General features: G+C 46.0%; 50 protein-coding genes (1 of these 50 running past the window's edge). 43 read left to right on the forward strand and 7 right to left on the reverse strand.

Going from position 1 to position 57671, the window contains the following annotated elements:
- Positions 1-64 precede the first annotated feature (64 nt).
- Entirely contained in the window at positions 65-649 is a 585-nt protein-coding gene (locus RIF36_RS24210) for a YceI family protein (RefSeq protein WP_350119957.1), read from the forward strand.
- A gap of 129 nt (positions 650-778) precedes the next feature.
- A complete protein-coding gene (locus tag RIF36_RS24215; protein ID WP_350072261.1) occupies positions 779-1396 on the forward strand; it encodes a hypothetical protein in 618 nt (205 codons plus the stop codon).
- 55 nt (positions 1397-1451) lie between these two features.
- On the opposite strand, the gene RIF36_RS24220 is transcribed toward RIF36_RS24215, so the two are convergent.
- The 5 genes from RIF36_RS24220 to ade form a co-directional block, all read right to left on the reverse strand.
- Positions 1452-2489, reverse strand: coding sequence for a hypothetical protein (locus RIF36_RS24220; protein ID WP_350097771.1), 1038 nt, complete (start codon positions 2487-2489; stop codon positions 1452-1454).
- A gap of 3 nt (positions 2490-2492) precedes the next feature.
- Entirely contained in the window at positions 2493-4361 is a 1869-nt protein-coding gene (locus tag RIF36_RS24225; protein ID WP_350097773.1) for an ABC-F family ATP-binding cassette domain-containing protein, read from the reverse strand.
- A 96-nt stretch (positions 4362-4457) separates the two neighbouring features.
- Positions 4458-4742, reverse strand: coding sequence for a sll1863 family stress response protein (locus RIF36_RS24230; RefSeq protein ID WP_151998800.1), 285 nt, complete (start codon positions 4740-4742; stop codon positions 4458-4460).
- Positions 4743-4789: 47 nt separating this feature from the next.
- Positions 4790-5665, reverse strand: coding sequence for a diacylglycerol/lipid kinase family protein (locus tag RIF36_RS24235; RefSeq protein WP_350119955.1), 876 nt, complete (start codon positions 5663-5665; stop codon positions 4790-4792).
- Position 5666: 1 nt separating this feature from the next.
- Positions 5667-7283, reverse strand: coding sequence for an adenine deaminase (gene ade / locus RIF36_RS24240; RefSeq protein WP_350119952.1), 1617 nt, complete (start codon positions 7281-7283; stop codon positions 5667-5669).
- A gap of 94 nt (positions 7284-7377) precedes the next feature.
- Here ade and RIF36_RS24245 point away from each other — a divergent pair, with 94 nt between their 5' ends.
- Positions 7378-7770, forward strand: a complete 393-nt coding sequence (locus RIF36_RS24245; protein ID WP_350072266.1) for a GxxExxY protein — start codon at positions 7378-7380, stop codon at positions 7768-7770.
- Positions 7771-7896: 126 nt separating this feature from the next.
- Here the strand turns inward: RIF36_RS24245 and RIF36_RS24250 are convergent, their stop codons facing one another.
- Positions 7897-10635, reverse strand: coding sequence for a glycoside hydrolase family 2 protein (locus RIF36_RS24250; RefSeq protein WP_350149690.1), 2739 nt, complete (start codon positions 10633-10635; stop codon positions 7897-7899).
- Between the two features lie 262 nt (positions 10636-10897).
- On the opposite strand from RIF36_RS24250, the gene RIF36_RS24255 reads away from it, so the two are divergent.
- A complete protein-coding gene (locus RIF36_RS24255; RefSeq protein WP_350072268.1) occupies positions 10898-11344 on the forward strand; it encodes an Lrp/AsnC family transcriptional regulator in 447 nt (148 codons plus the stop codon).
- Positions 11345-11346: 2 nt separating this feature from the next.
- Complete coding sequence (locus RIF36_RS24260) at positions 11347-11793, forward strand: hypothetical protein (protein WP_350119946.1); 447 nt, start codon at positions 11347-11349, stop codon at positions 11791-11793.
- A 102-nt stretch (positions 11794-11895) separates the two neighbouring features.
- Here RIF36_RS24260 and RIF36_RS24265 read toward each other — a convergent pair whose 3' ends face one another.
- Positions 11896-15297 carry a HEAT repeat domain-containing protein gene (locus RIF36_RS24265; protein WP_350119943.1) on the reverse strand — a complete coding sequence of 1134 codons (3402 nt, stop codon included), beginning with the start codon at positions 15295-15297 and terminating at the stop codon, positions 11896-11898.
- A gap of 260 nt (positions 15298-15557) precedes the next feature.
- On the opposite strand from RIF36_RS24265, the gene RIF36_RS24270 reads away from it, so the two are divergent.
- From RIF36_RS24270 to RIF36_RS24455, 38 genes are all read left to right on the forward strand, one after another.
- Positions 15558-17000 carry a GntP family permease gene (locus RIF36_RS24270; protein WP_502880862.1) on the forward strand — a complete coding sequence of 481 codons (1443 nt, stop codon included), beginning with the start codon at positions 15558-15560 and terminating at the stop codon, positions 16998-17000.
- A gap of 26 nt (positions 17001-17026) precedes the next feature.
- Positions 17027-18190 carry a mannonate dehydratase gene (locus tag RIF36_RS24275; protein ID WP_502880861.1) on the forward strand — a complete coding sequence of 388 codons (1164 nt, stop codon included), beginning with the start codon at positions 17027-17029 and terminating at the stop codon, positions 18188-18190.
- A 509-nt stretch (positions 18191-18699) separates the two neighbouring features.
- Positions 18700-19422, forward strand: a complete 723-nt coding sequence (locus RIF36_RS24280) for a polysaccharide biosynthesis/export family protein (RefSeq protein WP_350072272.1) — start codon at positions 18700-18702, stop codon at positions 19420-19422.
- Between the two features lie 6 nt (positions 19423-19428).
- Positions 19429-21786, forward strand: coding sequence for a GumC family protein (locus tag RIF36_RS24285; protein ID WP_350119938.1), 2358 nt, complete (start codon positions 19429-19431; stop codon positions 21784-21786).
- Between the two features lie 474 nt (positions 21787-22260).
- Positions 22261-22767 carry a UpxY family transcription antiterminator gene (locus tag RIF36_RS24290; protein ID WP_350119935.1) on the forward strand — a complete coding sequence of 169 codons (507 nt, stop codon included), beginning with the start codon at positions 22261-22263 and terminating at the stop codon, positions 22765-22767.
- Between the two features lie 283 nt (positions 22768-23050).
- Entirely contained in the window at positions 23051-23590 is a 540-nt protein-coding gene (locus RIF36_RS24295; RefSeq protein ID WP_350072275.1) for an ArsR family transcriptional regulator, read from the forward strand.
- Between the two features lie 245 nt (positions 23591-23835).
- Entirely contained in the window at positions 23836-25131 is a 1296-nt protein-coding gene (locus RIF36_RS24300) for a nucleotide sugar dehydrogenase (RefSeq protein WP_350119932.1), read from the forward strand.
- 65 nt (positions 25132-25196) lie between these two features.
- A complete protein-coding gene (locus RIF36_RS24305; RefSeq protein ID WP_151998784.1) occupies positions 25197-25544 on the forward strand; it encodes a four helix bundle protein in 348 nt (115 codons plus the stop codon).
- 137 nt (positions 25545-25681) lie between these two features.
- Positions 25682-26692 carry an SDR family oxidoreductase gene (locus RIF36_RS24310; RefSeq protein WP_350119929.1) on the forward strand — a complete coding sequence of 337 codons (1011 nt, stop codon included), beginning with the start codon at positions 25682-25684 and terminating at the stop codon, positions 26690-26692.
- A gap of 653 nt (positions 26693-27345) precedes the next feature.
- A complete protein-coding gene (locus RIF36_RS24315) occupies positions 27346-28287 on the forward strand; it encodes an NAD-dependent epimerase/dehydratase family protein (RefSeq protein WP_350125306.1) in 942 nt (313 codons plus the stop codon).
- A gap of 288 nt (positions 28288-28575) precedes the next feature.
- Entirely contained in the window at positions 28576-28992 is a 417-nt protein-coding gene (locus RIF36_RS24320) for a sugar 3,4-ketoisomerase (RefSeq protein WP_350072279.1), read from the forward strand.
- A complete protein-coding gene (locus RIF36_RS24325; protein ID WP_350072280.1) occupies positions 28989-29405 on the forward strand; it encodes a sugar 3,4-ketoisomerase in 417 nt (138 codons plus the stop codon). Before RIF36_RS24320 ends, RIF36_RS24325 begins: the two co-directional genes overlap by 4 nt.
- Before the next feature lie 19 nt (positions 29406-29424).
- Entirely contained in the window at positions 29425-30351 is a 927-nt protein-coding gene (locus tag RIF36_RS24330; protein WP_350125309.1) for a GNAT family N-acetyltransferase, read from the forward strand.
- Between the two features lie 4 nt (positions 30352-30355).
- The gene (locus RIF36_RS24335; protein WP_350125311.1) at positions 30356-31270 is read left to right on the forward strand and encodes a DegT/DnrJ/EryC1/StrS family aminotransferase; all 915 of its coding nucleotides are present in this window, start codon (positions 30356-30358) and stop codon (positions 31268-31270) included.
- On the forward strand, positions 31267-31767 hold the full coding sequence (locus RIF36_RS24340; RefSeq protein ID WP_350125314.1) for an acyltransferase: 501 nt from the start codon (positions 31267-31269) through the stop codon (positions 31765-31767). The genes RIF36_RS24335 and RIF36_RS24340 overlap by 4 nt, the downstream gene beginning before the upstream one ends.
- Positions 31760-32890, forward strand: a complete 1131-nt coding sequence (locus tag RIF36_RS24345) for a DegT/DnrJ/EryC1/StrS family aminotransferase (protein WP_350125317.1) — start codon at positions 31760-31762, stop codon at positions 32888-32890. The genes RIF36_RS24340 and RIF36_RS24345 overlap by 8 nt, the downstream gene beginning before the upstream one ends.
- Positions 32891-32947: 57 nt before the next feature.
- Complete coding sequence (locus tag RIF36_RS24350; RefSeq protein ID WP_350124338.1) at positions 32948-34435, forward strand: O-antigen translocase; 1488 nt, start codon at positions 32948-32950, stop codon at positions 34433-34435.
- Between the two features lie 2 nt (positions 34436-34437).
- Positions 34438-35412, forward strand: a complete 975-nt coding sequence (locus RIF36_RS24355) for a glycosyltransferase (RefSeq protein ID WP_350125320.1) — start codon at positions 34438-34440, stop codon at positions 35410-35412.
- Entirely contained in the window at positions 35409-36407 is a 999-nt protein-coding gene (locus RIF36_RS24360) for a glycosyltransferase family 2 protein (protein ID WP_350125323.1), read from the forward strand. Before RIF36_RS24355 ends, RIF36_RS24360 begins: the two co-directional genes overlap by 4 nt.
- Complete coding sequence (locus RIF36_RS24365; RefSeq protein WP_350125326.1) at positions 36400-37167, forward strand: sulfotransferase family protein; 768 nt, start codon at positions 36400-36402, stop codon at positions 37165-37167. Before RIF36_RS24360 ends, RIF36_RS24365 begins: the two co-directional genes overlap by 8 nt.
- Positions 37139-38077, forward strand: coding sequence for a formyltransferase family protein (locus RIF36_RS24370; RefSeq protein WP_350125329.1), 939 nt, complete (start codon positions 37139-37141; stop codon positions 38075-38077). The genes RIF36_RS24365 and RIF36_RS24370 overlap by 29 nt, the downstream gene beginning before the upstream one ends.
- Positions 38074-39225 (forward strand): dTDP-4-amino-4,6-dideoxygalactose transaminase, encoded by a 1152-nt coding sequence (rffA, locus tag RIF36_RS24375; protein ID WP_350125332.1) that lies wholly within the window; start codon positions 38074-38076, stop codon positions 39223-39225. The genes RIF36_RS24370 and rffA overlap by 4 nt, the downstream gene beginning before the upstream one ends.
- Positions 39215-40423, forward strand: a complete 1209-nt coding sequence (locus tag RIF36_RS24380) for a TDP-N-acetylfucosamine:lipid II N-acetylfucosaminyltransferase family protein (RefSeq protein ID WP_350125335.1) — start codon at positions 39215-39217, stop codon at positions 40421-40423. The genes rffA and RIF36_RS24380 overlap by 11 nt, the downstream gene beginning before the upstream one ends.
- A gap of 9 nt (positions 40424-40432) precedes the next feature.
- On the forward strand, positions 40433-41530 hold the full coding sequence (wecB, locus tag RIF36_RS24385; RefSeq protein ID WP_350125338.1) for a non-hydrolyzing UDP-N-acetylglucosamine 2-epimerase: 1098 nt from the start codon (positions 40433-40435) through the stop codon (positions 41528-41530).
- Positions 41523-42644 (forward strand): glycosyltransferase, encoded by a 1122-nt coding sequence (locus RIF36_RS24390; RefSeq protein WP_350125341.1) that lies wholly within the window; start codon positions 41523-41525, stop codon positions 42642-42644. Before wecB ends, RIF36_RS24390 begins: the two co-directional genes overlap by 8 nt.
- Complete coding sequence (locus RIF36_RS24395) at positions 42625-43848, forward strand: hypothetical protein (RefSeq protein WP_350125344.1); 1224 nt, start codon at positions 42625-42627, stop codon at positions 43846-43848. Before RIF36_RS24390 ends, RIF36_RS24395 begins: the two co-directional genes overlap by 20 nt.
- Before the next feature lies 1 nt (position 43849).
- The gene (locus RIF36_RS24400) at positions 43850-44971 is read left to right on the forward strand and encodes a hypothetical protein (protein ID WP_350125347.1); all 1122 of its coding nucleotides are present in this window, start codon (positions 43850-43852) and stop codon (positions 44969-44971) included.
- Positions 44972-44981: 10 nt separating this feature from the next.
- Complete coding sequence (locus RIF36_RS24405) at positions 44982-46118, forward strand: hypothetical protein (protein WP_350125350.1); 1137 nt, start codon at positions 44982-44984, stop codon at positions 46116-46118.
- Positions 46111-47238 carry a CapA family protein gene (locus RIF36_RS24410; protein WP_350125353.1) on the forward strand — a complete coding sequence of 376 codons (1128 nt, stop codon included), beginning with the start codon at positions 46111-46113 and terminating at the stop codon, positions 47236-47238. The genes RIF36_RS24405 and RIF36_RS24410 overlap by 8 nt, the downstream gene beginning before the upstream one ends.
- Positions 47239-47275: 37 nt before the next feature.
- The gene (gene asnB / locus RIF36_RS24415) at positions 47276-49168 is read left to right on the forward strand and encodes an asparagine synthase (glutamine-hydrolyzing) (protein ID WP_350125356.1); all 1893 of its coding nucleotides are present in this window, start codon (positions 47276-47278) and stop codon (positions 49166-49168) included.
- Entirely contained in the window at positions 49168-50190 is a 1023-nt protein-coding gene (locus tag RIF36_RS24420) for an ATP-grasp domain-containing protein (protein ID WP_350125359.1), read from the forward strand. The genes asnB and RIF36_RS24420 overlap by 1 nt, the downstream gene beginning before the upstream one ends.
- A gap of 20 nt (positions 50191-50210) precedes the next feature.
- A complete protein-coding gene (locus RIF36_RS24425; RefSeq protein WP_350125362.1) occupies positions 50211-51617 on the forward strand; it encodes an MBOAT family O-acyltransferase in 1407 nt (468 codons plus the stop codon).
- A gap of 101 nt (positions 51618-51718) precedes the next feature.
- Positions 51719-52495, forward strand: coding sequence for a hypothetical protein (locus RIF36_RS24430; RefSeq protein WP_350125365.1), 777 nt, complete (start codon positions 51719-51721; stop codon positions 52493-52495).
- 157 nt (positions 52496-52652) lie between these two features.
- Positions 52653-54092: an MBOAT family O-acyltransferase gene (locus RIF36_RS24435; RefSeq protein WP_350124290.1), complete on the forward strand. Its 1440-nt coding sequence runs from the start codon at positions 52653-52655 to the stop codon at positions 54090-54092.
- Positions 54092-54982, forward strand: a complete 891-nt coding sequence (locus RIF36_RS24440; protein ID WP_350125368.1) for a hypothetical protein — start codon at positions 54092-54094, stop codon at positions 54980-54982. The genes RIF36_RS24435 and RIF36_RS24440 overlap by 1 nt, the downstream gene beginning before the upstream one ends.
- A gap of 13 nt (positions 54983-54995) precedes the next feature.
- Positions 54996-56075, forward strand: a complete 1080-nt coding sequence (locus RIF36_RS24445; protein WP_350125371.1) for a glycosyltransferase — start codon at positions 54996-54998, stop codon at positions 56073-56075.
- 23 nt (positions 56076-56098) lie between these two features.
- Positions 56099-56998 carry an NAD-dependent epimerase/dehydratase family protein gene (locus RIF36_RS24450; protein WP_350125374.1) on the forward strand — a complete coding sequence of 300 codons (900 nt, stop codon included), beginning with the start codon at positions 56099-56101 and terminating at the stop codon, positions 56996-56998.
- Positions 56971-57671: the 5' portion of a glycosyltransferase family 4 protein gene (locus tag RIF36_RS24455; RefSeq protein ID WP_350125377.1), read on the forward strand. It continues 442 nt past the right edge of the window; 701 of the gene's 1143 nt are visible here — the first part of the coding sequence; the start codon lies at positions 56971-56973; its stop codon lies off the right edge, out of view. The genes RIF36_RS24450 and RIF36_RS24455 overlap by 28 nt, the downstream gene beginning before the upstream one ends.

Consider the following 57671-nt stretch of genomic DNA (forward strand, 5'->3'; position numbering starts at 1 on the left):
AGGCATCTATTTGTGTATATACATGTATGTACATACATTTGTATTATTAAACATCTAAAAACTTATGTTAAGCGCAATTTTCACATCATTAGTACTTCTTGTCGGCAGCCCTTCGGCTGATGACATAAAAGCTGTTTACAAAGTCAACACAGTAGAAAGCAAGGTAATTTGGACTGGCGAGAAACTAGCCGGAAGTCACACAGGCACAATTAATTTGATTCAGGGTGACCTTCAGTTCGACGGCGATAAATTAGCAGGCGGTTCGTTCACTATCGACATGAACTCAATTGTAGACACAGATCTCGAAGGTGAATACAAAGGCAAATTGGAAGGGCACCTTAAGTCTGACGACTTTTTTGGAGTAGCCACTTACCCCACCGCATCTTTCAAAATTACCAGCGTGAAATCGACAGGTAACAACAAATACGATGTAACCGGCGACATCACTATCAAAGGAACAACTGAGAAAATCACTTTTCCTGCAGAGTTAGCTGTCAATGGAAGCAAAGTAACTGCCACCTCTAAGATTACTGTGGACAGGTCTAAATTTAATGTAAAGTATGGCTCCAAAAGCTTCTTTGCAGAGATAGGAGACAAAGTGATTTACGACGAATTTGTACTTGACGTAACCCTTGTAGCGGCCAAGTAATTTAACCCAGTATTAAAGTGGAAGAGCCGGATCGGGAAACTGACCCGGTTTTTTTGTTTTGGCACGCACTTTGTATTCGGTAGATTACTTTTTAGAAAACGGATTATTTAATCAACAAATAGAATGACCATGAAGAATTTTTTAGTCTCGGCCCTAATCCTGATGTCAGGAGCGGCTAATGCTCAACAGATTGTTACGGATTTCGAATCGCAGAAAAAGAGTATCATCAAAATGGAGTTTTTCTCTCCATTGACAGGCAACACCACCTTTGGATATGAAAGATATATCAAAGACTGGGTGTCATGGGAAGCCAAAGTAGGGATTATCGGCCTAGGCCTGGATCCAAACGAAATTGACCCAAGTGGCGTGCTTTTCAGAGTGGGGCCTAAGTTTAAGCTAAACCCAGATTTTGTAGCTGACGGCATGAAAGGATCGCACTTGCTAAGTGGAAAATACATCAGGCCTGAGGTGGCTATGAGCTTTTTTACACAGGACAATATTGTGTACGACGAATTTACTGGTAATGAGTCGAGGAACAGGGAAGATTATTCTGCTGTGGCTATTCTGCTGAACTACGGCCGTCAGTACGTGCTGGCAGACATTATGAGCCTCGACTACCATGTCGGCCTGGGCTATGGGTTCAACAGCGGAGGCGAGGGAAGATACAGCTACAGTCACGCTGCCGGTGGAAGAGACTTTCCAATTGCGGTGTCAGCAGGATTTACCATTGGACTCCTTTTGAAGTAAGAAACAGGGCCTGGGAATATTGTAGCCGTCTGGTGGGGTCAAACTTACCGGGCGGCTATTTCTTTTTTCTACCGAGGTTCCAGATGGTTTCTGCTTTTTTTCCCAATAGCCAGAAGGCTACAGCCAAAATCATGAAAAATACGGCTTTGTGCAATGTATCCCAGCCGTACTCTACATAGCGTGATAGCAGGTTGACGAGTAAAAAAACTATGCCGAAGTCCCTGCTAAGAAAATCGTCATTCTTTAATCCATAAATGATAGCCCCTACACTAACCGCCGCCATGAGTACTGCCCAACCCCACAACTCCACCTGGCTAACCTGGCTCCAGATATTAAAATCGGTGTGGTTGCCAAAAATGGACAGAAACCAAAGAGAGGTAAATAGCTGAAATAGGCCAAATCCGTACGTGATAGGCTGAAATGGGGATAATTTTGTGCGCCCGATCAGAAAAGAGCCACCTACTATTAGGAAACTGAATACCGTATACCGCAACGGGTAGTTCATGCCCCAGAACAAACCTTCCCAGTTAGTGACGTAACCTGTTTCTGTCCCAAACCACGCACCAAAGGCCACAAGGAAGAAAAGCCAGATGACCTGCGACCAAAGACTGTAGGCCACCACGGCATAGATGGCCGTGAGCAAAAGAATAAGCAGGGAAAAATGCCCGGATCCGGTGTCAAACTGCAAGCCAAGAAAGGTAGCGGAGACAGCAGTACTTATCACGCCCAGAATGAAGAGTGTTTCGTTACTGTAAATCTGATCTGGTTTATTGGTTTTACGTCTGTAGCCAAATGCATACAAACCAAAGGCTAAGGCAGCAAAAAGCAGGCTTTTTACCCAGTGAGGCGCATCTATCAGGTCTTCTATGAATTGGAGAATCCATTCGTCCGCCAGCAAAAGAAAAACACTGACAATGATGGAGCCAATAGCAAACAGGAAGGCGTAGAAGGCCAGTTTTTGCCAGTCGAAGCCAACGGGCTGCACATCGTTTGTGAGCTTGTCCGAAGTTTTATCGTCGATAAGGCCAACGTCTTTCCAATGAGCAATCGCCTTTTTGATTATTTCAGCCTCTTTCTTGCCTGTTTGCAGCATGCATTATGCGTTTAGCTCAGAGAGCTCAAGCCACCGGAGCTCCTTTTCTTCCAGCAAGGTATCAATTTCTTCTATTTTTGACGCCCATTCGGTAAGCTCCTCGTGGGAGCCGTTTCCGCCGTTTAGCTTCAGGATGAACCCTTTTTTCTTCTCTTCTAACTGTTTCAACTCCGCTTCAATACCTTCCAGCTCTCTTTTTTCTTTGTAGGACAGCGCTTTTTTTTCTGTTGGCTTTACTACTTCCTTCGGTTTTTCCTTCGGTGCAGGTTTTTCCAGCTTGGCCGCTTTCTCTGCTTGTTGCTCACGGAAGTCGGTGTAGTTGCCCGGGAAGTCGTGGATGACTCCGCCGCCTTCAAATACAAACAGGTGGTCGGTGGTGCGGTCGAGGAAGTACCGGTCGTGAGACACCACCATCAGGCAGCCAGGAAAGCCTTCCAGAAAGTCTTCCAGTACGTTCAACGTGGTAATGTCGAGATCATTGGTAGGCTCATCTAGGATCAGGAAATTTGGGTTTTTAGCAAGGATCAAAAGCAGTTGCAGTCTTCTCTTTTCACCGCCACTCAGCTTTCCGATTATTTGATATTGCTTTTCAGGCGGGAAAAGAAACCTCGTAAGCAGTTGCGACGCAGTAATGATTGTGCCGTCAGGCCCCGGATGCACCTCAGCAACTTCTTTTACAGCCTCAATTACTTTCTGGCTATCGTCGAACGTAAAATCTTCCTGGGTATAGTACCCAAACATGGTATTGACACCTTTGTCGGTAGTGCCAGTATTTGGCAACTGCTTGCCGGTGAGGATGTTAAGAAAAGTTGTTTTACCAGCACCGTTCTTTCCAACAATACCGATCCTGTCGTTCTTCTTAAAGGTGTAATTGAACTTATTGAGAATTGTGACATCGTCGTAGGCGTGGGATACATCCTTCAGCTCCATGATTTTACCACCCAGTCGGCGGCCTTCCGCATGAAGTTCCACTTTATCTTGTCCAAGTTTTTTCGAGGCTGTTTCTTTGATCCCTTCAAAAGCCTCCACTCTGTACTTCGCTTTGGTTCCCCTGGCTCTGGGCTGTTTTCTGATCCAGTCCAGCTCCTTTTTCATCAGGTTGCGGGCCTTGTCGACAACCGTTGATTCGAGTGCCTGCCGTTCAGCTTTTTTCTCAAGGAAATAGGCGTAGTTGCCCTGGTAGCGGTTCATTTGCCCGCCATCCAGCTCGAATATCAGATTGCAGACATTATCGAGGAAGTACCGGTCGTGAGTGATGAGCAGGAGAGTAGTGTTTTGTGTCGCAAGGTGCTTTTCTAACCATTCCACGGTTGACAGGTCGAGATGGTTGGTAGGTTCGTCGAGCAGCAACACATCAGGTTGCTCGATGAGGATTTTGGCCAGTGCCACCCGCTTTTTTTGCCCGCCCGAGAGAGTGCCCATGAGTATGTCCACATCTAGCAATCCCATTTGCCCGATTACCTGGCGCACAAATGCCTCAAAATCCCAGGCTTGTAGCTCGTCCATTTTTTCAAGTACTCCCTCAGGAAAATCTTTGCCGTGGTGCTCCGCCTGGTACATGGCCTCTTCGTAATCACGAATGGCCCGAATCATTGGGGAGTTGGCTTCGAAGAGGGTATCTAAAATGGATGTTTGCGGATCAAACTCCGGCTGCTGTGGCAGGTAAGAAACCTTGAAGTCTTTCCGGGTGGACACTTTACCGCCGTCTGGCGCTTCCCAGCCGGCAATGGTCTTAAGAAGCGTCGATTTGCCACATCCATTCACCCCGATGATGGCTGCTTTTTCGCCTTGACTAAGGCCAAAGGTTAGGTTGGTAAATAGGGGCTTATCGGTAAAGGATTTAGCTAAATTTTCGACAGAAATAATATTCATTGAGCCTGCAGCAGTTAATTGAAATTTGATTCAGGGTGCAAAAGTACCAGTTGCAAACCACGATTAACTAATAACAGCCAACAAATAACTTTCGTGCTAACTCTTCATTTTCTTAAAAGCAGCTTCCGCAGCGGCTCGCAGTTCACCAATGGCCTTTTCAAGGTGTTCCCTTACTTCGATCCATTTGGGCTCATTTTTAGTTTTGAAAGACTCAAACTCTTCTTCCAGCTTTTCTTTCTGGCCTTTGAGCTCCGCTATTTTCTCTTCTATTTCGTCAGTCAAACCATCCTTTTTCTTTTTGCCTTCAACGATCAACTGGTCAATTTTCTTACCGAGTTCGGAAAGCAGTGATTCTACTTTGCCTTGTTCTTCTTGCGACATATCGAAAGGATTTAGATTTATAGTGGAAGGTAGAAGGATCGGATGATTTATGCAATGACTTTTACCCCTTTGCGCACGACTTTCAGTTTAACCTTGTTTACTTTGGCCCTCGCTTCGCCGTCGATGTGGAGGTAAATGCCTTTTTTCGACTCAATCGTTGCATTCTTCACCGCATACTCTTTTTGAAGCCTCGATTGATGGATCGACTTGCTGAAAAGCTGCCACACAAGAAAAGGCACATCTAACCATTGAAATTTCTTAAGCACCACGATATTCACCTTGCCGTCGTCGAGTTCGGCTTTGGGGGCAATGAAGGCGTTGTTGCCAAACTGCGTGCTGTTAGCAAAGCTTACCATCATGGCTTTCTCTTTGATGGTTTTGCCTTTGAAGGAGATTTTGACCGGGCGGTCTTTTGACTTGCCGAACTCTTGCAGCGTGACTTTTGCGTATGACTTGAGTCCCCTCACTTTCAAATTTTTGAATTTATGAGCGACTTTGGCGTCGAAGCCTATGCCCGCCACGTTAACGAAGCTGTCGTCGTTGATTTTTACGTAGTCGATTGCTCTCACTTTCCCTTTGTTAAGGATTTGGAAAGCACCTTCTATGTTCATCGGGATGTGTAGCGTGCGGGCCAGCCCGTTACCCGAGCCAGAAGGAATCACTCCAAACCACTTTTTACTGTCGAGCACGCCTTTGAAAACCTCATTTACTGTACCGTCGCCGCCTACAGCAATGAAGCCGTCAAACTCATCGAACCTCTTTTGAATTGTTGCGGTGCCATCGCCAGCATGCCGAGTCACATGCATTTCATAGCTGAAGCGATTATGGTCGAGCCACTTCTTAATCAGCGTTTCTTCAAACTTGTGGGTGCGGGTGCCAGCGGTGGGATTGACGATGAAGAGGATTTTCTTTCTCTTGGGCATTTTACTCTTTGAAAAGTGGCACAAAGGTAAACCTTTCGCCATCAAAAAGTCCGTGGTCACTTAACTTTAACATAGGGATAACAAGCAGTGCCATAAAAGATAGGGTCATAAATGGTGCTGAAAGTTTTGATCCCAGCTCTTTGGCCATCAGGTCAATTTCCTGGTACTTTTTACCCACAGTATAGCCGTCTTCCACAGCCATCAATCCGGCAACCGGTAATGGTAACACCTTTTGCTTTCCCTTTCCAATAGCAGCTACTCCGCCTTTGTTTTCAACCAATAGGTTGACTGCTTCGCAAATGGCTTCGTTGGATACGCCGATGGCCAGGATGTTGTGCGAGTCGTGCCCGACGGTGGAAGCAATGGCGCCTTGCTTCAGTCCAAAGTTACGGATGTAGGCGATGGCTGGTGGTTGATCGCTGTAACGGTTGATGACGGCAAATTTCAAGACATCATGTTCGACAGAAGTCTGTGTGTCGGTACCTAGCAGGCTTGAATCAAACCAGCTTTCTTTTGTGATTAACTGGCCGTCGAGGGCATCGATGACTCTTACCTGCGAACCACCTACTTTGAGGTGGAAGTCAGTTGGTTTTTTCGGTTGGCAATTGAATTGATTGATAGGGGTACAAGGTTTGGTGCCGAAAAGGGCCTTTCCATGTTCGGCTACTTTTTGCCCGTCGATCCAGGTTTCCAGGACGCCAAAGCTTTCGATGCTGCCTACCACAATAAAATCGGCCGGATCGCCCTTTTGCAGCAGACCAACATTCAGTCGATAGTGTTTGACGGGGTTGATGCATGCTGCTGCCAGCACATCGAAAAGGTCATGCCCTTTAACTAAGGCCCGCACTACTAGTTGATTGATATGCCCTTCGATGAGGTTGTCAGGGTGTTTGTCGTCGGAGCAAAACATGAGTTGGCTGGCGTGCTCCTTCATCAGCGGAATAAGTGCTTCGAAGTTCTTGGCAGCACTTCCTTCCCTGATAAGGATTTTCATGCCGTGCTTCATTTTGTCAAGTGCCTCATCTAAAGTGAAGCATTCGTGGTCGGTGCTTATACCGGCAGCGACGTAGTTGGCGGCTTGCTCTCCTTTGAGTCCTGGAGCATGGCCGTCTACAGGCTTGCCATGCTTCTGCGCTACTTTGATTTTGTCCATCACCAGTGCATCCCGATGCAGCACCCCCGGCCAGTTCATCATTTCAGCCAGGTATTTGATCTCAGGTTTAGAAAGCAGATAATCAATATCCTCAGCGGTGATGATGGCTCCTGCTGTTTCGAACGGCGTGGCGGGCACACATGACGGTGCTCCGAAGTTGAACTTCAGGGGAACGGTTTTGGCATTTTCAATCATGAACTCAACGCCCGCCACGCCCAGCACATTGCCGATCTCATGTGGATCGGACACCGTGGCAACTGTACCATGCGTAACGGCCAGTTTCGCAAATTCAGACGGCACAAGCATCGAGCTTTCAATGTGCACATGAGCATCTACAAAGCCGGGAAGAATGAACTGGGACGGAGCCTCTTTTAGCTCATCAATATTTTTAATGACGCCAGCTTCTATGGTGAGTCTGCCGGGGTAGATTCTTTTGCTCTCAATGTCGATTATTTGTCCTTCCATTTTTTGTCTCTACTTGGATTTATCGGATTGAAAGATGATAAGATTAGTATTTTAGTTGTCTGAAATTATTTGAATCCAAACTTTATCAGAAGCCATGATTTACGAAGAACTCACACATCGGATAATTGGGTGCGCAATGAAGGTGCATACCTTTCTAGGAAACGGTTTTCAAGAGGTAATATACCAAAGAGCCCTTGCAATCGAAATGGAAAAACAAGGTCTTGGGTATGCAAGAGAGATGGAAATGACCATCTATTATGAAGGAATTGATATTGGGACTCGCAGAGTGGACTTTTTCGTTGAAGATAAGATCATGGTTGAGTTGAAAGCAGTGATCGAATTGAACGATAATCATCTTAACCAATGCAGAAACTACCTGGAAGCTTACAATTTACCTGTTGGTCTCTTAATCAATTTTGGTAGCCGCAGCCTTCAATATAAGAGAGTCTATAATACCAAACACCCAGATGTTAAGGCTAAGAAGTAACTACCGAAGCATTTCCTGACCTTACTCGAAAATCCTAAAATCTTTTCATCCAAGAAATCCTAGTAAAGACAGGAAATGATTAATTAGACCACACATTCAAGTTGTGTTAAGATATTATTTCAGCCCTCAATACTTCAAAACAATTGACGGATCAACGGGCCACCGGCCAAAAGACTTGCCATAAACGGCCAAGCCACCTTCACCCTCAGTCCTTATTTCGACAACAAGTTTGCCGGTAGTAGCAGCGTCCTTCAGCATTCTCTTTGAAACCGGCACCTTGGTCAGGTAACCATAAGAGCCTGCCTCTCTCAGTTTTTTGTCTTGCAGCTGGTGGTGCCAGCTCAAGATTCCTTTGTGGTCGGCCGGGTCATCGTTGAGGGTGGTAGTTTGCACCTTGGTGCCATTTAACCAAATGGAGACGGTAGATGGAAACATCGTCTCGTCGGTCATTGGGTAAGAGTTGGGGTTACTGCTTGGTTCGGCTCTTGCTCCCAGCATGTAGTCCTTATTGGTATCGAATTGCTCCCGGTCTTTGGCAAACAACTCCTTGGCAGAAATTTCTACCAGAAAGTAAGCTTCTTTGGCTTTTGCGGTTTCAGTTCCGCTTAGGTCAAAGGTGTATTCGAAGCTGCCCTTTCCGGCACCATTTACCTTTAACCCATCCAGTACAGTCCATTGTTTTTCGCTCCACTCCGCTTTGGTGAAAGAAGCCGGAGCAACACTGATCACCTCTGTTTTTGCCACCTTGTCGGTTCCGGTTACTTCAAAGGTCGTAAAATTGCGGTGCACCACTTTGCCACTCATGGCTTCCAGTCTCAACTTGAGGATAGACAAGCCAGCTATTGAAGGCATTGTCACTTCTATTGGGGTTGGTGTCGATTGAATATATGGCTCATAGTCTGTCAATTGACTGCCTTGTTTGATGGTTGACGTTTCGCCGAGGTAGTTGGTGTGTGTCAGCTCGTACACTATCTTTAGCTGGCTGCCCATTTCCGCACTGCTCATTGAAGAAAGGTAAAGTGGCACGCTGACTGTTTCTCCGCCCTTTACCGTTTTGCTGATTTCATTGCCAGTAGAAAGGTAAACCAGGGAATGAAAGTCGTTAGTGGTCATTCCTGCAACTATGTCGCCTAGCCCGGTTTTCTTTTCCGTCCTGTCGAAGCGCCAGTAGCCGTTCCACTCGTTGATTACGTCGTGGTGCTCGGTATACAGCCAGCCTGACATAAATGGGTATTTGCGGAAGGTGTTCATCATGCGGTGGTAGTCCCACGTCCAGTCCACGTCGCCGGTGCTGCCATCATAGCCCCACACATTGCCGCACTCCGAATTGATATTGGGTTGATTGCCTTGTTTGAAGCCGTCTTCAAAGTCGTAAGTGCTGCCCGGATAGGTATTTTTCTCCAGGTTGGCCATAAAAGCCTCCCATTCCCAGCCAGGTAAGTAGGCGTGCCATGAGTTGATGTCGGTTTCGGTGTGACCTGCCCCGCAGCAGATGGAGTTGTCTTCTACCAATCGACTTCCATCCAGCGACTTGGTCAGGTAATACATGGAGGCTACCCAATTTTGCGTTCTCGGCAGGTACTTGTTCTCCTTTTTGCCATCGACCTCCACAGCAGTTCTCAGGCCCCATGTTTCGTTGAAAACAATCCATGAAAAAATCGCTGGATGGTTGTAGTCTCTTTTGATCATTTCCCGAAGAGTGAATTCTGCTTCAGCTTGCATTTTCTCTTCTGGTTCTCCCCAGCTATTAGGTAAGTCGGCCATCACAAGCAGGCCTAGCTTATCGGCCCAATACAATTTGCGGGGCACCTCGACTTTGATATGGACACGGATGCCGTTCAGTCCGATGGATTTGCTTCGCTCAATTTCCTCACGCATGAACTGGTCAGAAGGGAAAGTGTAGAAACCATCGGGGTGATAAGATTGATCCAAAGTAAGCTGAACGTAGATTGGGTTGTTGTTCAGAGCAATGTAGGGATAGTCTGTTCCCGGGAGGTTTACGACGGAGATCTTGCGCATGCCAAAGTAGGTGCTGACTTTGTCGTTGCCCAGCGTCGCTTCGGCAGTATAGAGAAAAGGGTCTTCAAGGCTCCAAAGGTGAGCGTTCGGTATATTAATACTGAACCGCACCTTGTTTTTTCCTTTTGTGATAGTCGCTTCCTGTGAGATCGGCGTTGGTGTACCTTTAATTGTGACCGTTACTTTGAGATCCTCCGCTGCTTCCTCTGGCAAATAGGCTGTTACATCAACTTTGTTGTTGTCGATATCGGGGGTGAAATGAACGGCCTCCAGGTAGTTGTTTCCTCTGGCCTCCAGATAAACGGTTTGCCATAGACCTCTGGCATTGCCATAGCCTTGCTTGCCATACAAAGTAAAATCTCTGCGGACGTCATCTACCCGAATGACCAATTTTTGAGTTTGGCCATATTTCACAAATGGAGTAAGATCGAACGAAAATGGAGTATAGCCACCCTGATGACTGCCAAGCTTTTGCCCATCAAGCCAAACAGTGGTCTCCCAGTCGGAGGCACCTATGGTCACGAACGTTTTTTTGCCTTTCCAACTTGGGTCGATGGTGATTTCTCTTTTGTACCAGGCGATGTCCGCTTCGTCTTTTACGCCGGAGAGGGTGGAGCCCCATGGAAACGGAACAAGGATGGTTTTATCAAATGCGGTACTACCCGCACTCCAGTTTGCGTTCAAGCCTTCATTGTTTGCATCAAACTTGAATTCCCATATGCCATTGAGATTTTTCCAATCGGCTCTTTCAAAGTCGGGTCTGGGATGCTCCGGAAGCGGAATCATCTGCGAAAAAGCGAAGAGCGAAAGTAGGGTACCGAGGCAGGTAAGCAATAAGGATTTCATAAACGAGTAGGTAAAAGTGTTGAACCCTAAATCTATGTTTAAAGCGGCCTTTTTACAAATGAAAAGTGGATCGTAGTCTGGAGAATCCAAAGCAATACAATAAGGGTTTCGTACAAAATAAAGTTAGTCTTTTGAGCTAGCACAAGAACTCACAACTAAATATAGTTAAGTACTATTGACTATATTTTTAATAATAGCTGTCATTTGTTACGTAAATACTTATATAGTAAATTGAAAATTAACTTTGTAACGAACAACAGCAATGGACAATACAGATTTTAAGATACTTGACGAGTTGGCCACCAACTCCAGAATATCTGGTGCAGACATTGCCCGGAAGATTCATTTGTCGCTACCGGCGGTGACGGAGCGGCTGCGCAAGCTCGACAAGTCGGGCGTGATCGAGCAGTATACCGTAAGGTTCAATAGGGAGATGTTGGGGCTTAAACTGCTTGCTTTTGTGCAGGTTTGGCTGGAACATGCAGGAGCCTCAAAAGCGAAGGAATACCTAATAAGCTTGCCACAGGTGTTGGAATGCCATCACATCGCAGGCGATTATGATTTACTGCTCAAAGTGTTGGTGAAAGATACGAGTGATCTGGAAGAGCTCCTTTCTAATCGAATAAAGGGCAGCCTCGCCGTGACCCGAACCAGCACAACAATTGTAATGAGCACATACAAGGAGGATATTAATATCAGATCGAAATAGATATGACCTACAGGGAAGCACAACAACTGGTAAAAAGGTTTGAAACTTGCACATTGCCGCCGACTGATTGGAGCCACTTAGCTCACTTCGTAATGGCCACATGGTATATCTATCATCATCCGGTCGTAGAAGCCAGAAAGCTCATCAAAGACGGAATAAAAAAATATAATGTCAGCAATGGCGGTAAGAACACAGAAGAGGAAGGGTACCACGAAACGACTACTGAGTTTTACATTCAGGCCATTATGCAATATCACCTCGAATTTGTAGAGGATATTGGTTTTGAAAATTTCCTCCGTGAATTGGCCTCCACAAACATTATCCATAAGGATTTTCTGCTGGGCTTCTATACAAAGGAATTACTAATGAGTAGAGACGCAAGGGTGAGTTGGGAAATTCCTGACCTGAAACCGATGTCACGGATTCGCCAGGCTATTCTTCCAACATGAGTATGGTGCGTTGACGGCCTTAGTAAGGTGCCTTAAATGAAAAATCCCCTATCGAGCCATATTTCGACAGGGGATTTCTTTTTAACCGAAACTTAAAGTTATCTACTTCAAATTTGCCAGGAACTCCACCACATCCCTGATCTCTCTCTTTGTCATAATGCCTCCCATGGGTGGCATGCTGCTTGGTGAGTTTTTGCGTTCGCTTATTCTAGCTGTGGGAATATGAAGTGGCTCAGCTTCCGAAGTTTTTAGCACCAGCTCTTTGTCGGTTTCTTCCATCAAAATGCCAGACACTTTTTGTCCGTCTTTCAACGTCAGAGAAACAGAACCAAACCCAGGTGCCAGTCTTGCGCCTGGCTCAATCAATGCTTGAAGGATTTGCTCCCTTGTCAGCACACTGCCTATTCCGCCAAGCTGTGGGCCGACTGTAGTGCCTTCGCCTCTGATCACGTGACAACGGGTACATTGTGCAGCCGGGTGGGTGTAGAATGTTCTTCCACCCAGACGAGCATCGCCTCCATAAAGCGTTTCCTGAAATGCGGCAACGGTATTTGCATCATCAGACTTTAACGGCTCAAGCTTGGCGGCGAGCGCTGCTGAACCATTTGCCTCGGATGCCTCTATGAGGTCAAGCGTCAAGCTCTTGTCCAGTTTCTTGGCGGCAAGCTGGTCGATGAGCCCTGACAAGATTGCCTCGCTCTTTTCAGCGGACATTTTACCCAGCACTGTCAACATTTCCTGTTGTTCTTTTAAAGAACCTTTAGCAAAAATAGGAGTGACGATGCCGGGTAGATTTTCTGTAGAAATTTCCATTCCACTCAAAAGGCTGAGGGCTGTTGTCCTCACTTCGCCTTCTTTGTCGTTCATACCTTTCTTAACGAGTCCCTCGATGTCGCTGTAGCCAAGTTTGGCCAGGCTGGTGAGCATAGCCGATCTCACTTCAGGAAGCGGGTGGCTTGCCATCATCGCTGCTAGCTGATCGTTGAAGTCAGTTATCTGTAATTCTGCCAGCATATTGGCAGCGGCCATCACCACGGCACTGTTGGAGCTCTGAAGAAACTTAGTAGCATTCGCTTTTGCTTTTGCCTGAGCAAGTGCAGCGTCTCTTTTGATTTCACCACGATAGCGGCCGTCCACTCTGTCCATCACCGATGGATTGGCCCACGTGCCCAGCGTCGCAAGTGCTTCTGCTTTTAGTTCCGGTGCCACGCCATCTCTGAGTGCAAAGGCAATGACCATGTCCAGCTCTTTGTCTCCACCCACTCTCAAGGCGGCGTTGATGGCCCTTCTAAGCAACGGCTCGGAGGTAAATCTAGTCTCGGCCAGAGTTGCTGCCAAAGCTGGCAGTGCAGGTTCAATCGACCAGTCGTCGTTGATAGCCCGTGCTGCTTCCGTCACAATGTACTCATCCTGATCTTTGAGGAAGGTGGCTACTTTTTCGCTGCCAAGCCTTCTTAGTACCAACACAGCGGCAATGCGCAAAGCCCTGCTTGAACTGCTTGCCAACGCCACCACTGGCTCTTGCTTGCCTATCCGGCTAAGAGCGAGTACGCCTGCGTGTCTGATGTAAATATCTTCATCGTTGTTGGCCTCAATCATTTTGATTAGGTCAGGAATAGCCTGTTCGTACTTGATTCTGCCCAATGCTTCAGCGGCATAGAACCTCGTTCTTGGATAGTCATTGCTCAAAAGTTTCACAAGCTGGGGGGCGGCTTCGGCATACTTCACATCTCCAAGCATTTTTGCAGCCTGAGCCACGATTTCAAAGTCGCTATCACCAAGCAACCCAACAATCGGCGCTGCATGGTCGAGGCGTTGTCTTCCCAGTTGACCAAGACCCCAAACGCCATGAACTCTTGCTAGTTGGTTGTCGGTTTGATCGATGGCCTTCTTAAATAGTTGCGCTCCTTTTTTCCCCCGATTTACCAGTTCGAACTGCGCCTTTTGACGAATACGCATGTCGGCGTGAGAAAGTAATTCATACAGCCTGTCTTCGCTTTGATTTTCGTAGTCAAGCACCATCAGCTCTTTGGTTTCTTTACGAGCGGCTGCCAGGTCGTTCTTGTCGCTGGTTACATCTATTTTCCACACTCTACCATAGTTCTTTGTGTCCCATCCATTGATCCAGTCAGCTGCGTAGAGTGCGCCATCAGGTCCAAACCGGATACCAGTTGGTAAGATGCCCAAAGCTAGTTTCTTCTCCTGCTCCAATTCGAAAGTAGCTCCTTTAGGCTTCAGGGTAAACGACCAGATAGGAGACCTGCTTGGGTTGCCAACAAACTCCACAAGGAAGAAATGGTTTTTCCAGGCTGAGCCAAGTGCCGTACCAGGGTTATACACCATTCCCGTTGGCCCGTTGTGATAGTTCATGATGGGAGGAATGATATAAGCAGCCTGACCTTCCCAACGAGGCTGGAAGAGCTTTTCATCCATCCAAACATGGTACTTATTGTTGCGGGGGTCGGTGTATTTTCCATACTGCCAGTTGGCTCTCCATCCAGCGTCGTGGCCTTCTACTATGTGAACAAGCCTTTCACTTTCACCACGGTGGTCACCGTCGTTGTCAGAGCTGATGATGTTGCCATAGGCATCGAAAACAAATTCATGCGTGTTGCGTAATCCTGCAGCGAACACCTCAAAGTTACTTCCGTCAGGATTTGACCTTACAATCACACCCTGGTTAGGATATTTGTATGTGCTTCCGTCTTTGGCAGTTAAGTTGGCGCCAATGTCGCCAATGCCCCAGTAAATACGACCATCTGGCCCTTCAATGGCACCCGACATTCCGTGGCCACCGAAGCCGATATGTACTGCAAATCCTGTCGCTATCGACTCTTTTTTGTCCAGCACTTCATCGCCATTGGTGTCTTGAAGCCTCCACATATCAGGGCCAACACCAACAAAAACATCGTTCTTTCTTACTAGCAGTGCTCCGGCTACGTCGGTTATTTCGTCGTGAAAATCGCTGAGGATACGCTTGGATACATCGGCAATGCCGTCACTATTTTCGTCTGTGAGCTTCCATACTTCTTCTTCTTCCACAGCCAGGTCTTTCCAGTCATGAGAGCCGTCGTTGTTGAGGTCGGGCAGGTATTCATTTCTGGCACTGTTTTCTGGTGCGAATTCCTTATGTAAAAAGGCCCGGCGTTCCTCTGCGGTTTGCAATGCAATGGAACGGGTCATCCAGTCCTGGTGGCCACGAATATCGAACTCAGAGTGTTTCTGACGATTGGTTCTGGTGAGATATACATTGCCCTCATCGTCTATCGACATCGCAATGGGGTCAGGAGCCAGTGAGTCGGAGGCCCAAAGGCTCATGGTAATACCATCATAGAGTTCCAGGGAAGTGTTTTCACGGACTTCTTTGGCCCGGTTATAGGCAGTAGCCTGGTCTTCTCTTATCGTTAGTGGCGTTTCTTTAGGCAACTCTTCGGTACAACTAAGGAGCACGAAGGTCAGAAAAAAAGCAGGCCACAACCTGCGGGTGTTCAGTAGGAATGTCATATTAAACAGGAGTATATATTTGAAAGTATAAGTTTATATTATTTTAGACGAGGAAGCCAGTAGTTTGCCTTAAACGGCAGGAAAATTTCAAAGTCCCCAGGGATAACCTCCATGTTTAGCATGGGAGTGACTGCTTACCGTTCAGCCTGACAATCAGGGTAAATACATAATTTTTGTATTCACTTTTGTGAACCTGTCCCATAAAAAGGAGATATTAAGCTACGCATTTAAATGGAGCGCATAAACTACCTGCTTTGAACATTCAATATTTTACAGAAGATCCTCTGTTTATTTTAGCTATTGGAATCCTTGTTGTTTTTGTCAGCATCATAGGTTTCAGGCTCCATGCGTTTCTGGCGCTCCTGCTCGGTGCCTTTGTTGTAGCACTTATCACTCCCGAAGCGGCTGTCCTTCTATATCAAACAGGAAAAGGTGTTTCCGAAGCTGCGGCCCAACGCCTGGCCGACCAAAGTGAAGGGATTCGCATCGCCACAGAATTTGGAAATACCTGTGGTAAAATTGGGATACTGATCGCCATGGCCTCTATCATAGGCAAAACCATGCTGGAGAGTGGCGCTGCCGAAAAAATTGTGCGGTCAACACTGAAAATCACAGGCGACAAATATGCGCCAATGACATTTCTGGGCAGTAGCTTCTTTATCGGTATTCCTGTTTTCTTTGACACCGTTTTTTATCTCATGGTGCCGCTGGCCAAAGCCATGGCCATGAGGGTTGGGAAAAATTACGGACTGCTGATTCTTTGCATCGCTGCGGGAGCGGCTATGGCCAACTCGTTAGTTCCACCAACGCCGGGCCCACTATTTTTAGTCACCGAAATGAACATACCCGTTGGCATGATGATGATGGGAGGCTTCCTTGTTGGGCTGGTGACCATCAGCGCCGGTTACCTTTATGCCTCATGGGCTAATCGCAAGTGGCCAATTCCACTTCGGGATGCTGTAGATGCTCCGTTGGATGAGATTAAGTCACTGTCTGAGAAAGATGAGCGGGAGCTTCCAGCACTGTGGTTTTCCTTGTTGCCAATATTCATTCCTATTGTGTTAATAAGCGTAAATGCCCTGGTAGGTTCCTTCGTCGACGTAAGTACAATGTCATCGTCGTGGTTGACTAGTGTGCTGGAATTTATCGGAGAGAAAAATGTCGCCTTGTCCCTGGGGGCTCTGTCTTCCATTTGGTTGCTGGCTGTGCAGAAGAAAGGTGACGAAAAGGGACTAACTACCTCAGTGCAAACCGCCCTGATGAGTGCGGGCGTGATCATACTTATTACATCAGCCGGCGGCGCTTTTGGCGGAATGTTACAACAAACGGGCATCAGCCTGCGGCTTGCTGAGCTCACCAAAGACTACCAAATGGCGTTGATACCACTGGCTTTTTTTATAACGGCTATTGTCCGAACAGCTCAGGGGTCGGCGACAGTAGCGATGATTACTGCCTCGGGCATACTGGCAGGAATGGCAAACACGGGCACGCTGGAATACCATCAACTCTACCTGGGCCTTGCCATTGCCTGCGGCTCGAAACTCATTCCCTGGATGAATGACAGCGGCTTCTGGATTGTGTGTAAAATGAGTAACCTTACCGAGCAGGAGGCACTCAAAACTTTTTCTCCCTTGCTTACCATCATGGGGCTGGTCGGGTTGATCGTCATTCTTATTGCTGCCAGTATTTTCCCCCTTATCTAATTGATATATCAGAAACGTCGAAGAATATGACACCGAATATTAACCGAAGAAAGGCCATCTCTTCCCTGTTAAAAACCTCGCTTGGAACCACAGCCATGGTTGGATCGATGGGTTCAATGATGACGGGGTGTGAGCCCGCTGATGGTAAAGAGGAGGCAACGTCGGCGGCCAAAGCTAAGCCTATGCGCATGCACGTTGGCTGCCAGCACGGAGGTACGGGGAAAGAAAACCTTGAGTATCTCGCCCGGCATGGGGTCTATCACCTGGATGGAGGATCACCAAAAGTGATTGAAGGCGTCGGCTGGGATTTGAACGATTCTCTGCTAAAAAAGGAAGCTTGCGAAAAATATGGCATCAGCCTCGACGCTTATCATTTGCCTCTCTCCTCGGCTGGTATTGATAAGATTTCAACGCCCAATATCATGCTCGGGAAAAGTCCGGCGAGAGACAAGGAAATCGAGATGATCCAGCAAATGATTTCGGTGGCAGGTAAAACGGGTGTTCGTGCGTTGAACTACAATACCATCATTCTGGAAATTTTGAGAACCGGGCGAACAATTGATCCGACCAGAGGTAATGCCTCTTACAGCACATGGAATTACGAGGAGGCTCTGAAACAAAACAAACCCAAGACCATAGCAGGCGACGTATCGATCGATGAAATGTACGAGCGTATCACCTATTTTCTCGACAGGGTGCTGCCGGTGGCCGAGGAATACAATGTGCGCCTGGCCAACCACATTGCCGACCCACCAGCGCCCGTGGGGTTCAGAGGGATAACAAGATGGAATAGCCCCGATGTGTTTGAAGGGATCAAGAAATTTGCGCAACTCTACGACAGCCCCTCACACGGTTTTAACCTCTGCCTTGGCTCCACCGCTGAGGGTTTAAAAGATCCGAGAACGGAGATTTTACCTATTATCCGCTGGGTGGGAGAGAGGAAGCAAATATTCAATATCCATTTGCGAAATATTAAGGGCGGTTGGAATAACTTTCAGGAAGTATACCCCGACAACGGGGACATGAACTTTGGCGAAATCATCCGGGAATTGAGAAATGTCGGCTACGACGGCATGGTGATGCCGGATCACATCCCGCACCACGATGACCCTGCCAGTGGCTTGCAAGGACATGCCTTTGCATTTGGCTATATTAAGGCATTGATTGATGTGATTGGTAGCGAAGCATAATCTTCAGGAGATTTCGTCTTGCCGACTAAGAACCATCACCTGTCTCCACTCTTCCGTCTCCCGTATGACTGTCTGAACATCTGCGTGTCTGACTGTCTCCGCCGAAGGAGAGTCTTTTTGTATTTTTCTCAAACCAACTTGCACTTTTTTGCCTTTCATTGTTGCGTCTAAGCCGAAATTTGATGCATATTGCCAACTATACCTTTGTGAGCATTTGTGTAGACTCCCTTAATGATGCCGTCAAGTGGGTAAATTTTGATTTTAATTGTAAGTTTGCAGCTTCAAACCTGGGAGTGAAACGGGCCTTCCTTTGTCATACGCCACTGGTGCAAAAGGATCAACGACAACTCATTTTTGGTTGCAGACGGTAAAAACATGTAATTCATTCCGGTATAATGCTAACATTTGGTGTCAGGAGGTCCTCGGCTGGGCTGTTTTTTAACATAATAGTATTTTTTTTACTCAACGCAGCCCTTAGCGCATGCATTTCCAATAAAAAGGTGGTGTACATGCAGGAGGCTAATGAGGAGTTCCCAACGGTACCTAACGACAGCCTCCTAAGCTTCCCCTACAAAACTTATGTGGTGCAACCGGGGGATAATCTGGACATCAAGATCAAGAGCCTGGATGGCAGCACAGACGACATGTTCAATATAGGTGGCATGGCTACGCAAGCGGCTGGTCAACTGATCAGCAACGCTTCTGACATTTTCTACCTCACAGGCTTCAATGTAGATGCCAATGGCATGATTGAGGTGCCTGTGATCGGCAGAATCGCAGTAGCGGGGAAAACACTGGCTGAGGTAAGAAAAGTGGTGGAAGAATCGGCACAGGTATACATCAAGGATCCTTATATCTCAGTGAAATTGGGTGGTATCCGGTTTACAGCGTTGGGTGAATTTAGGAGCCCTGGCAGGTACGGCGTACTTCAAAACAGATTGACTATTTATGAAGCCATTGCTTCGGCTGGCGACTTGCAGATAGAGGCCAACCGAAAAGAAGCTTTACTTATTCGCCAATACCCTGAAGGGCAGCGTATCCACAAAATAGACTTGACGCATCGTGACTTGATTAACTCTGAGTTTTATTATATCCAACCTGGCGACCAATTGTATGTGGCGCCACTAAAAGTACGAGAGCTCGGAACAGGCATTACTACTTTCCAAACCATTAGCGCTGTGGCTGCCACCATCACCGCCGTTTTTTTGATCCTTAACTTTTTCACCAAATAGTCATTCATGGACGCACAGGGAGTAAATAAGTTGCCCACAGTTCCTACTTATGTTGAAGAGGAAAATTTAGATGTGAAAGATTGGGTGTACAAAATCCTGGATTATTGGCAATTTATTTTTCTGTCAGTAATAATTTGCGTTGGAGTTGTTTTTCTTTTTCATAGGTATTCAACCCCTAGGTTTGAGGTGGCAGGAACAATTCTGATAAAGGAAGATAAAAAATCTATTAACCCAGAACTTTTACAGGAGCTTCAATTTTTTCAAGGAAATTCAACAAAGCAAAATGAAATTGAGTTATTAGGATCCTATTCACTTCTCAAGCGAGCAATCGAAACGCTTAATTTCGATATAGCATATTATGGTGTTGGTAGGATAAAACAAAGAGAAATTGAACCTGACAAAATGCCTTTTCGGGTGAGTTTTGTTAATGAAGCAAGACCAGAGCGAAATTTAGCTTTCAGCGTTGAGATACAAAAAGACGGAGGCTTTGTTTTGTTTTCTGAAGAACTTGGCCTCCCTCGTCAAAATTATCAGTTTCCTGCGGTCATCGAGTTCAATGGAATCTCTTTCAAAGTCGAAGAGAGGCAAATGGATTTAGCTGAGGTTGATTCTTACCAATTTGTGCTTTTTAATAGTTGGGGGTTGGCAAGGGCTTACCGTGGAAGGATTCGAATCTCTGACGTTAACAAAGAGGCAAGCATTTTGGCAATTAGCATGCAGACGGAGTTGCCGTCAAAAGGCGTGCAGTTTATCAATAGCTTAATAAATATATACATTCAACGTGAGTTGGAGGAAAAAAATGAAACTGCAACTCGGACAGTCGAATTTATAGACCAGCAGCTGGCAAGTATCCAAGACTCTTTACTGTTGATAGAGCGCCGGTTACAAACATTTAGAACAGACAATCGAGTAGTCGACATTAGTCAAGAAGGCCTTGCAGCATTACAAAAGCTTGAGGATCTTGAAAATAAAAGGGCTGAAGAGAGATTTCGAATTGAATATTATAATTATATAGTTGCTTACCTTAAGGAAGAAACACGGCCTCACGGTATTATTAGTCCATCTACTGCAGGAATAGATTCGCCGCTCTTGGAAGCGTTGACGCAAAACCTGGCTGAATTGAGTTCACAATTGCTGCAGATTGAAATTGGAGCAACGGATGCTAATCCTCAAGTATTATCTCTAAAGAATCAGACCCAGAAAGTAATTTTATCAATTATTGAGAACGTACAGAACCTAAAAGGAAGTAGCGAAATTCTTGTTGCTGATCTTACTTCGAGGATTAAAGAGTCGGAGAGGTTGGTCAATAAATTACCACTTACCGAAAGAACACTTGTGAACATTCAACGAAGGTTCTCCTTGAGTGAGAATTTGTTTATATACCTCCAAGAAAAAAAGGCTGAGGCAGGCATTGCAAAGGCATCTAATGTACCGAATGCCAAAGTTGTAGATCCACCAATGTTACGAGGACAAACGTTTCCAACCCCTTTAAGGAACTATGCAATTGGCTTTAGTTTTGGGTTAATTTTACCAATTGTATTAATTGTTATCAAAGATTTCTTTTCGATTAGCATTCAATCTGTTCATGAAATTACAAAGAGTACAAAATTGCCGGTTTTGGCTTCAATTGCGCTGAGCAGGTATGAAACGGAGTTGGTGATGGAAAAGTATCCTCGATCGCAGGTGGCCGAAAGCTTTAGGAAAATGCGAGCTTCGATGAAATTTTTGGAGCGAAAGGATCATAAGGTGGTGATGGTTACTTCGTTTCTATCAGGAGAGGGTAAATCGTTTCTAACCATGAACACAGCCATAATGCTTGCGAAAATGGGACAAAAAGTTCTATTGCTAGGTTTAGACCTTCGTAAGCCGAAAATTTTTGACTCTTTTGGAATATCAAATGATCAAGGGATGAGCCAGCTACTCATTGGTGATAAGAAATATGAAGACGTAATTCAGTCAACGGAAATAAAGGGCTTGGATATGATTGCTGCTGGACCGATCCCCCCCAACCCAAATGAACTGCTAATGGGACACGAGTTCGATGATGCAATGAGGTGGTTCAAGGAGCACTATGACCATATTGTAATTGATACCCCACCTGTAGGTCTTGTGTCGGATCCTATCGAGATTAGTCGCCATGCTGATGTGGCATTATTTATTATAAGACAGGATGTCACTCCCCGCCACGCCATTGATTACATTAATGATATCCATAACAAAGGTCTAATCAATAATATTGGAATTGTTCTAAACGGGGTCGACTTTAAGAAACCAAAATGGCATTCTATTTATGGATATGGTTACGGCTATGGTAATTACTATGGGGGCAAAAAAGCCTCGGGTAGCGGATATTACATAGATTAGTTGTGTCGGCACGCCGATCTCCATTCCCGCAAGCGCAGTTAGTTACCAAAACAGAAAATGACTTTCTTCGAGGCCACTGATGATCGATGCCCTTTCATTTCAGTGCCGACATTTCCAATCTTTTCCAGTCTTCAGCCTTCGGTTTTCCTCGCTTGCCTTAGCCGTTGACGTAGGAGGGTCGGTTTCAAACTTTTTAGGATGTGGCTTCGCCGACAGCCTTTTTTGTCCCCTTTCAGGGATTGCACACAGGGGCCGGTACGGCCATACCAATTCCTGCAAGAGCTATCAGACACCGAATAGGCAATTCTAAAGCATGCTATTCTTCCATCTGCCCATCTGCCGGTCTGCTATCTCCGGTCTTCCAATTGTCTTCTGCCTCTCCAATCAGAAATTCCTGACCCCCTTCGAATTGTGCTAAAAAAAATATGACATGTCCATCCGGCTTCCTACCTTTGAGTAGTATTTCTACTCATTATGCCAGCAACCACCCATTGGTACGTATTATATACCCGCTCGAGGGCTGAGAAGAAGGCGGCGGAAACCCTCAAGAAGCACGGTTTTAGAAGCTATTGCCCAACGGTTACTTCCATCAGGCAGTGGAGCGATCGGAAAAGGAAAGTGCAGGAACCTCTGTTCAGATCTTATGTTTTTGTTAGTGCTACCGTAGAAGAACTTGTACCTATCCTTCAAACGCCTGGCGTCATTAACTTTGTGTACTGGCAAGGCAAGCCCGCCATTGTAAGGCAAAACGAAATTGAAGCCATTGGCATTTTCACACAAGAGTTAGCCGCGAAAAATGTGTCAGAGCTTTCTTTCGATTTCCAAGAAGGATCAACTGTTAAAATAGACTGGGGTGCTTTTAAAGGCATGGAAGGAGAATGCATTGCCAGACAAGGCAACAAGATCATCCTTCACATTGAGTCACTGGGCCAGGTGATCCGGGCCGAAGTGCCTGCTGTGCATTTGCAACAGGCTCGTTGAGTGGAATAAAGGAAGTTTTTTTCTTCCTAACATGAAAAAAAAATGGTTGGCGGATGTCACGATGTGTGACTGAGGAGGCGAAGCTGTGCCGGAGACTGGAAAGTCAGATTGTCCGATACTCAGACAGTTCAGACACTCAGGCGATCCGACCTGTCGACCTAAACATCGCCGTAGGTTGAAAATCCGACCCGTCCGAAAGTCTGAACATCCGACAGTCCGAATCATCCGACAGTCTGAACATCCGAACCACTGAATAGTCCGAACAGCCCGAACAATCATCCCCTTGCTCGATACCCTCATTACATCCAAAACACGCATCAAACTCCTGGTCAGGTTTTTCCTGAGCCCGGGCAGCAGATCGTATTTGCGGTCGCTGGAGACAGAATTTGGGGAGAGCACCAACTCTATTCGCTTGGAACTCAACAGGCTTGAAGGCGCTAACTTGTTGAGAGCAGAACTGGAAGGCAATAAGAAGGTATACAGTGCCAACGATCAGCACCCGCTTTTCGGCGAGATCAATAAGCTGGTGCGTAACTACCTGGGGCTCGATGTCCTTGTGGAGAAGGTGGTGGATAAACTAGGTAACCTCCACAGTGTCTACCTGATCAATGAGCTGGCAGAAGGGAAAAATACTTCCAATATCGACATGGTGATTGTAGGTGATGCTATCGACACACAGTATTTGTCCCTTTTGGTGGCCAAAGCGGAGCAACTTATTCACAGAAAGATCAGTTATAGCATATTCAGCTTGTTCGAGATGGACAAGGTAAAATCCGAACTGAACCGCAAGCCTTTGCTGTTGCTTTGGTCTGCCGATGAGTAGGCCTCAGCACGGGCACGGCCACCCAGGCAAGAGGCGTCAGTCTGTCAGGGGTGTCGGTACGGCCAATAGCCACTTCCACAAGAGCCGTCAGACACCCGTTGCAATGAAGTAGCGCCAGACAACAGACAGGGCTGTGTCTTCACACACCCTAAAAACAATACCGTAAAGGCGCTGTGTTTCACACACCTTAAAATACAGAGCCACAATCTTAAATATGTATTCTCATATCCGCCATCGTTAATCCCATGACCAACTTCCCCTCCAACCCTAAAATAGGCCTCATCGGCCTGGGCTATGTAGGCCTTCCGTTAGCCGTCGAATTTGCCAAACAATTTCCTACCGTTGGTTTTGATATCAACCTGGCTCGGGTAAAAGAACTTAATCAGGGCCACGACCATACGCTGGAGGTAAGCGATACTGATCTTCAAAAGGTTGTGTCGAAGGAGCTTTCTGCAGACAAAGGCCTTTTAGTGAGCGCTTCCAAGGAAGACCTCACTAGCTGCAATGTGTTCATTATCACGGTACCTACTCCCACTGACAGGCACAACAGGCCAGTGCTTACACCGCTCATCAAAGCCAGCGAAACGGTGGGAAGCGTGATGAAACCTGGTGCGGTGGTAGTATATGAGTCAACGGTATACCCTGGTGTCACCGAAGACGAGTGTGTGCCGGTGCTGGAAAAGGCATCTGGACTGTCATTCAATAAAGACTTTTTCGCAGGCTACAGCCCTGAGCGGATAAATCCGGGGGACAAGGAGCATACAGTGGCTAAAATTCTTAAGGTAACCTCAGGTAGCACGCCGGAGGCAGCTGAGTTCATCGATGGGCTGTATGGCAAGGTGATTACCGCCGGCACCTACAAAGCGTCCTCCATGAAAGTAGCCGAGGCTGCCAAGGTGATCGAAAACTCTCAGCGAGACATTAACATCGCTTTTGTGAATGAGCTGTCCAAGATTTTTAACAAGCTGGGGATCGACACACATGAGGTATTGCAGGCAGCCGGCACCAAATGGAATTTTTTACCCTTCAAGCCGGGGCTGGTGGGCGGCCATTGTATAGGCGTTGACCCATATTACCTGGCACAAAAAGCACAGGAAGTAGGTTATCATCCCGAGATCATCCTCGCCGGCCGTCGGTTGAACGACAGCATGGGAGGCTATGTGGCATCTGAAACGGTCAAGCTCATGGTGAAAAAAAGTGTTCCCGTGGCGAATGCCCGCTGCCTTATATTAGGCTTTACGTTCAAAGAGAACTGCCCCGATGTACGCAACACAAGGGTCATCGATATTATTGACGAGCTAAAGTCTTTTCACACAGAGCCAATCATCTTCGACCCGCAAGCCAACAGCGCCGAAGTAAAGGCGGAGTATGGCATAGACATATTGAATAAGCTTCCGGAAGGAAAATTTGATGCAGTCATATTGGCTGTAGCTCACAAAGAATTTGCACAGCTCGACATCCGCTCCCTGGTCTCCGACAATGGGGTGGTATACGATGTAAAAGGAATTTTACCGAAGGCAATTGTTGATGGTAGATTGTGAACAAGAAAAGGACAGTCAGACAGTCAGACACTCGGACGATCCGAAAGTCCGAAAGTCAAAATAACATGAAACACAACTTTGAAAAACTCAATATCTGGCAGGAAGCAGTGGATTTGGCGGTTGAAGTATGTTTAGAAGTGGATAATTCCAGAAATTTCGCCCTTAAGGATCAATTGACACGGTCTTCAATTTCTGTACCCAGTAATATTGCTGAAGGGTGTGAAAGACAGACGCCGAAAGAATTTAGTCGTTTCCTGAATATTTCCGGAGGCAGTGCTGGCGAAGTACGTACACAGTTGATCATCGCCAAAAGGATCAATCAAATCGATGAGAGCAAAGCAGATAGCCTTGTCGATCGCTATAGGAAGTTGTCCTCGCAGATTTATGCGTTTAAGAAAAAACTGGAAGTTTGATACTCAGACGAACGGACATTCAGACTCTCAAACATTCAGACACTCGGACGATCCGAACATCCGACTGTCCGAACATCTGAACTGTCTGAACCATCCGAACATCTGAATTGTCCGAACTGTCCTTTAATCCATATCTCTTGAATACTAAATTATTCAACACCCCTTTCCATACCGGCTCTCTCTCCAACAAGAAATTCCTCATTACCGGAGGCGCAGGCTTCATTGGCTCCAATATCGTGGAATACCTCCTTCGCTTCGGAGCAGGTCAAGTCCGGGTGCTCGACGACCTGAGCAATGGCTACTTCGAAAACATCGAAGAGTTCATGTCCCTTCCCAATTTCGAATTCGTTGAAGGCGACATCCGTGACCTTTCTACCTGCCAAAAAGCCGTCGAGGGAATGGACTACGTCACACACCAGGCAGCCCTGGGCTCAGTGCCCCGCTCGATAAAAGACCCTGTTACTTCGAATGAAGTAAACATAGCTGGCCACCTGAACATGCTGGTGGCGGTAAAAGAGAACAAGGGTGTAAAAAGAATGGTGTATGCCGCCTCTTCTTCTACCTATGGAGACAGCCCCGACCTCCCCAAAGTTGAGGGCAGAGAGGGGAAATCCTTGTCGCCCTATGCGGTGACCAAGGCAGTGAACGAAATGTACAGCGACGTGTTCAGTAAAACCTATGGCCTTCACACCATTGGGCTTCGCTATTTCAACATATTTGGCCCTAATCAAAATCCCAACAACCCTTATGCTGCGGTGATTCCCATCTTTTGCCAGGCGTTTATCGAAAACAAGCAGCCCACGATTAATGGGGATGGCAAAACCACCCGGGACTTTACTTTTGTAGCGAACGCCGTGCAGGCCAATATCAGGGCCATGTTGTTAGCAGAACTAAGGCAACATGAGGTAATGAACACAGCCTGTGGCGATCAGATCAGCCTCAATGAAATGATCACTATGCTGCAGGAAATGACTGGAAAGGACATAAAGCCGGTATACGGCCCCGAGCGCCCCGGCGACGTAAAACATTCCAAAGCCAGCATCAACAAAATTACTAAGCTATTGGGCTATCAGCCCACTGTCCGCTTCCGGGAAGGATTGGAGTTGGTATACGAATGGTATCAAGCTAAATATAAATCGTCGAAATGATGGACAGTCAGATATTCAGACACTCAGGCGGTCACACACTCTGACACTCGGACGATCCGAACATCTGAATTATCCGAACCGTCCGACCATCAGAATGTCTGAATTGTCCGACCCGTCGACCGAAGCTTTTTCAACCGCCGAAGCATTAGCGAAGGTGGTAGCGAAGGTGGTAGCGAAGGTAGTGGCGTAGGTTGTACCACCCGAAAGTCCGAATCGTCCGACCTGTCTACCGAAGCTTCAGCGTAGGTTGAACCATCCGAATGTCTGAACCATCCGAAAGTCCGACTTGTCAACCGAAGCCTTGGCGTAGGTTGAACCATCCGAATGTCCGAACCGTCCGACCGTCCGACTTGTCAACCGAAGCCTTGGCGTAGGTTGAACCGTCCGAACCGTCCGACTATCCGACTATCCGAACCGTCCGAATGTCTGAATTTCCCGAACCGTCCGACTATCCGAACCATCCGACCGTCCAACCGTCCGAACCGTCCGAATATCTGAATTGTCCGAACCATCCGAATGTCTGAACCATCCGAACCATCCGAATGTCTGAACTATCCGAACATCCGACTATCCGAACCGTCCGACCGTCCGAATGTCTGAACTATCCGAACATCCGAATTGTCCGAACCATCTGAACGTCCTAAAAACACTTCATGTCAACTAAACCAAAGGTACTAGTCACAGGCGGAGCAGGTTTTATCGGCTCTCATGTGGTGGATCAACTCATGAGCGAAGGCAACTACGAGGTGATGGTGATGGACAATCTCGTCACTGGCCGGCCCAACAACCTCATGCACCATGGTGAGGCCGTTATTCTCATCAACGCCGACATTTCCGACTCGTCTTCATGGCAAACGCTAAACTTTATACCAGACTATATAATCCACCTGGCCGCTCAGGTAAGCGTGCCCGCTTCTTTTGGAGACCCGGCCTACTGCCATCGTGTTAATGTTAGCGGGTTCCTCAACATGCTGGATTTTGCCCGGGTGAGCAAGGTGAAGAAAGTAGTGTACGCCTCGAGCTCGGCCATCTATGGCGACCAGGGAGAAAGAAGAATCAGTGAGGGCGACGCACCAAATCCTTTATCGCCGTATGGAGCCAGTAAGTTGCTGAACGAATGGTATGCCGGTAAGTATCACGAGTGGTTTGGGCTGTCGGCCATCGGATTGCGGTTTTTTAATGTATATGGCCCCAGGCAGCTCAACGATTCACCCTACTCAGGTGTAATTGCCAAATTCAAACACCTGATCCAAAATGAGCAACCTGTAACCATTTTTGGAGATGGAAAGCAGACAAGAGACTTTGTGTATGTGACAGAGGTGGCAAAAGCCATTGAATTGGCTATGTTGTCTCCTGCTTCGTTGAATGTCTTTAATGTTGGAACCGGTGAGCCGTGTGACCTCACCCATTTAGCCGAAATATTCTCTTCTGTTTTTGGCAGAGAACTGGTACTTCAATATCAACCAGCGAGAGAGGGCGACATTCGCCATAGCCGGGCCAATGTGGGAAAGCTTAAAACGGAATTGGGCTTTCAATCAACGATTGACTTAAAGGCGGGAGTTCGGCTCCTTACCTCAACGGAGGAAGAAAAGTAGGATGCCTGATAAAGTCAACATCAGCCTCTCATATGCCATCGATAAGATAGGCAGTGGAAACTCCGTGAAATTGATGGGCTTCATTGCCTGCCTGAAAAATGAGGGTAGGAAAAAGCCACTCTTAATATGACGCCCGTGCAGCCTGGCGACGTGGAAAACACCTGGCCAGCACAATGGGACTTAATGGGGCGGTAGGGTATAAGAGCAAAACGTCGCTTGCAAAAGTTGTGAAGCAGTTTGTAATTTGATTCACAGGATACTAGCATTGAAAACGAACTACTTTTGGATATGAATGTTTCCGAAGCGTCAAATCACAAAATCATAGAGTTCCCTAAAATTATCGATGAACGGGGGAATCTGACCTTCATGGAAAATGGGAACTATATCCCTTTTGATATAAAGAGAGTATTCTGGACATATGATGTGCCTGGGGGAGAGACCAGGGGAGCACATGCCTATAAAGAGCAACACGAGGTGATTATTGCCCTGTCGGGGTCTTTTGATGTGGTAGTTACAAGCGCTGATGGGCAAACGGAAAAAATTCAGCTAAATCGGTCTTATTACGGCTTGTATTTGCCCCCCATGACCTGGAGGCACATGGAAAATTTCAGCACTAATGCGTTGAGCTTCCACATCTCTAGCCACGAGTATCGGGAAAGTGATTATGTGAGAGACATCACCTCTTTTTTAAGACTGACAAAGTGAACAAGTCAACTGTTTTTGATTGTAGTTTGCTGGAGCTCCCGAAGATAAAGGCTGCATCGGGGAGTATTACTTCCATCAATAATTTTAAAGAAATTCCCTTCGGAATAAAGAGGACATACTACCTGTATGACTTACCAAGCGCTTCTTCCAGAGGGGGCCACGCTCACAAGGATCTTCACCAACTCATCATCGCTGCAAGTGGCAGCTTCGATGTGATGTTGCAGGACGGAAGAATGAAAAGGACTGTCCAGTTGAATCAACCCAATATTGGTCTTTATTTGCCACCTGGTTTGTGGAGGGAGCTTTCCAATTTTTCAAATGGAGCCATCTGTCTGGTACTTGCCTCTGAGCTATATACAGAAGAGGACTATATAAGAGATTTCGATCAGTTTCTGACATATAAATCTTTATAGCACCAAAGGTTTCTATTATATGGAAATAGTTGAAGTAACAGCACAAGAATATAACGCAATGGTCGACGCTGCGCACGTGTTTAGTACCGTGGGCTTTAATACCCTGAACGCTGACAAAGTCGACGCTGTAAAATTCTTAGTATTTAAGGATTCAAAAATACGCATGGGGTTGATTCTTGGCATCAAAGGAGCGACAGCGAAATCCCCTTTTTCGGCTCCCTTTGGAGGGTTTTCTATGGCCGGAAGCCCGTCGCTGGAGCAACTCGACGAAGCCGCTGATGCTTTGAAAAGCTGGATAACGGGCAACCTCCTCACGGAGCTGGTCATCACTCCGCCGCCACTGCTTTACGACCCTTCGGTGCTATCGAAAGTGACCAATGTGCTTTATAGAAAGGGGTTTGTTCAGAAAAATATGGATCTCAATTACGCTCTCGACCTGGAAACGGAGCTGCCCTATGCCAGTCTATTGCGAAAAAACGCCAGAAAAAACCTGAACAACGCCCTGGCCAACAAACTGGCACTCAGGGTGTGCACTACGCCAGACGAGCAAGAGGCAGCCTATCAGGTGATTGCGGCCAACAGGGCAGCCAAAGGCTATCCTTTGCGAATGACCTGGCAGCAGATGCTCAGCACCACCAAAATTATTGAAGCCGATTTTTTTCTGGTGACAAAAGAGGACGTAACCGTTGCCGCTGCCATTGTTTTCGCCGTAACGGACGACATCATGCAGGTGATCTACTGGGGTGATATGGTAGAGTACTCTCACTTGCGACCTGTTAATTTTCTTGCCTGCCAGCTTTTTGAGCATTATCGAAACGCTGGAAAAAAGGTATTGGACATTGGCCCATCGACTGAAGACTCTCTGCCCAACTACGGTTTGTGTGATTTCAAAGAGAGCATAGGTTGTGAGGTGAGTATAAAGCCTTCCTATATTTGGTCAGTTTGAAAGAATGGTCATAGCTAACCCCGACAAATACCTTCTTCCAACGTACCGGCTAAGCCCATTTAGCACTGCTGATGTGGCACTCAATCATGAATTGCCATCCGAAGACTATGCTGAAACGTATTTCGGAGAACGGTTCGCCCCTCGTCGTTACAAGTATTGCATGTCAGGCAGAGAAGCTATTCACCAGGCGCTTACTCATTATCATTTGCAGCCGGATGATGTGGTCACCATTATCACCACCACCAATAATTTCTATATCAGCAGTTGCGTGACTAATGAGATCGGGCGGTTTTGTAAATGGTCAAGAAAAATTGAGCAGGCTACAAAAGTGCTTTTTGTGAATCATGAGTTTGGCTACCCGGTAGAAGACATGGATGCGTTGGTAAAGCATGGCTTGCCAATTATTGAAGACTGTGCCTATTCCTTTTTGTCTCACAATGCAGCTGGAAATACGGGGCACCTGGGAGACTTTACCATTTACAGTTTTCCCAAGATATTCCCCGTTCAAATAGGGGGCCTCCTGACAATGAAGGACGATCTGGATGACGAGAAGTTTTCTCAGCAACTTCTGCCGAACCAGGAGCACGACTACATACAAAAGGTGGCTTCCCACTTCTTGCGGAAAATCGCTGACATTGCGAGCCAACGAATTGAGAACTATCATTTTCTCGTTAACGGGCTCACCAGTATGGGATTCAGTGAGCGCATTCCTCTCAGTGACGGAATAGTGCCAGGAGCCTGTCTCTTTAGGAACAACGGTCTGCTTAACCTGCCCGAGCTCAAGGAAGCATTATGGGAAAAAGGGATTCAATGTAGCATCTTTTACGGCGAGGATACATTTTTTATTCCGGTGCATCAGGTGTTAAAAAAGCCTGACTTGACATATTTTTTAAGCAACATAAAAATCAACCTGAAATGAAATTTTCCAACATTATTCTGGGAAAAGACGTTGAAATTGATCCTTCTTCCAATTTTAATAATGTAGATATTGGGGACAACACCCGTATAGCTAAACGATGTAGCATATTTGGTAGCCCTGAGTTCATTCTCGAGATAGGGAAAGAGTGTTACGTTGGAATGAACACCACCATCGATGGTTACTTAGAGAAAGTGACGATTGGAGCGAATGTTAGCATTGCACAGAATGTACACATCATGTCGGCCTCCGGGCCAAATGCGTCGAAGGCCTTTCAAAGGATATTCCCAATTGAACGAATCCCGGTCATAATTGGCAATCATTGTTGGATTGGGGCATCTTCGGTTATTATGCCCGGTGTTGAATTGGGCAAGTTTTGTATTGTCGGGGTAAATAGCTTTGTTACAAAAAGCTTTCCTGACTACTCCATCATAGGAGGAAGCCCGGCGAAACTAATCAGGACACTAACTGACGAAGAAATAAGCAAGCTGCATGAGTGAAATTAAGTTTCTTGATTTACTAAAAATTAATCAGCAGCATAGAACTGAATTGATTCAGGCGGTCACGGAAGTGATTGACTCTGGCTGGTTTCTAAACGGAGACTTCCTGACAAAATTTGAGCAGGAATTTGCGACCTACACCGGTGCGAAGCATGTAATTGGCGTGGCCAACGGGCTGGATGCCCTCAAACTCATCTTTCAATCTTATAAAGAGCAGGGGGTTTTAAAGGATGGCGACGAGGTCATCGTGCCTGCTCATACCTTTATTGCTTCCACACTGGCGGTGACCGACAATAAGCTGGTTCCCATATTTGTGGAGCCGGATCCGGCCGGTTTCAATATGGACATTGACTTGATTGAGCGGCGAATCACACCCAAAACCAAAGTTATTTTGGTGGTGCACCTCTATGGACGAGTATGCTGGTCAGACGAGTTGGAACGCCTGGCGGAGAAGTACCAACTAAAAATTATCGAAGACAATGCGCAGGCTGTGGGGGCGGAGTGGAAAGGCCGAAAGACAGGGTCGCTGGGGCATGCGGCTGCATTCAGCTTTTACCCGGGGAAGAACCTGGGGGCTTTAGGAGATGGTGGAGCGGTAGCTACAGCCGACGCAGACCTGGCACAAAAGGTAAAAGCGATTGCCAACTACGGCAGCGGAAGAAAATACGAACACTTGTACAAGGGTATCAACAGCCGCCTCGACGAAATACAGGCAGCCTTTTTATCAGTGAAACTAAAATCACTCGACGCCGGGAATGAAAGACGGCGGGAAGTGGCCGATCGCTACCTGGCTGGCATCACCAACCCGTTGATTGAACTGCCCTCGTACCCGCAGGCGCAGGAGGGAAGCGCTGATAGAAAAGGACATGTATGGCACCTTTTTGTCATCAAAACCAAACAACGGGAAGCCTTGCAAAAGCACCTCGCAGCCAGGGAAATCCAAACACTCATTCATTACCCAACACCTCCTCACAAGCAATTGGCTTACTCAGAATATGGCCATTTGAATTATCCAATCAGTGAACAAATAGCGGAGGAGGTATTGAGCTTGCCGATCAGTCAGGTATTGGCCGGGGAGGGAGCAGACTTTGTCATACAAGCTGTCAATGAATTTAGGGTATAATCTTGTTGCTCCAGAGGGCTGTTTCGCCTGTTGTTACTTTGGCCACCAGAAAGACTAATGTCAGATAAATCCTCCTACAGATCGATTTTCAAATCAACCTCGCTGTTTGGAGGCGTCCAGGTATTTAACATCATCATCACCATCATTAGAGGAAAATTTGTAGCCGTGCTGCTAGGGCCGGCCGGAATGGGTATCAATGGGCTCTTTATGACCACCATTCAAATGCTGCAGAACATCACCAACCTGGGTTTGCCACAGTCTGCCGTTCGGGATATTGCCGCTTCCAGCAACGACCCGGGAAAAATTGCTGTGACCTATACAGTCTTCAGAAGATGGATTTGGTTCACTGCGCTACTTGGCGGGGGCCTTACTTTTTTTGGCGCTCCATTCCTGAGCCAATATGTCTTTCAAAATGACAGTTACGCCTGGGCTTTCAGGCTTCTTTCAGTGACTTTTGTTTTTGGTGCGGTTAGTGGTGGGATTTACACCCTTTTGCGAGGCCTTAGACGCCTGAAAGCCCTCGCCAGCGCCAATGTATTGGGTAGCCTGGCTGGATTGCTGGTGGCGGTACCTCTTTTTTACTTTTTTGGAATACAGGGGATTGTTCCTGCCATCTTAGCCACAGCCATGGCCAATTTCGGGATAGCGCTGTTTTTCAAAAATCGTGAAGTTAAGATCGAATCAGCCGAGCTGAACTACAAGCGGACTTTCTTTCAGGGCCTCGATATGGCAAAATTGGGTGTCAGTCTGTCCGCCAGCATGCTCATGACTTCAGGAATCTCCTTTGTACTTCTCACGTTTATCAATCGGCAGGGGTCTGAAGCCGACGTGGGTTTGTACAATGCCGGCCTCACCATCACCAATACCTATGTTGGCCTGGTGTTTACGGCCCTGGCCACCGACTATTTCCCCCGCTTGGCAGAAAAAATCAATTTAAAGACAGAGGAATGGAAACAGGTGGTTCACCAACAACTGGAGCTCATGCTCCTGATCCTGGCTCCCCTACTTGTTGTTTTGATATTGACAGCTCCTATTTTTATAAAACTCCTCCTCAGTGAGCAGTTTTTGTCGGTCATACCTTATTTATTGTGGGCAGTAGTAGGCGTGTTTCTCAAAGCCCCGGTGTGGGTGTTGGGCTATATATTTATTGCTTCAGGCAACAATAGGGTATTTCTTGTGACAGAAGCGTCTGCCGCTCTCATTCAGTTGGCACTAAATATTTTTTTTTATCAGCAGTATGGCCTGGAAGGATTAGGGGTAGCCCTGGGCTGTTCCTACTTGTTGAGTTTCTGCACGCTGCTGGTGGTTATGAAATGGATTTATGGATTTTCTTTCAATAGTAGCCAATGGAAGATAGTACTGATTCTCTTTGTGCTTGTGCTGGCATCGGCGCTTTCAGCCAAATACCTGAACTACCCCTTGGCTTACCTGAGTGGGGGATTCTTTCTGATTTTAGTAGGGTGGTTCTCTTTGCAAAAGCTCAACCAGTTGATGGATATTAGGGGTGCGATACAAAACCTGGCAACCAGGTTTAGAAAACGTTAGAGATGGCGAAACCTGAGCTAGTTACGGTAGCGGTTACTGCTTTTAATTCGGCAAAAACAATTGTCGACACACTTGAAAGTGTGATAAAGCAATCATATCAACAATTGGAGCTGATTATTTCTGACGATGCTTCTTCTGATAATAGTGTGGAGCTGGCAAAAAAGTGGCTTGCAAGCCCCGACAATAGCCGACGGTTTGTTGATACCAGAATAATAACAGTTCCACACAACACCGGTGTATCTGCCAATTGTAACCGATGCATTAGGGCAGCTCAGGCTGACTGGATCAAATTCATTGCCGGTGATGACATTTTAATGCCCAATTGCATCGAAGACAATATGCGGTTTGCTGCGAAGCATCCAGAGGCTCAAGTCATTTTCTCCCAGGTAAATGTGTACGTTAACAACTTTGAAAAGGAAAACTTCCTGAGAGTGATACCGGCACAGTTTCCCGACAACCTGATGAATCCGGAATTTTCCGCCAATGACCAATGGCGGCGGCTGCTGGTATCGGATCGTATGCATTACACACCCTCCTATTTTTTCAACCGGAAGGCCCTGGATCAAGTAGGAAACTATGATGAAAGCAACCGGCTGGTAGAAGATTACCCCATGTGGTTGAAATTGACCGGGGCTGGCGAGCGGTTGTATTACTTCCACACACCCACGGTTGGTTATCGCATGCATGCAAAGGCCCTCAATAATATTGGCGATGCCGGTTTGTTCAAGCCCCTGTCGGTGAAGGCATTTGCCATACGGCGGCAAATGGCGCACCCTCATTTACCAACTGATATTGTTGGCAAAGAAAAGTGGGAGCAGGGAGTGAAGAAATTCTTTTTGGCGATCGGTGCCAACAAGAACACCGCCATTGCCCGCACGCTTTATCGTTTGCTGTCAGTTTATCTGAACCCCTGGCAGTATGTCTATGCGGTCAAAAAGCGACTTCCAGCTAATAAAGGGAATATATTTTATCAATGAAGCTGAGTATCATTGTGCCTGTTTACAACGTGGAGGAATATCTGGAAAGGTGTGTCCGAAGTTTGGAAGACCAGGATTTGGCCAAAGATGAGTATGAGATTATCGTGGTGAACGATGGTTCTCCCGACAACTCAAAGCAGCTCATTGAAAAACTCCAAGCCGAATTTTCGAACATTATTTTAATTGACCAGGAGAACCAGGGGGTTTCCATGGCAAGGAACAATGCGATAGAACGAGCAACCGGTGAGTATATTTTGCCGATAGACCCTGACGATTATGTCCTGCCCAATACGTTAGCACACCTGTATAACAAGGCGCACACTTTGCAGGTGGATGTGCTTTTTGCGGGCTTTGAAATTTTCGACAGGGACGGGGCTTCAGAATGGAAAACACAATACCAGGTGCAGGCAAAGGAAGTTTGGAGCGGGGTTGATGCGTATTTTGCTGCCAGAGGGCCAAGGGTAAAAGATCCCGACAGGTCGTGGGGAATATTATTCTGTCGCTCCTTTTTGAAAGAAACTGAGGTTGATTATCCCAGGGACGTGCCGTATCTGGAAGACGGTCTGTTTGTAGGCAAGGTATTTTCTGTAGCAAACAGGGTAGGGTTTGACAACGAAGTTTTTTATCAAAGGACTACCCGACCGGGGTCAGCAACGCACTCGTCATTGATTAAGACTAAAAAAGGATTGGATGGCTTCCTTGTAGCCATTCAGGATGTCGACTTGTTCCTGACGAAACTTAACCACTCAGAGCAAAGCAGGCAACTTCTCAATCACCTGAAAGCCAAGTTCATATTACTGCCTTTAACTATCACCATTTCCAATCACAGGTGGTTGGGCTATTTTAAAATTATATTTTCTCTTAGAAAACTTGGTGTAGAGAAAATCGACTGTGCTGGAGTCAGGTCTGTCTATCTGGAATATGCCAGGGCGTTTAACCGCTCCTCTGTTCTTTTCCCTTATTTTTATTTTAAGATTACCAAGAAGAATGTATAGCCTGGGAATTAAACTGAGCCTTTTAAATAAAATTAAGAAGCCAAATAAAAATGCAACCTTCGTCTTTGGTCTGCAAAAAAGTGGCACTTCGGCGATAACCGGGCTGTTGGCAGCATATACAGGAAAATCGGCTACCATCGACACGAAATACCTTTGGGAACCCTATAGGACTCAACTTCTGGAGGACGAATTGACGATAAAGCAATTAGTGAACCGATTTAGTTATCCCTTTTCAAAAGAGATTATCAAAGAACCTTCCGCCACTTTTTTTATCGACAAGGTTAGTGAGTTCTTCAGCCTCGACAAGTTTATATTTATTGTCAGAAATCCTTTTGACAATATACGGAGCATTCTGAACAGACTAAGCTTGCCGGGAGACGACGATCACATTGACCCGAGCAGGATTCACCCGAACTGGCGGTATATTTTTAAAAGTGAGGGCCAGGCAAATTACATTGACACGTTAATAGCCAACTGGCTTGCAGCAAATGACCAACCTGGCTGGACTTCCCATCCGGGATGTCTATTGATCCGGTATGAGGACTTCAATGCGGATAAAGAAGGAGTCATTGGCCACATTTCGCACCAACTTGGCTTTGGTCGGATGAACGATATCAGCGATATCGTCGACAAACAGTTTCAGCCGAAGGGATCAAGCCCCGACAGCCTGGTGGAATTTTTTGGACAAAAGAATTTTGAGAAAATAGCAAGTAAATGTGAAAAGGTTGGGCATGAACTTGGCTACCAACGACTGGCGTGACAAAATGCATCCACAAGCGACGTTCCATGAGAAAGTTACCATTCTGGCTATTGGTCTGAAGGGGCTGATGTGCCTGAAGTCAATCGATCCGAACAACCTCGACATTATCAACGGTGTGGTGATCGGTAGCGACAAAGGAGTTGTCAACGATTATTCAAGAGAGATTCAAGTCTATTGTGAATCCAATGGATTGAGGTTTTCGACACGGACGAGCAGCCAGCAGCTACTGGAGAGTTCCAGGTACGTTGTCGCTATCGGCTGGAGGTGGATGGTGAAAGTATCTAATAATCAGGAGCTGATCGTTTTCCATGACTCGCTATTGCCTAAGTACCGTGGATTTAACCCACTGGTTTCTGCACTGATCAACGGCGAAAAAGAGATAGGAGTAACATGTCTTTTGGGTTCAGACGAATATGACAGGGGAGAAATAATAAGTCAATATCGCAGCAAAATTGACTACCCTATCAAGATTCAGGAGGCTATTGAACTAGTGTCAGAAGGATATGCTTCTCTTTTTTCGGACCTGTTAAATGCTGTAAAAGCCTCACAGGGGCTGCATCATTTGAAACAGAACGAAGAAGAGGCTACGTACTCAGTTTGGCGGGATGAGGAGGATTACAGAATTTACTGGCAAGAGTCCTCGAATAAGATAAAACGATTCATTGACGCAGTAGGATATCCCTATAAAGGAGCGAGGGCCACTTTGGGAGATCAGGAAATAATCATAGTCGATGCTGAAGTCGCTCAGCCCTACTTTGTTGAAAACAGAGGCGTTGGTAAAGTGCTATTTAAGGACGGCGAGTTGCCGACGGTTATTTGTGGAGAGGGACTTCTGAAAATTAATAAAATTGCTGGCACCGACGGGCAGCCGTTGAGCTTTCCGAAAAACTTCAGATATAGGTTTAAATGACGATAACTATCCCTTTTAATAAGCCTTACCTGACAGGTAAGGAAGTTCACTACATTTATCAGGCGGTGTACTCTGGGAAAATTTCCGGAAACGGAGATTTCACAAAAAAGTGCCACGACTTTTTCCAGAGCCAATATGATTTTAAAAAATGCCTGCTAACGACCAGCTGCACGGATGCACTTGAAATGGCTGCCATACTTGCCGACATCCAGCCAGGTGATGAGGTTATCATCCCATCCTACACTTTTGTGTCAACTGCCAATGCGTTTGCATTAAGGGGAGCAAGCATTGTTTTCGCTGACTCCAGAGCGGATCACCCGGGATTAAATGAAGCTGACATCGAGAAGCTCATCACGCCTAAAACAAAGGTTATTGTGCCGGTTCATTACGCAGGGGTTTCATGTGACATGGATACTGTAATGGATTTGGCAACGAAACACAACCTGATTGTGATTGAGGATGCCGCACAGGCAATCGATTCTTTTTATACGAACAAGCATGGGAAAAAACAACCCCTCGGCTCGATAGGGCATATGTCGGCCTTTTCTTTTCATGAGACCAAGAACATCATAGCCGGCGAGGGGGGTATGCTAGTGGTAAACGATGAGAGGTTTGCTGCCAGATCGGAAATTATTTGGGAAAAAGGCACCAATAGATCGGCATTTTTCAGGGGAGAAGTGAATAAATATGGATGGGTCGATATCGGTTCTTCATTTCTTCCTTCCGAAGTAACAGCGGCATTCTTATATGCTCAGCTGGAGCACCTCAGGGACATCCAAAACAAACGGCACTCACTTTGGCAGCTCTATCTGGAGCTTTTTAGCTCTTCCGGATTAAATGATGTTTATTCAACACCCATCATCCCCACTTATGCCAGCAACAATGCGCACATGTTTTATATTTTATGTCCCGATTTTGAACATAGGCAAGGCCTTATTCAGTTTCTTAAAGAAAAAGGTATCTTATCAGTTTTCCACTACCTAAGCCTGCATCAGAGTCCGTTTTTTAAAGGGAAATACAACGGAGCGAAACTTGAAAAGAGTGATGAATACGCTGATACATTGCTTAGACTTCCCTTTTTTAATGAACTGAAAACCAAAGAAGTGGAGTTTATCGTGAAATCTATCGCTGAATTCAATGGGTATTGAGGATATTTCAATTGCCCACGTTTGCCAGGATGAAAAGTTCATAGATGGAGCCTTTCACTCTTTCGATTTGGCCTTTCCCGGGCAAAATAAATTTTATGTGCTTGTCCCCCCCGGGGCACAAAACATAAGATATATCAGGAAGGCTTCAAACCTCACAAAGGTTGTTATTGACGGGGCTGAAGTCGAGCTATTATTGAAAGTTTGTGAACAACATACCCTGGTGGTTCTCCATGGGATTACTCATAGTATAGCACTTTTGATTGAGAAGTTTGATAAACCGGAAAAATTTGTGTGGCTCATTTTGGGAGCCGAAATGTATCAAAATCAACACATATATGCTGGAAGGTTGTTAGGAGAATTAACCACAAAGCTGCGGAGGCACTCTGCTGGAAAGGTTGGCCTGACAGAGTTCTTGAGGGACATTTATAGAAGAGTAAAGTACAGAAGCCTGGCCATTTCCCAGATATCAATGGAGGAGCAGCTGGAAGATATTGCCAGGTCAATTGGAAGGATAAAATGCTGTGCATCTTTATTGAAGGAAGAGTTCGAATACCTGGAAAGTCGGCAGAAATTGGCGGATGACGCCTGCTATTTACCTTTTACTTTTTACCCGATAGAGTATTTTATCGGCAAGGCCACGGAGGCTAGTGTTGTGCCACCTAGTGGAGAGAATATATTGATCGGCAATTCGGCATCGTATACCAACAACCACTTAGAGGTATTCGAAAAGCTGCAGAGCTTCGATTTGAGAGGAAGAAAACTGATTACTCCCTTAAGTTACGGAGATCCTCAATATATAAAGGCTATCAGTAAAATTGGATACCGGCAGTTTCCAAATAATTTTCATCCCCTGACAGAGTTTTTGACGATCGAGAGCTACAACGAGATACTATCATCTTGCAGCATTGTTATCATGAATCACTATCGACAGCAAGGTATAGGAAACATTCTGTCGACGATATATTTCGGATGCAAGGTTTACTTAAGCGAAGAGAGTATACTTTACTCTTTTTTACGAAGAATCGGGTGTCTTGTTTTTTCAGTTGAGAGCGATTTAAATGCAGGAAATAGCGAAACACTCAAGCCACTAACTCTACCCGACATTGAATATAACCGTGAGATATTAATTGCCGAGATTTCGTCAGACAAAATAGTCTCACGTCTTCGCAAGGGAGTTAACGACTATCTACATTCCTAAAGAATGCAAATGAACTTTACAATTATCGCCGGGGCAAGACCCAACTTCATAAAGATTGCCCCTATTATACACGCAATACAGCAGAACAATGATCGTGAAGAAAGGGATAAGATTCGTTTTAGACTGATTCATACCGGACAGCACTATGATGCCAAAATGAGTGACACCTTTTTTCAGGAGTTGAACATCCCTGAGCCAAGCGATAATTTAGGGTGCGGCGGTGGATCTCAGGCAGAACAGACGGCTGCGATTATGATCGCTTTTGAAAGAGATTTGATCCTGCATCCGGCAGATCTTGTAGTAGTGGTAGGCGATGTAACTTCTACCCTGGCTTGTTCTATCGTTGCAAAAAAGCAGGGAATAAAGGTTGCCCATGTGGAGGCAGGCATCAGGTCTTACGACCTCACCATGCCCGAAGAAATTAACCGCATGGTGACGGACAGCATTACCGATTATTTTTTTACCACAAGCACAACGGCCAATGGTAACCTGTTGAAGGCGGGGGTCGCCGAAAACAATATTTTCTTTGTAGGCAACGTGATGATCGACACGCTGCTGGCCAACAAACAAAGATTCAGGCAACCGCCTGTATGGGGGGAGGCCGGGCTGCAAAAACAGCAATACCTGGTACTAACGCTTCACAGGCCATCCAATGTGGATGAAGGGCAAAAGCTAATGCAGTTGATTGATACCATTATTGCCAACACCCATGGATTACCGATCATTTTCCCTATCCATCCACGCACAAAATCTATTTTCCACGCACTCGGTGTTTTGCCAGAAAACCTGCACATCATCGACCCGCTGGGCTATCTGGAGTTCAACTATCTGGTGCAGCATAGCAAGGCGGTCGTCACCGATTCGGGAGGCATTACCGAGGAAACGACCGTTATGGGTGTGCCCTGCCTCACCCTGAGGAACAGCACCGAACGACCCGAAACCGTGGCCATAGGCACGAACGAGCTCGTCGGAACTCAGCCCGAGGCCATTGTGGAGGCACTCGGGCGGTTGTTTGCTGGTAACTGGAAGAAAGGAGGCATCCCGGAATTGTGGGATGGAAAAGCAGCCGACAGAATAGTTGATCTACTGGTCAGGTTACATGCATAGGAAGAAAATACTGATTGTTTCCAATGGTTTTTACCCCGAGATTTCCCCCCGGTCTTTCAGGGCAACTGAGCTCGCCAAAGAGTTTGCAAGACAAGGTCACCAGGTAAAAGTAATTTCACATGAAAGGGGTGACGTGCGGGAATTTTCGGCCGGGAATGGTTTTAGCTTTCAGGACATGGGGCCAATGTCGTGGCCCAAACCAGCTGTGTCAGGAACAGGATTGAAGAGGCTTTTTTCCAGGGTAATCGTTCGCCTCACAACATTACTATTCGAGTATCCAAATATTCAACTCCTTTTTCTTGTTAATAGGGCACTGGCAAAGGAGTCAGGATTTGACCTGCTCATTTCTGTGGCCGTGCCTTATCCGATCCACTGGGGGGTGGCCTGGTTCAGAAGTAGCAAGCATCCGGTAGCAACCACCTGGGTAGCAGATTGCGGCGATCCCTATATGGGACAGGAGAATGATACTTTCAAAGCGCCTTTTTACTTTGGATGGGTGGAGAAGTGGTTTTGCCGGAAGGCAGATTACCTGAGTGTGCCTACTAAAGGATCTATAGGCGGTTACTACCCGGAGTTTCACTATAAAATAAAAGTGATTCCTCAGGGATTCCGTTTTGAAGATTACCAAATGGCTGATTTCAAACCATCTGAAAAAGTTATTTTTGGCTATGGGGGTATGTTTATTCCGGGTAAGAGAGATCCGAAAGAATTGATAGAATTTCTGCTGACTGTAGAAGAGGAATATCAGTTTGAATTTCATATCTACACAAGTACGCCGCAATGGGTGTTGCCCTATATTGCTGGCTCAAAAAGTATTTTTGTACATAGTGTCGTGGGCCGAACCGAACTGATGCATGAGTATTCAAGAATGGATTTTCTTGTTAATTTCACCAACATCGGAACCTCCCAAACGCCCAGTAAACTCATTGATTACGCTATCTTGGGTAAGCCCATCCTCAATGTGGTAACTGGAGAGCTACGATTAGCTGATGTATTATCTTTTCTTAATCGGGACTTCAGCAACTCTTTTGTCGTAACCGACCGTGAGCAATACAGAATTGAAAATGTAGCGCAGCTTTTTTTAAATCTGATCGATGAGAAGAGAAAAAGATAACGCCTTGCTGTTTCTGTTGTTGAACCCATTTCTGGGGTTTGTGCACGCTTTCAAATACAACCACGAAAAATGGTCAGTGAATGCGGTTTGGCTGTTCGTTATTTTTTATGGCTTCACCATGGCCAAGCCGGAGGGCATGGATTCCAGCCGTTATGTTCAACGACTTAAGAACAGTTATTATTCCAGCAGCTGGGAAAGTTTTGCCGGCGGTTTTTATACAGAGGAGGGTGCGCAAGTGGATTTATATGAGCCTACGGTGATCTTTTTGATGTCCCGATTTACAGACAGTGGGGACTTGCTTTTTGCCGTATTTGGGCTGGTGTTTGGGTATTTTTATTCACGAAACCTGTGGATGGTGCTCCGATGTGTGCCTGGGCAAATGACTACCTTTTTATGGATAATCTTTTTATCCTTTGCTTTAATAATTCCATTTTGGCACATGAATGGTGTAAGAATGTGGACAGCAGCCCATGTTTTTGCCTTCGGGGTACTGAATCATATTCTATACCAAAAACGAAACGCTTTCATTTTTATAGCTTTATCAGTGCTGTTTCATTTTTCGTTTGTCATTCCAGTTGTTTTATTTTTCTGTTTCCGGTTTTTTCGACTGGGTTGGCCACTGCTCTACTATGCTTATATATTTTCTTTTGCGGTTTCCGAATTGAATGTTGGGGCGTTAAGAGAGCTGATGCTGGCTTACTCGCCGGAGTTTTTAATTCCCAGAGTTCAAAGTTATACAGGGGAGGTATACATCGACAAAGTCAATGAAACAATGCAGGGGGCAAGTTTTCATATCATATACTATCGAAAAGTGATTGTTTGGACAATCGTCATATTTTTTTCCTTCATTTTTTTTAAACGGGTTAAGAATCTGGTCACCTACCCCTACCTCAAAGACTTGTTTGCCATTTCACTGATTATTTTGTCGTTTGGTAACATCGCATCGCTAGTGCCTTCAGGTGGCAGGTTCCTGAGTATAGGCCAGCTATTTGCCTTTGCCTTTATATTTCTTTACCTGAAAACAGCTGCTCCTGACAAGTTCAGGTTTTGGTTCCGTTATGCGAGTTACCCAATGCTTTTTCTTTTTCTGATTGTAAGCCTCCGCATTTCGCTGGAAACAATCACTGTCATGAGCGTTTTGGGAAACCCTGTTTTTGCATTGCTTATAGACCTTCATATACCTATCATTTCATTGTTCAACTAAGGTGATACGGAAACTTCTCAGAAATCTTTCGAATTTGCCCGGCTGGCGTACACGCAGGAAGATCGTGATAGTGGAGTCCGACGATTGGGGAAGTGTGAGGATGCCTTCCCTCAATATTCTTGCAAAGCTCAAATCTAGCGGGCTTGACATGGAATCAGGGGATTCTGCCAGGTACAATCAGAATGACACGCTAGCTTCGGTAGCGGATTTATCAGCACTTTTTGACGTTCTTTTAAGTGTTAAAGATAGCAATGGAAGGCCGTTGGTATTCACGCCGGTGAGCCTCACGGCCAATCCTGATTTTGGAAAAATCCGGGAGTCTGGTTTCAGCCAGTATTTTTTTGAGACGCTACCGGCTACGTTCAACCGTTTTGGATTAAGTAATGCATTGGAGCTATGGAAAGAGGGAATTGATAAGGGAATATTTATTCCTCAATTTCATGGAAGGGAACACCTGAATGTTGCCGCATGGATGAGGGCCTTGCAGGAAAACGACCGGGAGACGAGGCAGGCATTTGACTTGGGTGTCTGGGGATATACCAACAAAAATCGGTTTAACGTAATGTATCAGGCTGCATTTGACCTTGAGTTAGCAAGCGACCTGGAAAGCCAAAGTGAAATTTTATCAAGTGGGCTGGATTTGTTTCAGCAACAATGGGGATTCAAGGCAAGCTATTTTGTGCCCCCAAACGGCCCATTGAACAACTCGCTGGAGAACGTTATTGCCAGAAAAGGATTGTCATATATTTCCTCGCCTAAAATACAAATTGAGCCTTTGGGAGGTGGAGTCACGAAACGAAACTTCAGGTGGTTAGGAAAGAAAAACAAATGGGGACAGTCATACATCACACGCAACTGCTTTTTTGAACCGAGCATTCCCGGCACTGATTGGGTTGGATCCTGCCTGAGAGACATATCAATTGCATTTCGCTGGCAAAAACCCGCTGTAATAAGTACACATAGAGTGAACTTTATCGGCGGACTAAATGAATCAAATCGCAAAAATGGTGTGGAGGCGTTTCACAGACTTGCAAGGCAAATAATTTCGATGTGGCCTGAAGTTGAATTTATGACGTCCACGGAGTTGGGTCGGCTAATGGATAGCGACAGGGCAACCGAATAATTTGAAGGGAATGGCAAGCTATCTGACAACTGTACTGAAAAGATGGAAATCGAGAATGAACGCTGCCCGGGTAAACGCCCCCGGCGTTCGTTTGAAAGCCAGGATCATCGTGATCGAGTCAGACGATTGGGGAGCCATCCGGACGCCATCGGTGGAGGTATTGAGAAAGTTTGAGGCTGCCGGAATGGACATATCATCAAGTATCTACAGGAGCGATGCCCTGGCCAGCGAGCAGGACCTGGATCTCTTTTTTAATGCGCTGCAGGCTGTGAGAAACAGCCAGGGAGAAGCCGTGAAGGTAACTGCCAATACCATCATGGCCAATCCTGATTTTGATAGAATAAGGCAGGACAATTTCGAGCAATATCACTTCGAGCCCTTCACCACGACACTTGAGAAATACCCTCAGCACGGTAAGTCTTTTGCCAAATGGCAACAAGCGATGACATCTGACATTTTTCGGCCGCAATTTCATGGCCGGGAACATCTCAACATCAACCGGTGGATGAAGAGACTACAATCGGGTGACGACAAGGTGCGCTTTTGCTTCGACCAGCGTACCACATTTTCGGGGGAGGGGGACTATAGCTTCATGGAAGCTTTCGATTGGGATCACCGGGATGACATTGCTACACATCGGGAAATCATCTCCGACGGGCTTGACATGTTTGAGAAAATATTTGGCTTTCGTTCAAAGTCCTTCATTGCTCCCTGCTACAATTGGGATCCTGCGCTTGACACTGAATTTTCAAAATTGGGTATAGAAGTGTTGCAGGGTACCAGAAGACAGCTCGTGCCTACGGGGCAATTTGATCAGTATACCGACAAGGTTCATTTTTTTGGTGAGCGCCAAAGTGGGTGCCCTCGCTATAACGTACGCAACTGTTTTTTTGAACCCACCATGAATCCTGCCAAAGACTGGGTGGATAGCTGCCTGGCGGAAATCAGTGCCGCCTTTACTTTTCAAAAGCCTGCCGTCATCTGCTCCCACAGGGTCAACTATATTGGGTTTATTGACGAAAGAAACCGTGATAGGGGATTGAAGGAACTCACCAGGCTATTGAAGGCGGTGGTGAAAAAATGGCCGGAAGTAAAATTTATGTTTACCGATCAGCTGGCTGATCAAATGGCAAAAAACAATGGTTAAAATAGGGTTCACTGGTGATTTTTGCCCGCAGGAAAGAATAGAAAAAGCGTATTACCAGGGTGACTGGCAGCCATATTTTGAAGAGGTTCGTGCCAAACTGAGCAAAAACGACCTGACCATAGCAGACCTGGAATGCCCCCTGACGACATCATCCAAGCCGATAGTAAAAACCGGGCCGCACCTGAAATGTCATCCGGATACTGCTGATATTCTTACTTTTCTTGGTATCAAGCTGGTGGCTACAGCCAACAACCACTTTCTTGACTACGGGGTAGAAGGAATGACTGATACATTCGGGACATTGAAGGCACGGGATATTCAATGGCTTGGTGCTGGCCGTATTTTGAAGGAAGCATCCACCCCGCATTTTGTGGAAATAAAGGGGCTCACCTTCGGCATTATCAACTTTGCCGAGAATGAATGGTCTACCACGCATGGAGCCGGAGCCGGGGTGAACCCCCTCGACGAGATTGCTATTTATAATCAAATTCAGCACGCAAAGGGTAAATCAGACTTTGTTATTGTGATCTCTCATGGGGGCCACGAGCATTATCCGTTGCCAAGCCCCAGAATGAAAAAGCTTTTCAGGTTTTTGGTAGACGCTGGAGCCAGTGCTGTGATCAACCATCACACACACATTATTTCAGGCTTTGAGGTATACAAAGAAGCACCCATTTTTTACAGCCTTGGCAATTTTTGTTTCGATTGGCCTGGTAAAGCCGACTCCCCATGGAATTTGGGTATGGTTCCGCAATTGCTTTTTGAAAAAGGGAAGCCAGTCGGCTATGAAACGGCCTACGTGGAGCAAAACTCGACTGTGCCGGGAGTGTACCCGCTGGCCGGAGACCAATTGAGGGAACTGAAAGTCAACGTAGAAAAATTGAACGCCTTTATTCAGGACGATGAATATTTGCAGAAAGCATTTGTGCAGCATGCCGACACACTGGCCAATCTCATGCTCACGTGGCTTGAGCCCTATGAGGGCCGTATTCTGCCTGGTTTGAGGTTCAAGGGCTGGATACCCTCGCTCAACTCGCCCAGAAAAAAAAGGCTGATGACCAATTTGATCAGGTGTGAATCGCACAGGGAAGTATTATTGAATGCATTGAATAAAAAATAGCCGATTAGCCGGCGACTTTTACAGGAAACAGACAGGCATGTGTGGTATAGCAGGGTATTTTTATAGATCGGGGAAGCACATTGGCGATACCTCTACAGTATTGGCCATGCTTCAAAAGCAGAAGCACAGAGGACCTGACGACAGCGGGGTTCGCACTTTTTCCATCCGATCCCAGACTTCCCGGGAGTTTTCTAATGAAAAAACGGAGCAGGTAGAGACAGGCTATGAAGGCATCCTGGGATTCAACAGGCTTAGTATCCTTGACCTTTCGGCCAATGGGCATCAGCCCATGTGCAGTGCCGACGGCCAGGTCATTTTGGCATTCAACGGCGAAATTTACAATGCCTTTGACTACAAAGGCGGCTTGCAAAAGGACGGCTTCACATTTAAAAGCACGTCGGATACTGAGGTGATTCTTAATTTGTACCTGCGGGACGGCTTCGACGAGATGGTCAAAAAACTCAATGGCATGTTCGCTATCGTGTTGATCGACCTTCGTAAGCGGGAGCTATTTATTGCCAGGGACAGATTTGGTATCAAGCCCATGTATATTTTTGAGGCGGGCAATCTTGTTGCTTTTTCTTCTGAAATTAAGAGCTTCCTGGCACTACCCGAATTCAAACCGAGTCTGGACAGCACACTGGTTGATGAATATTTATTGTTCAGAAACACGATTAACAGGACGTTGTACGAGGGTGTGCAGGGGCTTGATCCGGGAACCTACCGGGTATATTCACCCACCGAAAGTTATGTCAAAAAGTTCTTCTCCATCAACGAATACCATAGGAGCCCTTCCACCGACTCTGCTCTAGTGATGGAAGACTTGCGATCTTCCTTGTTGGGCAGCGTGCAACGACAACTGTTAAGTGACGTTAAACTGGGCTGCCAGTTGTCAGGCGGAATCGATTCATCACTGGTTACCTATTTTACCAGAGAGATCAAGCAAGACGACCTTCTGGAAACTATTTCCATCACTTTCGACAATGTCCATTTCAATGAGGAACCGTATGTCGATCAGGTAGTGAACCTTCTGGGGCTGAAGGCTCACAAATTTAAGCTGGATCCATCGTACTACCTGCAGCATTTTGAGCATGCTACCCGGCATTTCGAAGCACCACTCAACCACCCAAACACGATCGGTATTTACTTGCTTTCGCAGGAGGCAAAGAAGTATGTAACGGTGCTGCTCAGCGGTGAGGGAGCTGATGAGATTTTCGGAGGGTATGATCGATTTGCGGCCGTCACTCATCCCTATCACCCTGAAACCTTATTTCGAAGCCTTCGGAAAAACAAAGGAAGTTTATGGAAACATCTTTTGGCATACTCGGGAGGCGACTACAGGGCCATCATGGGATCCTCTTTCATGGCTTTAGAACAGGCTGCTGTATTAAAGCCAGGGTTTGACCTTGAGTCAGCGCTCGCTGCCAGAAGAACAACCTATGCTGCATTAAGCGGCTCTGCTTTCGATAAGCAAGTCAAATATGAAATATTGACTTATTTGCCTGATTTGCTGATGAGGCAGGACAAAATGTCGATGGCGCACAGCATCGAGAACCGGGTACCCTTCCTGGACAATGACCTGGTGGCGGATAGCTTTCAGGTACCCCAGGATCAATTGGTGCGAAAGACAGCAAAAGGAGAACAGACCAAGTTTGCTTTGAAAGAGCTGTCGGGTAAAGTGTTCGGCGAAGACTTTTCTTATCGGCCCAAGGGCGGATTTGGAATTCCGTTGAAAGATTTTTTCTCAGACCCACACTTCAAGGAGTATCTCAATGATAAAATTATGCCGTCCATTAAGCAAAGAGGCATTTTTAATGCTAAGGTAATTAACCATTGGGTATCTGCCCCAGAGGGTATCTCTCCGCAGGAGGTGGAGGCACTATGGGTAATGGTAGCCTTCGAAGCCTGGGCACTGGAATACAACATGTAATGAAGCTAGCCATACATCAAACCAACGATTCGTTCAGCCAACGCTGGATGGCCTACTGCCAGGCAAAAGGTATCGAACACAAAACAGTCGACTGTTATGCCAGCGATATTGTGGAGCAGGTAAGCGACTGTGAAGCACTGCTATGGCACCACCAGCAGGGCAGTCCGAGAGATATTCTTTTTGCGAAGCAACTTCTGTTTGCCCTTGAGCAAAGCGGAAAAACTGTATTTCCTGACTTCAATACCAATTGGCATTTCGACGATAAAGTAGGGCAGAAATACCTGCTGGAAGCGCTCGGGATTCCGGAATTTGCCCCTACCTGGGTGTTCTATGAGAAAGCAAAAGCGCTTGAATGGGCGGGCAGCACCACGTTTCCGAAGGTATTTAAGCTCAGGGGAGGAGCCGGATCGCAGAATGTAAGCCTGGTCAAAAATCATGCGGAATGCAGAAAACTCATTCATACGGCATTTGGCAAGGGGTTCAGTCCCTATGATGCATGGGGAAGTTTAAAGGAGCGGTTCCGCAAGTATCGGATGGGCAAGGTCAGCCTGTTTGAGGTCGTAAAAGGCTTTGCACGACTTTTTGTGTCGCCACCTTACGCCAGGGTAATGGGTAGAGAACGGGGCTATATTTATTTTCAGGAATTTTTTCCGGCCAATGATTTTGACATACGCATCATTGTGATCGATCAGAAAGCATTTGCCCTGAAGCGGTTTGTGAGGAAGGATGACTTCAGGGCATCGGGCAGTGGCTTGTTCAAATATGAAAGAGAGGAGTTTGACGAACGCTGCATCAGGCTGGCATTTGCCTATACCGACAAATTGAAAGCACAATGTGTGGCGTACGATTTTGTTTTTAATCAAAAAAATGACCCGGTGCTGATAGAAATTAACTATGGCTTTGCACCGTCTGGGTACGACGCCTGTCCCGGCTATTGGAACCGTGAATTAAAATGGCATCAGGGTGCCTTCAACCCCTACGGATGGATGGTGGAGTTAGTAATAAAAGGGAAAAGAAATTGATGTGGCCTTAGCCACGTTTTATGCTATTTAACTCTATAGAATTTCTTCTGTTCCTTCCAGTCGTTTTTGCGCTATACTGGTTTGTGTTTGGCAAAAGCCTTAGGCTTCAGAACATGCTGTTGCTGTTGGCCAGCTATGTTTTTTACGGCTGGTGGGACTGGAGATTCCTTTCGTTGATTTTTTTAAGTACCGTCGTCGACTTCATCACAGGGCTGAGGATTGACGCTGCGCAACAACGGCAAACAAGGAAGATTTGGCTCACTGTCAGCATGGTATCCAACCTGGGGCTGCTGGGCTTTTTTAAGTACTACAACTTTTTTGTCGGTTCGTGGATTGAACTATTTAGCCAGATGGGCATCTACATGGACCCCTGGACAATGAATATTGTGCTGCCGGTGGGTATTTCCTTTTACACCTTTCAAACCATGTCCTACTCATTGGACATTTATTACGAACGACTAAAGCCAACAACGAATTTTGTCAACTTTGCCGCCTTTGTATCGTTCTTCCCGCAGCTGGTGGCTGGCCCCATTGAGAGAGCGTCCAGTCTTTTGCCCCAAATTGCGAACCCAAGGAAATGGGACTATCGAACTGGTGTAGAGGGATTGAGACAGATTCTTTTCGGGCTGTTTAAGAAAGTGGTGATTGCCGATTCATTGTCAGGCCCTGTAAATGAAATATTCGCTAACTACCCTGGTTTTGCCGGGGGAACGCTTGTTTTGGGAGCGCTGTTCTTTGCACTTCAGATTTACTGCGACTTTAGCGGTTATTCTGATATAGCGATTGGCGTAGCAAAGCTGTTTGGCATAAAGCTCATGGTGAACTTCAACTTTCCCTATTTTTCGTCCTCGATAGCTGAATTTTGGAGGAAGTGGCATATTTCACTTTCAACCTGGTTCAGAGACTATGTTTATTACCCGTTGGGAGGGTCAAGGGTGGCGACAAAAACGGCCGTAAGAAATGTTTTTGTTGTGTTTCTGGTCAGTGGACTTTGGCATGGTGCCAACTGGACTTTTGTGGTATGGGGGGCTTTACATGCCCTCTACTTCATCCCATCCTTCTACTTAAAGCAAAAGAAGGTAGAAGTGATAAGGAGCAAAAGCTCATTTTTCTTGGTGGCCATAAAAACTGCATGGACTTTCCTCATCGTTTGCTTTGCCTGGATTTTTTTCAGATCGGAGAGTTTGGCGAAAGCATTTGATTACGTAAGGCATCTGTCCCTCCATTTTACGCCCGACTACATCCCCTCATTCAAGTACGTCGCCTTCTTTTTGATGATTGAATTGCTTGTTTTCTTTTTTAAGAGGATAGATTATGATATGGCAGGTTACAGAGCGTTAAGATACTTTTCGTACGCTGTTTTGGCCTTTTCCATTATTTCACATTCGACCAGATCGGGATCTGACTTCATCTATTTTCAATTTTAGATAATTTGCGCAGTCTCCTAAAGGAAACTTTAAAGTTTGGGGCGTTTTTTTCCCTTTTTGCTACAGTTCTGTTGCTCGTTGATTTCTATAGATACGACAGAATGAGCAATACCTATCTGGTGCAAGCTTTAGAGAGTGGAGAAGTAAAAGAGAACATTTTCATTGGCAGCTCTAAGCTGAAATGGAGCATCATCGACTCCCTGTTAAGCGAGGAATCAACCATATTGGCTGAAGGGGGGCAATTTGCTTTTGCATCTGTCGCCGTCCTCATGAAGCTCAAGGAGCATCATTTGCTGGATGGACGGACTATATATTTAGATCTACAGGAGGCGAACGAGATCAGTAGTGGATATGGGCAATGGTGGTATTTTTCGGAATCGTTTATCAGATACCGCTACGCAAATTTTTCCGACTATCCGGCTGAGCATTGGCCGGCTATTTTCGCAAGGGTCGTCCGTGATATTACCCATTTTGGGCCAAATGCTGGTCAGAAATTCCGATGGAGGCCATTGGAAAAGTCTATCAGCCATTTGAGTGTAAAGGCTGATAGAGATTCATTGGTAGCCTTTAAAAACGAGTTCGACAATTGCCTTGTTCCACTGCCTGTTGGCTATCGAAATTCGTTACTAAGAATCAATACCCTATTTCGCACCGTTGAAGCCCAGGCTAATTGCAGAATTTTTGTTCTAATTCCTCCATACCCCAAAAGCGGTTGCTTAAGCGACTACGTGAAAATATTCGGCCGGGGAAACATCATCGACTTGACCCAGATTTCTCTTGAGTACGGCGATTTCCATGATAATTCACATGTAAACGGTAGAGGAGCAGTGAAGCTGACCGAATATTTAAATTCCGTTATGGGCGAGGTTTCAGAATAGTTTGGTCTCAATAAGGATAGTCACATTAATCGACTATTATCTTGAATATTGGATTGTCAAGTATTGTTTAACTGTGCTGCGAGCCTCTATAGAATGTTGATCAGAATGCATCGTCAGAAAGTCAAAATAAAGGCCTTGATAGGGCAGTAAAGGTGATATGCTATTTAATTCAGTAGAGTTTCTTCTGTTCCTGCCCGCCGTTTTTGCGCTATACTGGTTTGTATTTGGCAAAAGCCTTCGGCTTCAGAATGTGCTGTTACTGGTGGCCAGCTATGTTTTTTACGGCTGGTGGGACTGGAGATTCCTGTCGTTGATTTTTTTAAGTACTGTCGTCGACTTCATCACAGGGCTGAGGATTGACGCTGCGCAACAACGGCAAACAAGGAAGATTTGGCTCACTTTCAGCATGGTATTCAACCTGGGGCTGCTGGGGTTTTTTAAGTACTACAACTTTTTTGTGGGTTCGTGGATTGAACTATTTAGCCAGATGGGCATCTACATGGATCCCTGGACGATCAGTATTGTGCTGCCAGTTGGTATTTCGTTTTACACCTTTCAAACCATGTCCTACTCATTGGACATTTACTACGGACGACTTCAGCCAACAAGAAATTTTGTCAACTTTGCCGCCTTTGTTTCGTTCTTTCCTCAGCTGGTGGCTGGGCCCATCGAGAGGGCGTCGAATCTCCTTCCACAAATTGAGAAACGAAGAACCTTTAGTTCAGCAAAGGCTATTGAGGGGATTGAGCAAATACTATGGGGCTTCTTTAAGAAAGTGGTGATTGCTGATGCGCTGGCAGGAATGGTAAGTGAAGTGTACGGATCGCATGAGGAGTACAACTCGCTTTCGCTAATTTTCGCCGCCATAGCTTTTTCATTCCAAATATATGGAGACTTCAGTGGTTATTCAGACATCGCTATCGGAACGGCCAGGCTGTTTGGTATCGACCTGATGAGCAATTTTAATTTTCCTTACTTGTCAAGGAATATAGGAGAGTTTTGGCGAAGGTGGCACATTTCATTATCGACGTGGTTCCGGGACTATGTTTACTATCCGTTGGGGGGATCGAGAGTAAGAAGTTCGGTGGCCATCAGAAATGTTTTCATTGTGTTTTTGACCAGTGGACTCTGGCACGGGGCGAACTGGACATTTCTGGCATGGGGAGGAATCCACGCATTATTGTTTATTCCCTCGTTTGTGGTTAAGTCAAATGCAAAGTACAAAGCCGATATTGTCTCCGGAACGAAGCTTTTGCCTGGGCTTGTCGATACGCTAAAAGTGGCTTTGACATTTTCGGTAGTGACTTTAGCCTGGGTGTTTTTTAGATCAGAATCGGTTGGTAGTGCGGTGGGCTACATCAAAGGTGTCTTTTCACCGACAGGTGGGCGCCTGTTGGCAATTCCGAACAATGAGATCATCACACTAGTCTTTTCATTTTCAGCTTTCTTCTTCTTTAGCTGGATTTACCTCTATAGAAAAAATGAGATGATCAAGTATGGGGAAAAGGCTGCTTTTCTATCTTCCCTTGCACTTTTGATATTGATTTGCCTGTTTGGCGAGTTTTCGAAACAGAGCTTTATCTACTTCCAATTCTGATGAGAAAATTTGGAGTCTTTGTAGCCTTCCTTCTGATCGCCTTTTTGGCTGTAAATGCGCTGTACTTGTTTGCCCTTAGCAAGGTAGATGCTGAATTTCGGAAGACGGACGAGTCAGTTAATTTTACTGACGAATCATTTGAAATCCTTGTACTGGGTAATAGCACAGCACTCGATGGAGTAAATACCCAAATGCTATCCGACTCAGTAGGAACTGCTTATAATTTCTCCCTTGCGGGGTCGTCTATCGAGTCCAATTACATCCAGTTGGAGCACTACCTAGCCCGCAATAATCGACCGGAGTTTGTGCTGTTTTTTTTAAGCAGTTGTCATATTAACTACAACAGAGAGTATGTAGTTAATCCTATAATTGAGAATTATTATGGGTTGTGGCGCTTCGAATTGGAGGAGCTTCCCCTATTCAAATTTCGATGGCTTTTTATTGAGAACTTTAAGAAGATATTGTCTTCTGAGCGCCGAAAGTCCTCAGTCGTAGCCGGACAGCTTATACTAGAGCGCTCTGTTGCTGACGGAACTGTGTTCGAAAATTCCTCCATCGCCAACTGCACAACAGACTATCAGAGCAAAGGTTACACTTTTTTAAAACATATCGCCCAACAATGTGCTGACCAGGGCATCAAATTTCTTGCATTTGAAATGCCTTGTTGGAGTAGGAAGCAGAATAATTGCGATGATGTATATGTTGGATTTGGCCCTGATGTTAAGTTTAAGGTTGTTAACCTAAATCGGCGTGACGTTGCAGGGCCATTGCTCAACTCCCGGGCAGATTGGCTGAGCGAGAATCATTTGAACTATGCGGGTTCTGTGAAGCTTTTTGAAGCGATCAAGGCGGCAATTTTGGAAGAGGAAGAATCAGGCAATTTTCAATGAATAATTTCCTTAAATGAGAAGAGTATGTTTTGTGACGCACTGCCTGCAGGCAGGAGGGATGGAGCGTGTAATGCTGGAAGTGGTAGCTTACTTTGCTGCAAGAGAAGAGATGGAAATCCATTTGGTGCTTTATGGTTTCAATAGAGAAGTTTTTTACCCAGTGCCTAAAAATGTGACGCTGCACCTACCTCCCTTTGTTTTTAAAAATAGCAGCCGTTTTTTTTCTACCGTCCGAACATTGTTTTTTCTAAGAAAGATACTGAAGGAGCTGAAGCCGACTTCGGCTCTGAGCTTTGGCGAATATTGGAACTCCTTTGTTTTGCTGGCAACCTTTGGAACTGGTTTGCAGGTGTTTGTGTCCGACAGAAGCCAGCCCGACAAGCCGTTGGGAAGGATGCAACACCAACTCAGAAGATGGCTCTACCCCACGGCAGCAGGCGTGATTGCACAAACTGAAACGGCTGCCGCCATCTATCGCAAAATATACAAACCGAAGCGGATGGAGGTAATTGGGAACCCAATAAGAAAGATTGCAACTACAGACAGGCCAAGGGAAAAAGAAATTCTCATGGTAGGAAGGCTCATCCAGACCAAGCACCAGGATCAGCTCATTACGATTTTTGCGCAATTGAATGCCCCGGAATGGCGGTTGGTCATTGTGGGGGAGGATCACCTGAAACAACATCACCTTGAAAGGTTGAAGCGGTTGGCGGTTAGTTTGGGGGTCGCTGACAGGGTAGAGTTTGCCGGTAAGCGCCTCGATGTGGAATTGTATTATAATAGGGCGTCTTTATTTGCGTTCACTTCTTCCTCAGAGGGTTTTCCAAATGTAATTGGCGAGGCCCTGGCTGCTGGCTTGCCTGTGGTGAGCTATGATTGTGTGGCTGGGCCAGCTGAAATGATAACAGATGGACAAAACGGTTTCTTGATCCCGCTTTTTGATCAAAAGTTATTTGAGAGGCGCCTTCAGCAACTGATAGACAACCCTGGTTTGCAAAAGGATATGAGTGACAGAGCTATTAAAAGTGTCGACAAATTTGATCCTTTGGTAATTGGAAGAAGATTTTATGATTTTATTGTTCCCCGGGAGTGAAAAATAGCGTAACCATAAAAAAAGTGATAATAATAGGCGTGCGGGGATTTATTGGCTCGCACTTAAAGACCTATTTGGAGAATAAAGGGTACAATGTCTACGGCGCAGATGTAATAGTGGACTACGTCGCTAAAAACTACTTTCTCATTGATACTACGAACGATGGTTTTGAGAGTGTGTTCAAAGAACAGGTGTTCGATTTGTGTGTTAATTGTTCCGGCGCAGCAAGTGTGCCCGACTCCATTAGAAACCCCCGCCGAGACTATCATTTGAATACCAGTAATGTCTTTGGTTTATTGAATGCGATAAGAGACAAACAACCCGATTGTCGTTTCATCAATTTGTCGAGTGCTGCGGTCTACGGCAACCCAACAAGCCTGCCCGTGGCTGAAGAGGCGATCCCGAAACCATTGTCCCCTTATGGGTATCACAAGTACATGAGTGAAACGATATGCAGAGAGTTCTATGAACAATTCGGTTTGGCCACTTGTAGCTTGCGAGTTTTTTCAGCGTATGGAGAGGGGCTCACAAAACAAATTTTCTGGGACCTCTATCAAAAGTCAAAGGCCAAACTAAAAGTAGAACTATTTGGCTCAGGTAACGAAACCAGGGACTTCATTTATGTACTTGATTTGGTGAGACTTATTGAGTTGATAGCCATACACGGTAAGTTTCATGGGGAGGCGGTCAATGCGGCTAGCGGCATAGAAACTTCAATCAGGTCTGCAGCCGAGACATTCTTTTCCTATTACCCTCATCCGCCTCAAATTAAATTTACGCAGACTGAACGACAGGGCGACCCATCACGCTGGGTGGCGGACATTTCAAAAATAAAAGAGAACTATAACTACAGTCCCGAATTTACATTAGAGGAAGGCCTCCGGCGCTACTACCAATGGGTGCAACAGAAAGAAAAACAATAGGAATCATCTACAATTTCAGGAGTACCTGGATGGGTGGGCTGATCTATATCCTGAATGCAATCAAAATATTGAATTGGCTGGATGATGAGGAAAAGCCCAGAATTATTCTCTTTTACAGAAAGGACCTAAAAAGGTTTGTCGATGAAATTGAGTATCCTTATCTGGAAGCTGTGGAATGGGAGTTTCCTTCCTTCTACAAAGGCTATATTAACTCTTGGTTGACACTAAAAAACCAGTTCGTCGAGCCTATTATAAGAAAATATTCCGTTGATGCGATATTCCCCCTGAGAGACTATCCTGTGCGAAGCAGAGGCAAGGTGAAGCTTGTGAGCTGGTATGCAGACTTGCAGCACAAACACTATCCCCATTTTTTTAACAAGAAATATTTATGGGAAAGCGAACTGAGAACCAGATTAATTCTTTGGAATAACAAAGACCTGGTGGTCTCAAGCGAGGCCGTCCGAGACGATTTTAACCGGTTTTACCGTGCTTCAAAAGCCAGTAACCTTCATGTATTCCATTTTGCTTCAGTGATCGATAGTTTTAGTTTTCCCGGTCGGGACATTGTTACCGACAAGTTCAAGTTGCCAGCTGGCTATTTTTTAGTCTCCAACCAATTTCACAAGCACAAAAACCATAAAATTGTGTTAGAGGCACTCATCAGGCTAAAAAG

The organism is Imperialibacter sp. (assembly GCF_040222815.1).
GTDB lineage: Bacteria > Bacteroidota > Bacteroidia > Cytophagales > Cyclobacteriaceae > Imperialibacter.

Bases quoted from the DNA above. Each gene is read 5' to 3' on its own strand.
- RIF36_RS24210 (WP_350119957.1), top strand. From the start codon at position 65: ATGTTAAGCGCAATTTTCACATCATTAGTACTTCTTGTCGGCAGCCCT.
- RIF36_RS24215 (WP_350072261.1), top strand. From the start codon at position 779: ATGAAGAATTTTTTAGTCTCGGCCCTAATCCTGATGTCAGGAGCGGCT.
- RIF36_RS24220 (WP_350097771.1), bottom strand. From the start codon at position 2,489: ATGCTGCAAACAGGCAAGAAAGAGGCTGAAATAATCAAAAAGGCGATT.
- RIF36_RS24225 (WP_350097773.1), bottom strand. From the start codon at position 4,361: ATGAATATTATTTCTGTCGAAAATTTAGCTAAATCCTTTACCGATAAG.
- RIF36_RS24230 (WP_151998800.1), bottom strand. From the start codon at position 4,742: ATGTCGCAAGAAGAACAAGGCAAAGTAGAATCACTGCTTTCCGAACTC.
- RIF36_RS24235 (WP_350119955.1), bottom strand. From the start codon at position 5,665: ATGCCCAAGAGAAAGAAAATCCTCTTCATCGTCAATCCCACCGCTGGC.
- ade (WP_350119952.1), bottom strand. From the start codon at position 7,283: ATGGAAGGACAAATAATCGACATTGAGAGCAAAAGAATCTACCCCGGC.
- RIF36_RS24245 (WP_350072266.1), top strand. From the start codon at position 7,378: ATGATTTACGAAGAACTCACACATCGGATAATTGGGTGCGCAATGAAG.
- RIF36_RS24250 (WP_350149690.1), bottom strand. From the start codon at position 10,635: ATGAAATCCTTATTGCTTACCTGCCTCGGTACCCTACTTTCGCTCTTC.
- RIF36_RS24255 (WP_350072268.1), top strand. From the start codon at position 10,898: ATGGACAATACAGATTTTAAGATACTTGACGAGTTGGCCACCAACTCC.
- RIF36_RS24260 (WP_350119946.1), top strand. From the start codon at position 11,347: ATGACCTACAGGGAAGCACAACAACTGGTAAAAAGGTTTGAAACTTGC.
- RIF36_RS24265 (WP_350119943.1), bottom strand. From the start codon at position 15,297: ATGACATTCCTACTGAACACCCGCAGGTTGTGGCCTGCTTTTTTTCTG.
- RIF36_RS24275 (WP_502880861.1), top strand. From the start codon at position 17,027: ATGACACCGAATATTAACCGAAGAAAGGCCATCTCTTCCCTGTTAAAA.
- RIF36_RS24280 (WP_350072272.1), top strand. From the start codon at position 18,700: ATGCAGGAGGCTAATGAGGAGTTCCCAACGGTACCTAACGACAGCCTC.
- RIF36_RS24285 (WP_350119938.1), top strand. From the start codon at position 19,429: ATGGACGCACAGGGAGTAAATAAGTTGCCCACAGTTCCTACTTATGTT.
- RIF36_RS24290 (WP_350119935.1), top strand. From the start codon at position 22,261: ATGCCAGCAACCACCCATTGGTACGTATTATATACCCGCTCGAGGGCT.
- RIF36_RS24300 (WP_350119932.1), top strand. From the start codon at position 23,836: ATGACCAACTTCCCCTCCAACCCTAAAATAGGCCTCATCGGCCTGGGC.
- RIF36_RS24305 (WP_151998784.1), top strand. From the start codon at position 25,197: ATGAAACACAACTTTGAAAAACTCAATATCTGGCAGGAAGCAGTGGAT.
- RIF36_RS24315 (WP_350125306.1), top strand. From the start codon at position 27,346: ATGTCAACTAAACCAAAGGTACTAGTCACAGGCGGAGCAGGTTTTATC.
- RIF36_RS24320 (WP_350072279.1), top strand. From the start codon at position 28,576: ATGAATGTTTCCGAAGCGTCAAATCACAAAATCATAGAGTTCCCTAAA.
- RIF36_RS24330 (WP_350125309.1), top strand. From the start codon at position 29,425: ATGGAAATAGTTGAAGTAACAGCACAAGAATATAACGCAATGGTCGAC.
- RIF36_RS24335 (WP_350125311.1), top strand. From the start codon at position 30,356: ATGGTCATAGCTAACCCCGACAAATACCTTCTTCCAACGTACCGGCTA.
- RIF36_RS24340 (WP_350125314.1), top strand. From the start codon at position 31,267: ATGAAATTTTCCAACATTATTCTGGGAAAAGACGTTGAAATTGATCCT.
- RIF36_RS24345 (WP_350125317.1), top strand. From the start codon at position 31,760: ATGAGTGAAATTAAGTTTCTTGATTTACTAAAAATTAATCAGCAGCAT.
- RIF36_RS24350 (WP_350124338.1), top strand. From the start codon at position 32,948: ATGTCAGATAAATCCTCCTACAGATCGATTTTCAAATCAACCTCGCTG.
- RIF36_RS24355 (WP_350125320.1), top strand. From the start codon at position 34,438: ATGGCGAAACCTGAGCTAGTTACGGTAGCGGTTACTGCTTTTAATTCG.
- RIF36_RS24360 (WP_350125323.1), top strand. From the start codon at position 35,409: ATGAAGCTGAGTATCATTGTGCCTGTTTACAACGTGGAGGAATATCTG.
- RIF36_RS24365 (WP_350125326.1), top strand. From the start codon at position 36,400: ATGTATAGCCTGGGAATTAAACTGAGCCTTTTAAATAAAATTAAGAAG.
- RIF36_RS24370 (WP_350125329.1), top strand. From the start codon at position 37,139: ATGAACTTGGCTACCAACGACTGGCGTGACAAAATGCATCCACAAGCG.
- rffA (WP_350125332.1), top strand. From the start codon at position 38,074: ATGACGATAACTATCCCTTTTAATAAGCCTTACCTGACAGGTAAGGAA.
- RIF36_RS24380 (WP_350125335.1), top strand. From the start codon at position 39,215: ATGGGTATTGAGGATATTTCAATTGCCCACGTTTGCCAGGATGAAAAG.
- wecB (WP_350125338.1), top strand. From the start codon at position 40,433: ATGAACTTTACAATTATCGCCGGGGCAAGACCCAACTTCATAAAGATT.
- RIF36_RS24390 (WP_350125341.1), top strand. From the start codon at position 41,523: ATGCATAGGAAGAAAATACTGATTGTTTCCAATGGTTTTTACCCCGAG.
- RIF36_RS24395 (WP_350125344.1), top strand. From the start codon at position 42,625: ATGAGAAGAGAAAAAGATAACGCCTTGCTGTTTCTGTTGTTGAACCCA.
- RIF36_RS24405 (WP_350125350.1), top strand. From the start codon at position 44,982: ATGGCAAGCTATCTGACAACTGTACTGAAAAGATGGAAATCGAGAATG.
- RIF36_RS24410 (WP_350125353.1), top strand. From the start codon at position 46,111: ATGGTTAAAATAGGGTTCACTGGTGATTTTTGCCCGCAGGAAAGAATA.
- asnB (WP_350125356.1), top strand. From the start codon at position 47,276: ATGTGTGGTATAGCAGGGTATTTTTATAGATCGGGGAAGCACATTGGC.
- RIF36_RS24420 (WP_350125359.1), top strand. From the start codon at position 49,168: ATGAAGCTAGCCATACATCAAACCAACGATTCGTTCAGCCAACGCTGG.
- RIF36_RS24425 (WP_350125362.1), top strand. From the start codon at position 50,211: ATGCTATTTAACTCTATAGAATTTCTTCTGTTCCTTCCAGTCGTTTTT.
- RIF36_RS24430 (WP_350125365.1), top strand. From the start codon at position 51,719: ATGAGCAATACCTATCTGGTGCAAGCTTTAGAGAGTGGAGAAGTAAAA.
- RIF36_RS24435 (WP_350124290.1), top strand. From the start codon at position 52,653: ATGCTATTTAATTCAGTAGAGTTTCTTCTGTTCCTGCCCGCCGTTTTT.
- RIF36_RS24440 (WP_350125368.1), top strand. From the start codon at position 54,092: ATGAGAAAATTTGGAGTCTTTGTAGCCTTCCTTCTGATCGCCTTTTTG.
- RIF36_RS24445 (WP_350125371.1), top strand. From the start codon at position 54,996: ATGAGAAGAGTATGTTTTGTGACGCACTGCCTGCAGGCAGGAGGGATG.